Here is a 45,236-nt window from a genome sequence, read left to right as displayed (position 1 = left end):
CGCGATCACCTCGTCCAACGTCTCTGGATACAGTGTCGCCTGATAGCGCGACTGGCCAATGACGTGTGCCATCCTGCCCCCGAATCAGTCTCTGCCTCCCAAATCCAACATCAGAGCGTGGTTTTTGCACGGCCTGGAAGGCCGGGACCCATTACCCCGAATGCCAATTGATGCGCCGTGCTGCGGCCGCGATCCCACCGACAACCGACGCCGGTGGTTATGGGTCCTGGCTTTCGCCAGGACGACGCAAGGAGGACGCGCGTGCCGACAGTTCTCGAGTTGACGGCAGGAAGCCGGGTACTCCCGCGGAACCCGTCCCATGGAACCCGCCAAGCGGCTCGCCGGCCGGCATTTCCCGGCCCGGAATCTGCCTTTGGTAACCTCGCCTTAACCATGATTAGCGTTTGGTTAGGGTCGGAATGCCGCGTGAAAAGCCCTCGTTTTGACATGTTGGCAGGGGAAGCAGGACCCGGCTTTGGACGGGCCCCCCATGCGACAGATGTAAAAGGCTCTCGCGCAGTTTTTGCAGCGCCTGGCGCGTGGCCGTGAAACCGGTGCCGATTGCGGCCCGCCTAAATTAGGACACTTGCGTTGAGAGGATATTGCCGATGAATCCCGCCGACGTGGCTCAGTCAGCTCTGCCCCTGGCGTCGAGCGACGTGTCGCTGATCGCGCTGTTCCTGCAGGCCCATTGGGTCGTGAAGGCGGTCATGCTCGGGCTTCTGGCCTGCTCGGTCTGGGTCTGGGCCATCGCGATCGACAAGATCCTGCTTTACGCCCGGACCAAGCGCGCCATGGACCGTTTTGAGCAGGCCTTCTGGTCCGGCCAGTCGATTGAGGAGCTCTACCGGTCGCTGTCGGCCAAGCCGACCCAGTCGATGGCGGCCTGCTTCGTCGCCGCCATGCGGGAGTGGAAGCGCTCCTTCGAGAGCCAGTCGCGGTCGTTCGCCGGCCTGCAGGCGCGGATCGAGAAGGTGATGAACGTCTCGATCGCCCGCGAGGTGGAACGGCTGGAACGGCGGCTGCTGGTGCTCGCCACCGTCGGCTCGGCCGGCCCCTTTGTCGGCCTGTTCGGCACCGTCTGGGGCATCATGTCGAGCTTCCAGTCGATCGCGGCCTCGAAAAACACCTCACTCGCGGTGGTGGCGCCGGGCATCGCAGAAGCCCTGTTTGCGACCGCCATCGGCCTGATCGCCGCAATTCCGGCGACAATTTTCTACAATAAGTTCACCTCGGAGGTGAACCGGCAGGCCCAGCGCCTGGAGGGGTTCGCCGACGAGTTCTCCGCCATCCTGTCGCGTCAGATCGACGAGCGGGGGTAGAGCATGATCCGGAAAAGTGGGTACCGGTTTTCCGAGACGATCATGCTCAAACAAAGAGATGACGTGATGGGCACTTTTGTGAGCGCACGATCATGGCGATGAGCATGGCAGGGTCCGGCGGTGGCGGACGCCGCCGCGGGCGCAAGCCGGTGATGGCCGAGATCAACGTCACGCCGATGGTCGACGTGATGCTGGTGCTCTTGATCATCTTCATGGTGGCGGCGCCGCTGATGACCTCGAACATCGACATCGATCTGCCGATCGCCAGCGGCGGCAAGTCGATGTCGTCGAACGCGCCGCCTTTGACGCTGTCGGTGAAGCGGACCAATGGCGGTTGCAACTCGAATGTCGAGCTCTATCTCGGCGACGCGCCGATTACGGCGCCCGACCTGTTGCCCAAGATCAAGGCGATCCGGGAGACCCGGTCGGATGCCGAGAGCGTGGTTTATCTGCGCGGCGACAAGGACGTCTGTTACACTGACATGATGAAATTGCTGGGCCAGGTCCGCACTGCGGGGTTCAAGGCCAACATCGTGATCATCCCGGAGGGAGGGTCTTAAGGCCATGCGCGGAAGGCGGCACGGGGAAGCCTGATTTGAAGGTCAAGGTCGACAAGACACTGGCGGCGTCGATTGTCCTGCACGTCATCGTGATCGGGTGGGGCCTGATTTCGTTTTCGTCCAAGGCCTTCGTCATGCCGGAAGAGGACTCGGTTGCCGTCGACGTGATCTCCTCCGATCAGCTCTCCCATGTCATGGCGGGCCAGAAGGACGGCAAGAAGGAAAATCCCAAGCCGCTGGTCGAGAAGGTCGCGGAGGCCAAGCCGGTCGACGATGCCGTCGGCAAGATTGAGGAAAAGAAGCCGCCGGTCGTGACCGACACGGCGCCGCCGCCGACGCCGAAGGTGGAGCAGAAGCCGGAAGAGAAGAAGCCGGATCCGCCGAAGAAGGTCGAGAACAAGCCGAAGGAAGAGCCGAAGCCGGAAGAGAAAAAGCCTGATCCGGTGAAGCCCGATGCGATCGCGGAAGCGATCAAGAAGGAAGAGAAGAAGCAGCCACCGAAGCCGCCCGTGCAGCAGGCTGCCAAGCCGCCGGAGCAGAAGCCAAAGGAGCGCACCTTCGATCAGAGCAAGATCGCAGCGCTGCTCGACAAGCGTGATCCGACGCGCGCCGCCGTGACCGGCGATACGCTCAATTCCAACGCTGCGCTCGGCACCTCGAAGGGCAAGGCCGCCGACAATTCCGCAACCTGGGGCGCGATGTTCAAGCAGCAGGTCGAACGCTGCTGGAAGAAACCCTATGGCGGCATCGAGGCAATGCAGACCGAAGCCGTGTTCGAGATCAAGCTCAAGCGCGACGGCACGCTCGAAGGCATGCCGGTGCCGGAAGGCACCCCGGCGACGCCGTATCTGCGCGTCTACCAGGAGAGCGCGCTGCGAGCGATCATCGAGTGCCAGCCGTACAAGCTGCCGGCGGCCTTTTTCGACGAATGGAAGTATTTTGCGCCAGTGTTCACAGAGCGAAAGACCTGAGGGCGCTGGCGTCGCTTGGACAATATCAAACAAAGCCTGCCGACAATGACCGACACAGATGATTTGCGTGCGATGACATTCCGCCTGAACCGCCGACAGATGATTTCCGGAATGGCCGCTGCGCTGGCCGGAAGCCGTAGCGCGTTGGCGCAGGGGCCGAAGAAGGTGATCATTCCGGAAGGCGACTTCGCGCCGTTGCCGATCGCGATACCGAACTTCGCCGCAGGCACGCCTGGTGATGCCGAGGTCGGCGTCGGCGTCACGCAGGTCATCACCAACAACCTCAAGCGCAGCGGCCTGTTCGCGCCGATCGACCAGGCGGCCTATCTCGAGAAGCAGATCAATATCGACGCCGCGCCGAACTTCAACAACTGGAAGAGCATCAACGCGCAGGCGCTGGTGACCGGACGCATGACGCGCCAGGCCAACGGGCGCGTGAAGGCGGAATTCCGCCTCTGGGACGTCAACACCGGCCAGCAGCTCGCCGGCCAGCAATACGATACGTCGGCGGAGTACTGGCGGCGCATCGCCCACATCATCTCTGACCAGATCTATGAGCGGCTGACCGGCGAGAAGGGCTATTTCGACAGCCGTGTCGTGTTCGTCGATGAGACCGGCTCGAAGGAGCGCCGCGTCAAGCGGCTGGCGCTGATGGATCAGGACGGCGCCAATGTGCGCTATCTGACCCGCGGTGCGGACCTCGTGCTGACCCCGCGCTTCTCGCCGTCGACCCAGGAAATCACCTATATGGAGTTCGGGCAGGGCGACCCGCGGGTCTACCTGCTCAACATCGAGACCGGCCAGCGCGAGATCGTCGGCAATTTCCCCGGCATGTCGTTCTCGCCGCGCTTCTCGCCGGACGGCCAGCGCATCATCATGAGCCTGCAGCAGGGCGGCAACTCCAACCTGTTCGTGATGGATCTGCGCTCGAAGTCGATGACGCGGCTGACCGACACGCCGGCGATCGATACCTCGCCGTCCTATGCGCCCGACGGCTCGCGGATCTGCTTCGAGTCCGATCGCGGCGGCAAGCCGCAGATCTATGTGATGCCGGCGACCGGCGGCGCGGCGCAGCGCATCTCGTTCGGCGAAGGCAGCTATTCCACGCCGGTGTGGTCGCCGCGCGGCGATTACATTGCGTTTACCAAGCAGGGCGGCGGGCAATTCGCGATCGGCATCATGAAGACCGACGGCTCGGGCGAACGCATCCTGACCTCGGGCTTCCACAATGAGGGCCCGACCTTCGCGCCGAACGGGCGGGTGGTGATGTTCTTCCGCGATCCCGGCGGCAATGGCGGGCCGTCGCTGTACACGGTGGATGTCTCCGGGCGCAATGAGCTGCGGGTGCCGACGCCCGGTTTCGCCTCCGATCCGGCGTGGTCGCCGCTGCTGTCGTGACGGGCTCCGTGCCACACCGGGGAACCCCGTTGTTAACCGGCAAATCTTGCCTAGCGCACTGATTTTCAAGGATAATTTCCTGCGCTCGGAGTTCGTGACAACGACTCGCTAACGATGTTCCCTCAGAAAGACTTCATCTGCGGCCGTTAGAACTACGCAGCCCAAAGGACGCGTACGCCCAGCATGCAGGTCGCTCACCAGAGTGGAGAACCCGATCAGAGAATGTCGCCGTCGATTTACGCGGCGCTGATCGACTCCCTTTTTACCGACCCCGGCCCGATGTTCGCCGGCGCGCTCTGCGCAGCGGTCGCCGCGATCATGACGGCGCTGAAGACGGGCAATGATTGGCTGTGGCCGTGCGTCGCGCTGCTTGTCGTGACCGGCGCGGCACGCGCCCTCGACACCCGGCAGTACCAGCGGGTGCGCGAAAACGTCAGTCCGCGCGACGTCGTGCGATGGGAGGTCCGCTACCAGATCGGCGCTATGCTGTACGCGGCGGCGCTTGGGCTATGGTGCCTGGTCGCGCTGCTCGGCAGCGACGATGCCGTCGCCCATATGATCGCGACCTCGGTGACCCTTTGCTACGTCGCCGCCGGCGGCGGCCGTACCTACGGACGGCCGTGGATCTTCCACGTCCAGATGCTGCTGGCCTGCGGGCCGCTGACGGCCGCGCTCGCGATCCACGGCAATCCCTACTACATCGGCCTTGCGATGCTGAACGTGCTGTTCTTCCTCGCGCTGCGGCACATCTCGACCAGCCTGCAGGCGATGTTCGTGCGCGCGCTGGTGGCCCGCGAGCGCGAGGCGCTGCTGGCCGGCCAGTTCGATGCCGCGCTCAACAACATGCCGCACGGCCTGAGCATGTTCCTCGCCGACGGGCGGCTCGCGGTCATGAATCACCGCTTCATCGACATGATGAGCCTCTCGGACGACTTCGTGCAGCGCGGCTCGACCGCCGCCGACATCTGCAACGCCTGCGTGGTGTCCGGCTCGATCTCGGCCGCCACGGCGAAACAGATCCTGTCCGAGATCGAGACCTCGCAGGCCGGTGATATCGTCACCAGCGATCCCAGCGGCGGCCGGGAACGCTCGCTGTCCTGGACCTTCCAGCCGATGGCCGGCGGCGGCACCGTCGTGCTGGTCGAGGACATCACCGAGCGCAAGGACGCCGAGGCCAGGATCAGCCATCTGGCGCGCTATGACGAACTGACCGCGCTGCCCAACCGCGTCAACTTCCGCGACGAGATCGGCCGGTTGCTGGCGATGCAGCACGGCGGCGAGCACCGCGCCGCCTTGCTGTTCGTGGACCTCGACCAGTTCAAGCAGATCAACGACACGCTGGGCCATCCCTGCGGCGACCAGCTCTTGTGCGCGGTCGCCGACCGGCTGCGCGAGATGCTGCGGCCGGAGGACTTCGTGGCGCGCTTCGGCGGCGACGAGTTCGTGGTGTTCCAGCAGAACATCCATTCGCACGAGGACGCGGCGGGGCTCGCGCGGCGCATCGTCGACCGCCTGAGCGAGCGTTACAAGATCGACAACCATCTGGTCGAGATCGGCGCCAGCGTCGGCATCGCCATGACCGTCCCCGGCGTCAGCGCCGATACCCTGCTCAAGAATGCCGACATGGCGCTCTACCGCGCCAAGGCGGACGGCCGCGGCACCTTCTGCTTCTTCCGCGACGAGATGGCGCAAACCGTCGAAGCGCGCCGTATCCTCGAGCTCGACCTGCGCAAGGCGCTCGCCAACGAGGAATTCGAGCTGTTCTATCAGCCGCTGATCAACCTGAAGTCCGGCAAGGTGACCACGTGTGAGGCGCTGTTGCGCTGGAATCATCCGGTGCGTGGCACGGTCTCGCCGGTCGACATCATTCCGGTCGCCGAGGACATGGGCCTGATCGTCGATCTCGGCCGCTGGATCCTGCGCAAGGCGTGCATGGAATGCATGAAGTGGCCCGAGGCGGTCAGCGTCGCGGTCAACTTCTCGCCGCAGCAGTTCCACCAGCGCGACGTGCTGAGCGAGGTGCGCTATGCACTGGAGGTGTCCGGCCTACCGGCGCAGCGGCTCGAGATCGAGATCACCGAATCCTCGCTGTTGCACAACACCCAGCTGACCCACGACGTGCTGTCGCAGCTGCGCTCGCTCGGCGTGCGGATCTCGCTGGACGATTTCGGCACCGGCTATTCGTCGCTGAGCTACCTGCACAACTTCCCGTTGCAGAAGGTCAAGATCGACCGTTCCTTCCTGGAAGGCATCGACAGCGACCGTCCGCTGACGCTGCTGCGCGGCGTGGCGCGGCTCTCTGCCGATCTCGGCATGTCGGTGGTGGTGGAAGGCATCGAGACCAACGAGCAGCTCGAGCTGATCAGCGCCGACGGGGCGGTGACCGAGGCGCAGGGCTACCTGTTCAGCCGGCCGGTTCCGGCAGCTCGCATCCGTCAGTTACTCAATGCATCGCATGGCCGCCGGCCGGCCGACGGGCAGCAGTTGCTGCCGTTTCCCTCGCGCTCGATCGCATAAGCAGCCAATTGGAACCGCAGACCTGCGGGCCGGGCCTCGCCAGATTGCGCTGACGGGTTAACCCTAACGTCTCGATCCCTTTGCAGATTTGTTAAGGAGCTGTTAAGGTATTCGGGTGCTCGCAGAAGTTGTTTGCGGCGTGAGGAGCGATAAATGAGATCCGCCGCGAAGGTCGCCACTCTTGTTCCCGAGCGTAGCGCCGATCCACTCGAGCATGTCGACTACCGGCTCGCCGAGACGGCCGAGGACAAGGACGAAATCTACCGTCTGCGCTACCGCGCCTACTTGCGGGAAGGCGCCATACTTCCCTCCGAATCCCAGCGGGTCACGGATCGCTATGACGACGAACCGAACAATTTTACGTTCGGCGTTTACTATAAGGGCGAACTCTACAGCTCGATCCGTATCAGCGTCCTGGTCGGCGACTGGCGGGGATCGCCGTCGTCGGAGATGTTCTCCGATCTGCTTCACCCCGAGCTCGACCGCGGCAAGACGATCATCGATCCGACCCGCTTCGTCGCCGATCCCGACAAGGCAAGGATCTTTCCGGAACTGCCCTATGTCACGGTTCGGCTCGGCTATGTGGCCTGCGGGCATTTCAACGCCGACATCGGCCTCGCCAATGTCCGTCCGGAGCATCGGGCGTTCTATCGAAAGGTGTTCCTGCAGGAGCCGCTTGGGGAGCCGAAGCTGTTTCCAGGACTGATCAAGCCGGTCGGCCTAATGGCCGCGAACTATCCGGAGATTCGCGAGCGGGTATTCCAGCGCTTCCCGTTCATGCGCTCGAGCGCTTTCGAGCGGCGGATGCTGTTCCAGCGGACCGGCGAACGCGCGGGCTTCAGCGTGTCGCCGTTCGAGCGCACCTCGATCGTTCCGAGCGCCTGAGCCACGGCATTTTCACCCGCGCCGTCTGCGTTGCAGCCCGCTACAAGCGCGCGCGCCGCAAGATTCTGTCGCAGCACGGTGACTTCCCGGCCGCAAATTGCCAGTTAAAGCGGCTGATGCCGGCCCCTTGGGCGCTTGCCTTCACCATCGCGCCACATTTACAACCCATTAACCATCGGGGGCGCTTTTCGGAGTTAGCCGGCATTTGATGGGGTCCGGCAAGGTCCCATCAAGGTTGACGGAACGTTCGCTTAACCAACGCCCTGTAGACCGAATGACAGTACGAAGAACGTGAGCGTTGGAGGCTCCGGAATGAAACATCAGATGCGTATCCTCCAGGGTTTGAAGCTGGCGGCGGTTCTGGCGGTGGCGCTGTCGATGGGCGCCTGCGCCAACAAGAACGGCATGGGCGCCGATGGCGCGATGGCGAGCGCCGCGACCCCGGGCAGCCAGCAGGATTTCGTGGTCAATGTCGGCGACCGCGTGTTTTTCGAGAGCGACCAGACCGATCTTAGCCCGCAGGCGATCGCGACCCTCGACAAGCAGGCGCAGTGGCTGCAGACCTACAACCGCTACTCCTTCACCATCGAGGGCCACGCCGACGAGCGCGGCACCCGCGAATACAATATCGCGCTCGGTGCACGCCGTGCCCAGTCGGTCCGTGCCTATCTCGCCTCGCGCGGCATCGATCCGAGCCGCATGCGCACCATCTCCTACGGCAAGGAGCGCCCGGTCGCGGTCTGTAACGACATCTCCTGCTGGTCGCAGAACCGCCGCGCCGTCACGGTGCTGAACGCGAGCTCCTAAGAGACTTGCGCAAGCCTGGTCTTTCAACCGGCGCCTTCGGGCGCCGGTTTCATTTTGGGCGGGCAACGAATTCGCGGATCAGCGCCATCGCCCGTTCCGGCGCATCGGGTACGACGCCATGCCCGCAATCCGTAAATCGCTCGAACCGCACCAGATGCGCCGGGAGCGCCGCGGCGATATCCGCCTGGCTCTCGATCGGGTGCATCGGATCGTCTTCCCCGCCCATCACAAGGGTCGGGCACCGGATGCGATGAAGCTGCGGGATCAGGTTGAACGTGTGGCTCTCGCCGTCCGGCTTGGCAAAGAAATGCAGCCCGACCTCCGGCCTTGCGACCGTCCGGCTTCCGATGTGCGGGTCGCGCGGGGTGCGCGTGTAGAGCGGGAAGGCAAGTCTTCGCCAGGCGTCGGCCGCGGCCTGATCCCTCGGGCTGTCACGGTCCAGGAATCGGCTGCGCGCGAGGGCGCCCACCTCGGACCCGCCGAAGCGCTCGAACAGCGCGACGCGCCGGTCAAGATAGCTGTCGCCAGCGGCTTCAGTGCTGATCAGGACCAGCTTTGATGGATGATCGGGATGGCGCGTGGCGTAGGCCAGCGCGACCATGCCGCCGAATGATGCGCCGAGGACGATCGGATCGACGATGCCGAGTGCCTCGCAGAACGCGCGCACGTCGTCGCCCCATTGCGCGAGGTGCCAGCCTTCCTTCGGGCCATCGTCGCTGCGGCCATTGCCGCGATGATCGAGATAGATGATCTGGGCGATATCGGCGAGGGCGGAATAGGCCGGCTTGTAGATCGAATGATCGAAACCGGGGCCGCCATGGAGCAGCAGCAGCACCGGCTTTTCCCGCATCACCGGGCCGTCGGGGACGTATTTCGCGCCCTCCACGTCGAAGAACAATCGTACCCCGTTCACCAGCACATGCATGTCAGATGTCCTTCAGGTTGATGAACGGCCAGCATCGTGGAGAACAGGTCAAACTGGCTGCTTGCTTGTTACGGCGCCGAGGCTAAACCATACCGCTCGATCCGGCGCCGGATTGGAACTGCAGTCACAATTCCGGCGTACTCCCTCTCTCAATGTGGCGCGCTTTCGTCACGTCGATCTCGTCGTCAGGGCAAAATGTCATCCAGGATTCATCACCTTTCCACCGCCGCGGCGATCGCGGTGCTGCTTGCCGTTTCCTCGCCAGTCTTTGCGCAATCCGACGATTCTGATTACGAGATGCGGATCCAGCGGCTCGAGAACCAGCTTCGGCAGCTGACCGGGCAGAACGAGGAGCTGCAATACCGCAACCGCCAGCTCGAGGAGCGGCTGCGCCAGCTCGGCGGCCAGCCGGCGGCGCCGGGCGGGCCGAGCCCGGCCACCCAGCCGAACGTTGCGGCAGTGCCGCCCGCGCAGCAGCCGCAAGGCTACCCACCGGCCCAGCCCGGTTACGCACAGCCGCAGCCGGGTTACGGCCGGCAGCCGCAGGGCGGATATGACCAGCAGCCACAAATCGCGGCGCCTGCGCCGATCGTGCAGGAGCCGACAGCGCCAGCCACACCGGGCCGCCGTGGCCGCGGCGATGCCTTCGATCCAAGCCAGAATCCAAATGCGCCGGGCGCGCCGCGTGCGCTCGGGGGCGGTCAGATGCCGATGCCGAACGAACCGGCGGTCGGTGCCCCCGGCGGCCGCGGGCCGGGCGAGCCGCTCGATCTCGGCCGTACCAGCCCGCGCGACACGGCCGGCATTCCGCCGCGCGCGCCGGGGGCCAACGCGGCGCTGACCACGCTGCCGCCGTCGGCGACGTCGAAGGACGAGTTCGATCTCGGCATCGGCTACATGCAGCGCAAGGACTACGCGCTCGCCGAAGAGACGATGAAGAACTTCGCGCAGAAGTACCCCGCCGACCCGTTGGTCGCGGACTCGCAATACTGGCTCGGCGAAAGCTACTTCCAGCGTCAGCAATATCGCGACGCCGCCGAGGCCTTCCTCGGCGTCACGACCAAGTACGACAAGTCGGCCAAGGCGCCCGACGCGCTGCTGCGGCTCGGCCAATCGCTGGCCGCGCTGAAGGAGAAGGAAGCTGCCTGCGCCGCGCTTGGCGAGGTCTCGCGCAAATACCCGCGGGCGTCGGCCGGCGTGAAGGCCGCCGTCGACCGTGAGCAGAAGCGGGTGAAGTGCTAAACCAGCGTTGCGGAAGCCGCTCCCGGCCTCCGCAACGTGCTGGTCCTGCGATGTCCGACGATCAATCCGCTATCTCGGCAAGGGATGCCAAGCGCCTGTTCGCAGGCCTTGGCGCGGCGCCGGCGATCGTGCTCGCCGTGTCCGGCGGCCCCGATTCCGTGGCGCTGATGTGGCTCGCGGCGCGCTGGCGCCGTGCGCTCGCGCGGGGACCGCGGCTGATCGCGGTCACCGTCGATCACGGCTTGCGCCCCGAAGCGGCGCGCGAGGCCCGTGACGTCAAACGGCTGGCGCAGGGGCTCGATCTGCCCCACCACACGCTCAAATGGACCGGGACCAAGCCGAAGACCGGATTGCCGGCTGCGGCCCGCGACGCCCGCTACCGCCTGCTGGCGCGGGCAGCGCGCAAGCATGGCGCGACGCACATTCTCACCGCGCATACGCGCGACGACCAGGCGGAGACCTTGCTGATGCGGATGCTGCGCGGCAGCGGCATCGCCGGGTTGTCGGCGATGGCACGCGAGACCGAGCGCGACGGCGTGCGCCTGACGCGGCCGCTGCTCGACGTTTCGAAGGCGCAGCTGATCGCGACGCTGAACAAGGCGCGGATCGGCTTCGCCGACGATCCGACCAACCGCGATCCGGCCTTCACGCGCCCGCGGCTGCGCGCATTGATGCCGGCGCTAGCGGAGGAGGGCGGCGATGCACGAAACCTCGCGCGGCTCGCCGCGCGGCTGGCCCGCGCCAATGCCGCGGTGGAGGTGCTGGTGGATGGTGCCGAACGCTATCTTGCGTTGAAGGATCGGGAGGCCGAGCGTGCCGGCTTCGACGCTGCGTTGTTCGCAGCCATGCCGGAGGAGATCCGTCTGCGTCTCCTCAAGCGCGCCATCGATCGAATTGGTCATGAAGGGCCTGCCGAGCTCGGCAAGGTCGAGACCTTGCTCGCGGCGCTGGATCGGGCGTCGGCGGAACACGCTGGAACGCTCAAACAGACCCTCGCCGGGGCCGCCATCAGCATCGCCAAGGGCCGGATTCGGGTCGAACCGGCGCCACCGCGCCGGACCCGGAGCGGATGAGCCCGGTCGATTGTTTCAATCGCCGTAATAATCGGCCAAAGAGGCTTAACCACCCCCGAAAAACACCGGATTCAGCGCCATTTTTTGACCGGGAATCGCGCTAGGATGCGCTAAATAGTCCTGCGTGGTTCCCTTGGCATTGACCCCAGCGACACCTAGATTGTGTGCAATCGACTGGATGGATTCCCTGGGGATTCCCACAGAGCTGCCCAAGGATATGAGAGGCCGCGATCCGCGCGACCACGAAGGAAGACCATGAACGCCAATCTGCGGAATTTCGCCCTCTGGGTCATCATCGTCTTGTTGCTGCTGGCGTTGTTCACGCTTTTCCAGAATCCCGGCCAGCGCTCCGCTTCCTCGGATATCTCGTTCTCGCAGCTTCTGACCGAGGTCGACCAGGGCCATGTCCGCGACGTCGTGATCCAAGGACCGGATATCCACGGCACCTTCACCAATGGCACGAGCTTCCAGACCTATGCCCCGAGCGATCCGAACCTGGTGAAGCGGCTCTACGACGCCAAGGTGCAGATCTCGGCGAAGCCGCCCGGCGACAACGTGCCGTGGTTCGTCTCGCTGCTCGTCTCCTGGCTGCCGTTCATCGCGCTGATCGGCGTGTGGATCTTCCTGTCGCGTCAGATGCAGGGCGGAGCCGGCAAGGCGATGGGCTTCGGCAAGTCGCGCGCCAAGATGCTGACCGAGGCGCACGGCCGCGTGACGTTCGAAGACGTCGCCGGCGTCGACGAGGCCAAGCAGGATTTGCAGGAGATCGTCGAATTCCTGCGCGACCCCGGCAAGTTCCAGCGCCTCGGTGGACGGATTCCGCGCGGCGTGCTGCTGGTTGGACCTCCCGGCACCGGCAAGACGCTGATCGCGCGTGCGGTCGCGGGCGAAGCCAACGTGCCGTTCTTCACCATCTCCGGTTCTGACTTCGTCGAAATGTTCGTCGGCGTCGGTGCGAGCCGCGTCCGCGACATGTTCGAGCAGGCCAAGAAGAATGCGCCGTGCATCATCTTCATCGACGAAATCGACGCGGTCGGCCGTCATCGCGGCGCCGGCCTCGGCGGCGGCAATGACGAGCGTGAGCAGACGCTGAACCAGTTGCTGGTCGAGATGGACGGCTTCGAGGCCAACGAAGGCGTGATCCTGATCGCGGCGACCAACCGTCCCGACGTGCTCGATCCCGCGCTGCTGCGTCCCGGCCGCTTCGACCGCCAGGTCGTGGTGCCGAATCCCGACGTCGTCGGCCGCGAGCAGATTCTCAAGGTTCACGTCCGCAAGGTGCCGCTGGCGCCGGATATCAACCTCAAGACCATCGCGCGCGGCACGCCCGGCTTCTCGGGCGCCGACCTGATGAACCTCGTCAACGAGGCCGCACTGACCGCCGCCCGCCGCAACAAGCGGATGGTGACGCAGGCCGAGTTCGAGGAGGCCAAGGACAAGGTGATGATGGGCGCCGAGCGCAAGTCGCTCGTGATGACCGAGGAAGAGAAGCTGTTGACCGCCTATCACGAGGGCGGCCACGCCATCGTCGGCCTCAACGTCGTCGCGACCGATCCGATCCACAAGGCGACCATCATCCCGCGCGGTCGTGCGCTCGGCATGGTGATGCAGCTGCCGGAGCGCGACAAGCTGTCGATGTCGCTTGAGCAGATGACCTCGCGTCTCGCCATCATGATGGGCGGCCGCGTCGCGGAAGAGCTGATCTTCGGCCGCGAGAAGGTGACCTCGGGCGCCGCCTCCGACATCGAGCAGGCCACGCGCCTGGCGCGTATGATGGTGACCCGCTGGGGCCTGTCGGAAGAGCTCGGCACCGTGTCCTATGGCGAGAACCAGGACGAGGTGTTCCTGGGCATGTCGGTGTCGCGCACGCAAAATGCGTCGGAGGCGACCGTCCAGAAGATCGATTCCGAGATCAAGCGTCTGGTCGAGGAAGGCTACAAGGAGGCGACCAAGATCCTCACCGAGAAGCGCGAGGATCTCGAGACGCTGGCCAAGGGCCTGCTCGAGTTCGAGACGCTGACCGGCGACGAGATCACCGACCTCTTGAAGGGCAAGAAGCCCAACCGCGAGTCGGTGCTGGAGCCCTCGACACCGCGCGCGTCCGCTGTGCCGCCGGCCGGCAAGCCGCGCCCGCGTCCGGATCCGGATGCCGGCATGGAGCCGCAGCCGCAGGCGTGACGGAGATGGCTTTCAACGATTGAATTCAGAACGGGCGCTTCATGGCGCCCGTTCTTTTTTGGACTGAGCAATTCTATTCGAGGGGCCGCCATGCACGTCGTCGAATGCGATTGTCCCTCAGACAGCGCGCTCGGCCGCGAAATCGTCGAGAGAGCGTATTTCCACGATTCGTACCGCGCGGTGCTGACGCGTCCCGATCTCGGGATCGTCGATGTCTTCTTCGCGCTGTTCGGGCATACGCCGTTCTGGATGAAGCTCCTGCTGATCGTCCGCAACGCGATCGCGGGGCTGGTTGGCCTGGAGACGCCGACCGTCGGGGAGATCATGAATCCCGCCATCAGGAGCGAATACCGCGTGGGCGACAAGATCGGACCCTGGCCGGTCTATTTCATCGCCGAGAACGAGGTCGTCGCCGGGCGAAACAACAAACATCTCGATTTTCGACTGTCGGTGCTGAAGGTACGGGACAATAGTGGGACGAGCGTCATCGTCACGACGGTCTGCAGCGTGCATAATTTGTTCGGCAAGATCTATCTGTTCTTCATCGTTCCCTTCCATCGCGCCGGTGTTCGAGCCCTGATTTCGAACGCCATTGCGGCGAAGCGTCTGTAAGTGGGCGGGCGGTCATGGCTGGCTATTCCGGCAGGTCGACGGTGCAGAAGCTCGGCCTCAAGCCAGGCTTTCGCATTTTTGTGGACGGGTTGTCGGTGGCCTATCGCGACATCGTCGGCGAATTGCCCGCCGATGTGCTGTTAGTGAAGGCCGCGAAGGCCCCGCTCGACGTCGTGCATCTGTTTGCGGCCGAGGCTAGGGGGCTCGCCGCCAAGCTGCGCCTCTATCGGCAGGCGATCGCGCCCGACGGTATGATCTGGGTGTCGTGGCCGAAGAAGGCCTCCGGCGTCGCGACTGATGTCACCGAGAAAGAGGTCCGCGAGACCGGGCTTGTCGCGGGCCTCGTCGACGTCAAGGTCTGTGCAGTTGATGACGTCTGGTCAGGATTGAAGTTCGTGATCCCTGTCAAAGAGCGCGGCAAGGGCGGCACATAGCGGTTTGCTGCTATCCCCGTCACCCACGCGGCGGCGTTCAGCGTGCGTCGGCTTCCAGCGGCGCTGCCGCGACATAACCGATGTCGGCGGTGGCCGGGTGTCCGGCGACGAAGGCGAGTGCGTATTTGACGACCGCAATGCTGATCACCGCGAGCGCCACGCCCCCGATGACGTCGATCATGTAGTGGGCTCCGATCACCGGCGTCGATACGATCGTCAGGGTGTTCATCGCGGCGGCGACAATTCCAATGCCGCGCACCGGCCACAGCGCCCACATGTAGAGAACCGCCGATGCGGCATGGAAGCTCGGGAACGACACGACGCCTGCCAGCTTGAACAATTCGAGGTGACGCAGCACGCCGGACTGCACGGCCAGGATGTCGCGTAGCTGTGCGGCATAGGTCTTGGTGCTCAGTGCCGGAAAATCAGCGGGCGAGATGTTGAGGCCGTAGAAGGTGCCGACCGCCGGAACGAAAGCCGAGATCAGGAGCGTGACGGCAAGCGCAAGGGCGAATGCCGCGACGAACAGCTGGAGCCTCACCAACCGCAGCGTAGCGGCGAGGATGATCGGAATGGCCAGCAGAAACCATTTGATGAATCCATATCCGGTCTCGAGCGATGTCATCACCCAGGCGTGATCGTTCACGAACCTGATGAGGGTTTCCGGATCCAGGCCCATCGCGCGATCGACCGCCAGGAACGTCTGGTCCTGCAGCGGCCAGTTGATCGCGAGCACCACATAGGTGAGCGGTCCCATGATCACGACGATCAGGAGGAGCTGGGCGATGGCGCCCAATCCGAAGATCAGCTTGGGGTCGGCTGCGGATCCGCGCGCCCAGAAATACAGGTAGACCATCAGCGCGAATTGGCCGGCCATTCCGCTCATCACGCCAAGCGAAACCGGCTCAAGCGTGAAGCCTGCGAACAGGACCGCGAACAGCAGCACGCTGCTCATCGCGGCAATCAGGATCCAGTTGAGATTGAAAAGCCGCCAGGCAAGGCGGGCGTCCGATTCAGCCATGACCGCACCCGGAAGTGAGGGCGGTACATTCCCTCAGCCACCTTTAAGATGAGGATAACGGCGGCGCGCAAAGCACGCGCCGCTTGCGGTGTTTATCCACCTTCAGGCGCGCGCTTGGGCCGCGTCTGGTGGCGCCTCCCCAGGGGCGCCTGCGGCTGTCGCAAAATCCTTACAATCCACCTTGTCATTCGGTCTGAATAGTTGTTCACTTCTTGCGGCGATTGGCGCTCAATCGCTCAAAACATTGAAGACGCGCGCGTTCTGCCGGCGGGCGCCGGCCGGGCGTGCCGCGGGGACGGACAACGCCATGGTCTATCGGCGAACCCATCAGGTCGTAAAGCGGCTGGCTGCCCGGCGCAGCGCAATCCTGTCAGCGGCCCGGGATGCCGCGGCCGACGGCGGCATGGCCGCCGTGCAGATCGCGCCGGTCGCGGTCCGCGCCAATGTCGCGGCCGGCACGGTTTATCGCTATTTCCCGTCCAAGGCCGAGCTGATCTCGGAACTGATCGCCGATGTATCGCGCGACGAGCTTGCCGCGATCCGGCGCGCCGCGGATGCCGCGCCCGGGCCGTCGTCGGCGCTCGCTGCCGCCGTGACCACGATTGCGGTCCATGTGCTGTCCCATCGCAAGCTCGCCTGGGGCATCCTGGCCGAGCCCGTCGACGTCGATGTCACCGCATCACGCCTGGCCAGCCGGCGCGATATTTCGGGCGAGCTTGCCACGCGCATCGAGGCGGCGGTGCGGGCCGGGCATCTGCCGGCGCAGGACACGGCACTTGCGGCCACTGCGTTGCTCGGTGCCTTGCATGAGGCGCTGGTCGGCCCGTTGGGGCCGGAGAACCTCGATGATCCCATCAAGCTGCGCGATGCGGTGCAGACCGTGACGTTGTTCGCGCTGCGCGCCGTCGGCGTGATGGACGCGCGGGCCCGCGGTCTGGTCGTGCAGGCGACGACGCCGGCGAAGGCGCTGGTCGGGGCGTAAGGCGAGCGCGCGAGGCGACGTTACATGTTCGCGTCGCCGCTCGGCCCCACCGAGGCGATGCGCAGCATGTTGGTGGTGCCGGGCTCGCGCAGCGGCACGCCGGCGACGATGATCACGCGCTGCCCGGCCTTCGCGAAGCCGTCGCGGAAGCCGATCGAGCCGGCACGGCTGACCATGTCGTCGAGGTCATGTGCGTCTTCGGCGACCACGCAATGCACACCCCACACAACCGAAAGCTTGCGGCCGGTGGCAAGATTTGGCGTGATCGCAACCACCGGCACCTTCGGCCGCTCGCGGGCCACGCGGATCGCGGTCGAGCCCGAAGAGGTCCAGCAGATGATCGCGGAGAGATCGAGCGTCTCGGCGATCTGCCGCGCTGCGTCCGCAATAGCGTCACCGACCGTCGGCTCCGGGTCGACGCGCTGCGCGCTGATCACGCCGCGATAGTTCGGGTCGCGCTCCACTTCCTCGCCGATGCGGTTCATGGTCGAGACCGCTTCCACCGGGAATTTGCCGGCGGCCGATTCCGCCGACAGCATGATGGCGTCGGCGCCTTCGTAGACGGCCGTGGCGACGTCGGAGACCTCGGCACGCGTTGGCACCGGCGCCTGGATCATCGACTCCAGCATTTGGGTTGCGATCACCACCGGCTTGCCGGCGCGGCGCGCCATCCGGGTCATCTGTTTCTGAAGGCTTGGCACGCGCTCCAGCGGCAGCTCGACACCGAGATCGCCGCGCGCCACCATCAGTGCGTCGGAGGCGTCGATGATGTCGGCGAGCCGATCGATCGCCTGCGGCTTCTCGATCTTGGCCATCACGGCGGCGCGGCCGCGGATCATCTTCTTGGCTTCGAGCACGTCCTCGGCACGCTGCACGAAGGACAGCGCGACCCAGTCGATCCCCTCGGGCAGCGCGGCTTCCAGGTCGGCCCGGTCCTTCGGCGTCATCGCCGAGACCGGCAGATCGGTGTCGGGCAGGCTGACGCCCTTGCGGTCCGACATCTTGCCGCCGATCACCACGCGGGTCGCCGCGCGCTCGGGCGAGGTCTCCTCGGCGATCAGGCGCACCTTGCCGTCGTCGAGCAACAGCGCGTGGCCCGGCCGTAGCGCGGCGAGGATTTCCGGATGCGGAAGCTGGACGCGCGTGTTGTCGCCGGGCGCCTTGTCGGAATCGAGCACGAAGCTCTGGCCGTTGTTGAGCTGGACCGAGCCGTTCTCGAAGGCGCCAAGGCGCAGCTTCGGCCCCTGCAGGTCGACCAGGATGCCGATCGGCCGACCATAGCTCGATTCGACGTTGCGGATGGTCTTGACCAGCTCCCGCATCTTGTCGTGCGAGGTGTGGCTCATGTTAATGCGAAACAGGTCCGCACCGGCCTCGAACAGCTTGCGGATCATCGCACTGTCAGAAGAGGCCGGGCCGAGTGTTGCGAGGATCTTGATGCGACGCAGTCGTCTCATTGTTTGTTTCCGGGCGTTGCGGCTGGTGGCAGACCAGACGCGCCCGGGGGCGTTGCGCCCTGCGGATTCGGCAGACCTGGCATTGTTCCTGGGCTTCCTGGGCCCACTCCTCCCGGCATTCCCGGCAGTTTCTGCGGCGGCTGCTCGTTGGCCTCGGTCAGTTGGACGGTCCATGCGCGTTGCTCGCCGGTGTCGACCTCGAAAAAGCCGGTGCGGTCAAAGCCGCGCGCCAGGCAGTTCTCGGTGCCCTTGATGGTGAATTCCTTGTCGCGCGAACACATGAAGGCCTGGCCGGACCATTCGCCGCCGCGGTCATAGTCGAGCGCGTAGATGTAATAGAAGCGCGCAACAAGATTGCCGCGCAGCAGCGTCTCGCAGGTCCGCGACGACACGTTCCACCAGCCCTCGGTGGTCCAGCCCTCGGCGTCCTTGTAGCCGAGCGCGATCCCGACCCGGCTCGAAGTGTTGTTGCAGAGCCGGAAGTCGGCGGCCGCCGGGCTCGTCCACAGGCATGCGGCGGCCAGCGCCAGCATCGGTAGCGCGCCTGCCACCACCAGTCGGGCGGCGCGGGGAGCAAAGGCGGAAGAATCTGGTGCGATCATGCGGCGAAGCTATATCAAATCATTGACGATTTCGCGTGCCCGGCGGGGACTGTCAACGGCCGTGGAACGCATTTCCCACGCTGCGGGAAGGCGGCGGATACGCCCGATTGGGTCCCGTTTTGCGCGGTGATGTGGCAAAATCTGTGACAATTCCCACCTGATATCAATATGGTGGGGATCACATAGCGGACGGTGGCGATGAGCATTGACGACAAAACCAGAACAGAACTCGAGGCCGCGGTGTTCCGGCGCCTGGTCAACCATTTGCGCAACCGGACCGACGTCCAGAACATCGACCTGATGAATCTGGCCGGCTTCTGCCGCAACTGCCTGTCGAACTGGATGAAGGAAGAGGCCGACGCCAAGGGCATCGCCGTCAGCAAGGACGAGAGCCGCGAGGCGGTCTACGGCATGCCCTATGAGGAGTGGAAGGCCAAATATCAGGGCACCGCGACGGCTGAGCAACTGGCCGCGATGAAGAAGGTCCATCCCGGGCATTAGCCCTACCAATGTCATTCCGGGATGGTACGCCAGCACCAGACCCCGGGTGCGCAAGCGCGCACCCGAGTTCGATGCTGTGCATCGTCCCGAGACGATGCCCGATCAAGGTCCGCCGCATCTCCTGTGGGCGCGCTGTGGATGAGCGCGATGTTTCCTTGACGGGAGGCGCCCCAAAATCGAGGGTCTGCCGCAACAGGCGGTGCGCGGAACGCGTATTCGCGTGACATTTCAATGCCAGTTCAGGAGTACGCGATGGCCACGTCTGCCGCCGTCAAGGAAGAGCCCGCAACGCGATTTGCCAAGGACCAGCTCAAGTCCATCATCGAGCGCATCGAGCGGCTGGAAGAAGAAAAGAAGACGATCTCGGACGACATCCGCGACGTCTACGCGGAGGCCAAGGGCAACGGCTACGACGTCAAGGCGCTCCGCACCATCGTGCGGATGCGCAAGCAGGACCCGAACGAGCGGCAGGAAGCCGAGACGATCCTGGAGACCTACATGCAGGCGCTCGGGATGCTCTGAGCCGGCGGGCGTTTCGGCCGGCAAGGCGGCGCCAGGGCACGTTCAGGGGCGCCTGTTCAAGGCGCTCGTTCAAGGCTTGGGCGAAATCCAGGGATTTGCTAGACTGCCCGGAGAGGTAACCGGGCAGATCGTTCAGATGGACGTGCCAGGACCAGAGCGTCGGCTCGCTGCGGTCCTCGCCGCCGACATGGTCGGCTTTAGTCGGCTCATGGAGGCTGACGAGACGGGCACCCTTGCGCGCCTTAAAACCCATCGGATCGAACTGATCGATCCGGCCATCACCAAGAATCGCGGCCGCATCATCAAGACCACCGGCGACGGCTTGCTGGTCGAGTTCCACAGCGTCGTCGATGCGGTGCTGTGCGCGGCCGAGGTCCAGCGCCGGATGGCCAAGCGCAACGCCGACGTCGCGCCGGCGCGGTGGATGCAGTTTCGCATCGGCATCAATCTCGGCGACGTGATCGTTGACGGCGCCGACATCTTCGGCGACGGCGTCAATGTCGCGTCCCGCCTCGAGGTATTGGCCGAGCCCGGCGGCATCTGCATTTCCGGCGCGGTCCGCGATCAGGTCGGCGATCGCCTGGAAGATCTGAGCTTCGAGGATCTCGGCGATCAGACCGTCAAGAACATCGCGCGCCCGATCCGGGTTTTCCGCGTCCATCTCGAACGGGATGCCAGGACCGTTCTCGACCACCCGAAGGGTGCGACGGCCGCCCCGGTCGTCGCCAAGAAGCCGTCGATTGCGGTGCTGCCGCTGGTCAACATGAGCGGCGATCCCGAGCAGGAATTCTTCGCCGACGGGCTCACCGAGGACATCATCACCGAGCTGTCGCGCTTCCACGACCTGCTCGTGATCTCGCGCAACTCGACCTTTGTGTACAAGGGCAAGGCCGTGAAGGTGCAGGACGTCGCGAAGGAATTCGCCGTCGACTATGTGCTGGAGGGCAGCGTGCGGAAGGCGGGCGGTCGGATCCGCGTCACGGTGCAGCTGATCGATGCCGAGGCCGACCGGCACGTCTGGGCCGAACGCTACGACCGCGAGCTTGCCGACATCTTTGCCATCCAGGACGAGATGACGCGCGCGATCGTGGCGACGCTACCGGGGCGCGTCGAGGCCGCCGCCCATGACCGCGTCAAGCGCAAGCCGACCGACAACATGGCGGCCTATGAGTGCGTGCTGGCCGCCAAGGTGCTGCATCATCGCTCGGCACGCGACGACAATGCGGAGGCGCAGCGCCTGCTCGAGCGGGCCATCGTGCTCGACCCCAACTATGCGCATGCGCACGCCTGGCGGGCCTGCGTGCTCGGGCAGACCTGGGTCTACAACTGGTGCGAGGATCGTGACGCGACCTTCGAGCAGGTGGCCGCGGAGCTCGAGATCGCGCTCAAGCTCGACGACAATGACAGCGACGTGCACCGGATCCTCGCCGCGCTCAACCTCAACCGCGACGACCACGACAAGGCGACCTTCCATCAGGAGCGCGCGCTCGCGCTCAACCCGAATTACGACCTTGTCGTCGTGCAGCAGGGTGAGCTCCTGACATGGCTCGGGCGGCCGGAGGAGGGCATCGACTGGATCAAGCGGGCGATGCGCCTCAATCCGTATCATCCGGAGCGCTTCTGGAGCCATCTCGGCCGGGCCTGCTACTGCGCCGAGAAATACGCCGATGCGGCCGAGGCGTTCTCGCGGATCACGCGGCCCGATCACACCCACCACGCCTTCCTCGCCGCGACCTTGGCGCAGATGGGCAACGCGGTGGCCGCCTCCGCGCACGCTGCCGAGGTGATGAAGCGCGAGCCGACCTTCTCGGTCGCCGCCCATCTGGCAACTCAGCACTATAAGCGCGAACCCGACCGGGCGCGCTATGAGGCCGGCCTGCTCAAGGCAGGGTTGCCGGCTTGACCAGCTGATGCACCGATTTTGTGGGGAGAGTTCAGCGCAGCGAGGCGGTGCGCATAACGAACGGCTGCGTCGCTAGGACGGCGGTGGCCGAGCCGGAGAAACGATCGCAGGTCATGCCCATCATCGGATCATCCGAGAAGGTCATGGCGAGGGTCGCCTGCGGCTTGATGAAATGGGCGCGCATCAGGCTCATGTCGGTATCGCCAAGCACCGTGGTCAGCATCGCATTGCTTGCGCTCGGCGCCAACATCACGACGCGCATCCAGATGTCGTTGCCCTTGGCGGCGGAGATCCGCGCCGACGCGGTGATGATGCCCGGACCCTGCTGCGCGCCCTTGGGCACGACGGTGTTGATCTCGGTGGCGGCCGCCGCGGCATTGCGGACCGGGCGCACGTTGCGCGGGAACGGCGCGGTGGCGGCGACGATGTTCGCGCGGTCGACCGGCGAGGCGGCGGCCGGGGCGTAGGCGAGCGCCTTGTTGACGTTCTCGGACAGGCTCGCGGTCGGTTGCGGGTCGGTGGCGCCGACGGCTGCGCGCGCCTTGAGCGCAGCAATCTGCGCGGCCGAAGCCTGCTTCGGCGCGGTCGGCTCGTCGCCCCAGAAGCCGCGCGCATTGATGATGTCGGCGGGCGATTCCATCTTGGGTTCGGTCTTGTCAGCTGCCTGCACCGGCGGCTTCGCCTTCGGCGCCGGAACGATCTGCGCATCGGCTGCGGCGAGCTGGATGGCGGCCACGATCTGCGGCTTGGCGCGCGGCACCGGAACGGGTTCGGCGGGCTTGGCGGGCGCGGCGGCGGCGACCACCGTGTTGGCCGCGGGCTTCTCGTTTGCGACCGGAGCGGCGGCTTCCTCGTCGTCCTCGCTCGACTTGCCGCCGCCGAACAGCTTGGCGAGCAGGCTCGGCTTGGCGATCGTCGCTGCGCCATCGCCGTTGCCGCGGCGCTCGATATCGGCCCGGGCGAGCTCATAGCCCTTCAGCGGGTTGCCATCGGTCGGGACGTGGACGGTGCGGCCATCCGGGAACACCTTGACCAGCTGATCATGCGTCATGCGCGGCCAGTGGCGGATGCTGCCGGTGTCGAGATGGACGAACGGCGATCCCGAGGTCGGATAGAAACCAACGCCGCCACGCTGCAGGCGAAGCCCGGCATAACGGATCTGCTCGAGCGACACGCCCGGGATGTAGAAATCCATCGCATGCCCCAGCATGTGCTGGCTGTGGCGCGCCACGCCGGACGAGCGGCGGCGGAGCATGGCGTTGGTGGCGGGGGAGCGGTAGGAGGAGATGATCTGGATCGGCTGCTTGCCGGCGACGTCGCGATAGACTTCCCAGAGGATATCGAACAGGTGACGGTCCATCACCGTCTCGTCCTGGTTACGCCAGTCGCGCAAATAGTGATTGAGCTGCTTCAGCGCTGATTCGTCATAGCGGCCGTCGCGCTTGAAGGTGACCGTGAGGTCTTCGCCGGAATGGGTGTGATGGAAGGAGAGGGTGCGGGTCTCGTTCAACGCGGTCGCGTCATGAACCGATCCGGCGCCGGCCAGCAGCAATAGCGAGGCGAGGCCGACTTGATAGCCAGCCTTCGGCAGCGACAGTGGTTTGAAGCGGCGTGCGAAAACAGCCAGCACTATGAGCCCACCCAGTCGACCAGCGTTCGATTGGCTCTTTCGCAGACCCCCTGCGAAAGACGGTGAACGCTTTCTTAAAGCGGGAGGGTTAACCGAGGTTTACCGACCCGCCCCCAAGTTAGCCTTAACTAACTGGTGGACTGTGGCAAAAAAGTGCTCTGGGCCACGGCAGCGATCGATAATGGTTAACGTAAACGATCTCGCCCTGGGGGCGAGATCGTTGATTTCACTTCAAAATTTACCCGAATCGTCCGGAATTCAGGATTAACGGGTGATCACCCGCCGTTGCTGCGCCTGGCCGCGACGGCCGGGTTGCGGCGCCGGCTGCACCGACGGACCGCCGAATAAACGCTCGAAGAAGGACGGGCCGGAATTCCAGCTGTTGTCGCTGGCGACATTCATGCTGGCCGGCAGGCTGCTGCTCGGAGGACGCGAATAGCTCGGCTGCGAGTGCGCAACCACCATCTCCAGATCCTTGCCGCGGTTGTTCTTCAACAGCGACAACATGGTGGCGTCGCGGCCGTAAATGTCCTTGCGGAGCTGCAGCTTGCCGGCATCGTCCACGAACGCGGTCTGGTAGGTGATGTTCACCGGGATCGGCGTCGGGAATTTCAGGTCGACCTCGCTCGAGCCGTACATGCCGCGCACGCGCTCCGGCGTGTAGTGCTCGTGCGGCATCGTGATGTTGAGCAGCACGGAAGCGTATTGATCCGGGTTCTGCACCCGCATGCAGCCGTGGCTGAAGGCGCGCTCCTCCTTCGCGAACAGATGCTTGTCCGGCGTGTCGTGCTGATAGACCAGGAACTTGTTTGGGAAGTTGAAGCGGATACGCCCGAGCGCGTTGGCTTCGCCGGGCGGCTGCGAGATGTGGATCGAGCCGTCGCGGTTGTGCTCGAGCTTGAGGCCCATGCGCTGCAGCACGGTCGGATCCTGCTGCAAGGCCGGCAGGTACTCGTTGTAGATGATCGAGGGCGGCACGTTCCAGGTCGGATTGACCGTGATGTACTTCATCGTTTCGGTCAAAAGCGGCGTGGCATGCGTGCCGGGCTTGCCGGTGACGACGCGCGTGGTCCAGACCTGCGCGCCGTTCTGCATCACCTTCAGCGTATAGTCGGGGATGTTGAGGATGACGTAGGCGTTGCCGGCATTCGCAGCGCCGAGCTGGCGCGGCAGCCAGCGCCAGCGCTCCATGTTCACCAGCACGGTGTCGATCTGCCTGTCGCGCTTCGGGCTGTTCAGCGCCTTCACGGTGCGGTCGTCGAGAATGCCTGATGGCTTGAGGTCGACGCTGTTCTGGAATTTCTCCACCGCCGCAGCAACCATGGCGTCATACTTGGTGCTCTCGGGGTTTTCGGTGACGCCGAGCTTGGCGCGCAGGTCGGGCACGCGCGGATCATCCATCATCTCGACCGCCGCCTGCTTCTTGCGCCCCGAGACGTATTTCAGCGAGGGTCCTTCGGCGATCTGCACGACCGGGCCTTCGCCTTGGCCGCGCAGCTCGGCGAGCTTCTTCTTCAGCTCCCTGTAGAGCTTATGCGGCGGGTTGTAGCCGTCGAGCGCCGCTGACGCATCCTTGGCGGAGGTGACGTTCGCCAGCACCTCCGTCGGATCGATCGGGTGCTCGGGATACATGATATCGGCCGACACCTGCGACCAGTGCATGCGGCCGCTCTGCGCCTGGCGCGCATAGTCGAACATGCTGGCGGCGAGCTTCAGCTCGGCATCGGCCAGCGCGTCCGGCGAGGCTGCGGCTGCGAAATCCGGCACCGGATAGTCCGCCGGATTGAGGCCGTCGGAAGCGGCGTCCTTGAGGCGCGCGATGACGCCCTTGCCGGTGTCGGTCAGCTTGCCGGCCTGCGTGAATACGGGCGCGTATTCGCGAGCCGAGTAGAACTTCTCGACGGCCGCGCGTTCGCTCTTGCGATCGAAGGTGCGCAACGACTTGCCGGCAAGCATCTCGCGGAGCTTGTCGGCAACGGGCTGATCCTCGGTGGCAACGTTGCTTGCAGCCTTGGCGGGCTCGGCGGCAGGTGCAGCCGCCGCAGCAGATGCGGGAGCAGCGACGGGTGCTGTTGCAGTCGCGGGAGCCGGCGCTGCTGCCGCGGGCGGCGCGATCGCGGTGTCGGTCTTCGGCGCATCGGCAGGCTTGCTCTCAGCCGGCGGTGTGGTTGCGACATCCGCGGGCTTCGGTTCGGCGGTCTTTGCGGTTGTCGCCGGCTCGGTCGGCTTTGTCTCTGCGGCCTTCGCGGCATCCGGCAGCGCGGCGGTCGAGTCGATCTTGAAATCGCCGGCGGTCGGCGGCGGCACGTTGGCGGGTTCGGGGCGCGGGATCGCTGCGTCGATCGCAAGTTCCGCGGCACTGGCGCGGGGCGCGTCCTGCGCGAGTGCTGGGGTCGCGGACACCGTGAGGAAGGTTGCCGCGACGGCCATCAATACGCGGTCAAATCCCCGACGGTCGTTCGAACAGTCACGCATCGTCACACCCCCTGGGCGAAACTGCCCCGGCATTGGAACAGTTCAAGTCAGTGTTTGGTTTCACAGCACACGCGGAAGCGCCGGCCTCGCTTGATCAAAATTCGGCACGTCTGCACGCAAATCAACGCAGACGATACAGGTGCCCCTCTCAAGCAGCCAGCGCCCTGCGGGGCAACTCACGACAAACTGACCTCGAACAACCCTGTTTTATTCGGGCCGTGCGGTTTTGCCACGCAGTACGGCGTTTGTCTGTTACCGCCAAGCCACGGTTCAAAAGGTTCCCGTGGCACGAATGTGCGCCATGCCGCAGCGACGTCACAGAGCTCTCAGCTGGCGTCGGTGGCGCGATCGTCGGCTGCAGCCTCGTCGAGCTTACGGTACAGCGTCGAGCGGCCGATCTTCAGGCGGCGCGCGACCTCCGACATCTGTCCACGGTAGTGTGAAATTGCGAAGCGGATGATCTCGTTCTCCAGATCTTCCAGCGGCCGCACCTCGCCGGAGCTGTTCAGCATGGCAAGGTTGCCCACGGCGGGCAGGGAGGTCATAGGTATTTCGTTACCGGCTGCCATGGCGGGTGCCGTGGAGGGCGACACGATCAGCGGCTCGCCGTGCAGGACCTTGCCTTCAGGGGCGGCATGCGTCGCGCCTTGCGGAAAATCCGACAGGCCAAGCTGGTCGCCATCACTCATCACGACGGCGCGGTACACCGTGTTCTCGAGCTGGCGGATATTGCCGGGCCAGTCGAGTTGCGAAAGATGCGCCATCGCCTCGCCGCTGATGCCGGTGATGTTGCGGTTCTCCTCGGCGCAGAACCGCGCGAGGAAATGTCGCAGCAGATGCGGGATGTCCTCGCGCCGCTGCCGCAGCGCCGGAATCGTCAGCGGCAACACATGCAGGCGATAGAACAGATCCTCGCGGAACTGGCCCGCCTTCACGAGGTCGAGCAATTTGCGGTTGGTCGCCGAGATGATGCGGACGTCGACCTTGACCGGCTTGCGGCCGCCGACGGCCTCGACCGTCCCCTCCTGCAAGGCGCGCAGCAGCTTCACCTGCGCGGCCAGCGGCAGTTCGCCGACTTCGTCGAGAAACAGCGTGCCGCCATGCGCCTCGACGAACTTGCCCTGGTGGCGCTCGGTCGCGCCGGTGAAGGCGCCCTTCTCGTGGCCGAACAGGATCGATTCGACGAGGTTGTCGGGGATGGCGCCGCAATTGACCGCGACGAACGGCTTGGCCTTGCGCTCGCTGCTGCCATGGATGGCACGCGCGAACAGCTCCTTGCCGACGCCGGATTCGCCCTCGATCAGCACCGGGATTGCCGACGAGGCCGCTTTCTGCGCGGTGCGCAGCACGCCGTTCATGGCTTCGCTGCGGGTGATGATATCGGAGAAGGTCAGCCGGCCCTCGCGGCTGTGCCGGATGCGCTGCAATTCGCCCTTGAGCGCGCTGGCATTGAGCGCGTTGCGCAGCGACACCTGCAGCCGCTCGAAGCCGACCGGCTTGACCACGAAGTCCTGGGCGCCGGCGCGCATCGCCGACACCACATTGTCGATCCCGCCATGCGCAGTCTGCACGATGACGGGGACGTTCAAACCAGCTTCACGAATTTTTGCGAGGACACCAAGACCGTCGAGGCCGGGCATCACGAGGTCGAGCACGACAGCATCGATCGTCTGCGCTTCGGGGGCGGTGAGTGCGGCGACGGCCGCATCGCCGCTATCGACAACGAGGGGTTCGTAGCCGCATTTCTGCACCATGTTTTCAACCAAACGGCGCTGTACTGCGTCGTCATCGGCGATCAAAATGGTGGCAGCCATGGTCTTCCCCGCACGTTACGATTATCTGTCTCGAATCGGGGCACTGTCGCCGATGCCGATTAACGCCCTCTTAAACGTTGCCATCCCACTTCCATTCCTCCGCCGCCGACTTTCCGACTGAACTCAAGGTTTCGAACAAGATGACCTCGCGCACCAAGCCTGCCCTCCGCAAAACGTCCGCGCCCCGCAAGGCGACCGCTCAACGCAGCGCGTCCGCCGCCAGGCCCGCGGCGAAAAAGGCGGTCAGCAAGACCGGCAAGCTGCCGGAGTGGAATCTGGCAGATCTGTATGCCGGTATCGACGCGCCAGAAGTCGCACGCGACCTGCAGAAGATGGATACAGATTGCGTCGCGTTTGAGACCGACTACAAGGGCAAGCTTGCCGAAGGTACCGCGCGGGAAGGTGGCGGCAAATGGCTCGCGCAGGCCGTGCGGCGCTACGAGGCGATCGACGATCTTGCTGGCCGTCTCGGCTCTTACGCCGGTCTTGTCCATGCCGGCGACAGCGTCGATCCCGCGATCTCGAAGTTCTATGGCGACGTCTCGGAGCGGCTGACCGCCGCCTCGGTGCATCTCCTGTTCTTCGCGCTCGAGCTCAATCGTGTTGACGATGATGTGATCGAGCGGGCGATGGCCGAGCCCGAGCTCGGCCACTACCGGCCGTGGATCGAGGATCTGCGCAAGGACAAGCCGTACCAGCTCGAGGACCGTGTCGAGCAGCTCTTCCACGAGAAGGCGCAGAGCGGCTACGCCGCCTGGAACCGGCTGTTCGACCAGACCATTTCCGGCCTGCGCTTCAAGGTCGCGGGTAAGGAGCTTGCGATCGAGCCGACGCTGAACCTGCTGCAGGACAAGGCAGGCGACAAGCGCAAGGCCGCGGCGCAGGCGCTCGCGAAGACCTTCAAGGACAATGAGCGCAGCTTTGCGCTGATCACCAACACGCTGGCCAAGGACAAGGATATTTCCGACCGCTGGCGCGGCTTCCAGGACGTTGCGGACTCCCGCCATCTCAGCAACCGCGTCGAGCGCGAGGTGGTCGATGCGCTGGTCGCCTCCGTGCGCGCGGCCTATCCGAAACTGTCGCACCGCTATTACGCGCTGAAGGCCGGCTGGTTCAAAAAGAAGAAGCTGCCGCACTGGGACCGCAACGCGCCGCTGCCGTTCGCGGCGACCGGCACGATCGCCTGGCCCGAGGCACGCAACATGGTGCTGTCGGCCTATCGCGGCTTCTCGCCCAGGATGGCGGACATCGCCGAGCGATTCTTCACCGATCGCTGGATCGATGCGCCGGTTCGTCCCGGCAAGGCGCCCGGCGCCTTCTCGCATCCGACCACGCCGTCGGCGCATCCCTATGTGCTGATGAACTACCAGGGCAAGCCGCGCGACGTGATGACGCTGGCCCACGAGCTCGGCCATGGTGTGCATCAGGTGCTGGCGGCGAAGAACGGCGCGCTGATGGCGCCGACGCCGCTGACGCTTGCCGAAACCGCAAGCGTGTTCGGCGAGATGCTGACCTTCAAGCGACTGTTGTCGGAGACCAAAAATCAAAAGCAGCGCCAGGCGCTGCTCGCGGGCAAGGTCGAGGACATGATCAACACCGTGGTGCGGCAGATCGCGTTCTATTCATTCGAGCGCGCGGTGCACACCGAGCGCAAGAACGGCGAGCTCACCGCCGAGCGTATCGGCCAGATCTGGCTCGGTGTGCAGGGCGAGAGCCTCGGGCCGGCAATCGAGATCAAGCCGGGCTACGAGACGTTCTGGATGTATATCCCGCACTTCATCCATTCGCCCTTCTATGTCTACGCCTACGCCTTCGGCGACTGCCTGGTGAACTCGCTTTACGCGGTCTACGAGCACGCCTCCGAAGGATTCGCCGAGCGCTATCTCGACATGCTCGCTGCCGGCGGCACCAAGCACTACTCCGAGCTGCTCAGGCCTTTCGGGCTCGATGCCAAGGACCCGAAATTCTGGGACGGCGGCCTGTCGGTGATTGCCGGCATGATCGACGAGCTGGAGGCGATGGGCTGAGATCTGCCACCGCCCGGCAAGCCCGCGCGTCACACGCGCTGATCGGCGCTGCGGCCGAGGCTGTTCGGCCCGGCGGCCTCCGCGTTCACGTCGACAAAGCCGAGCATCGCGACCAGCCGGTCGCTCGCCGGCCTGTCGAATCCCGCTTCGCCCTCGAAGCTTGCCGGATTGCGGAACGTGCCGAACAGCATGTCCCAGATCGGCAGGTCGCCGTAATTGTAGGCGTGCACGTCGCGCTGATGATGGATGCAATGCGCTTCCGGCCGCTGGATCAGGTAGCCCAGCCATTGCGGCGTGCGGATATTCATGTGCTGGAAGTAGCCGTAGAACGCAGCGATGTATCCGGTCAGCGCGGCCGCGACCGGATCGAGGCCGAGCACCAGCGTCGTGGTGACGGTCGAGATCGTCAGGAAGGCCAGCGTCTCCAGCGGATGGAAAAGCGCGGCACCCGACATGTCGACGCGCTGCGGGCTGTGATGGATCTGGTGGACTAGCCGCCACATCAGCGGGAAGGTGTGGGCGCTGCGATGCCAGGCGTAGCTGATCAACGACACCACGGCGTAGCCGAGGATCGCGCCGCCGATCACGCCGAGGCTATCGAGATCCATCAGGCGGTGCTGCGCGAGCCAGGGCTCAGGGATCAGGAGCGGCGTCAGCGCCGCCAGCAGCCCCTGCACGATCAGGAATACGAGGCCCTTCAGGTGCCAATAGGGGACCGCGGGAAACCGGCGCGCCGGAAACAGCGTCTCGATGCCGAGCATGATGAGGTAGGTCACGGGGACGAGCAGGCCAAACACGTCGACTGCAGACATTGAAGCCTCCAACCTTACAGTGTAAGTCTGGTTTCACCATACAGCCTTCCAGTGTAAGGTTGCAAGCGATTCCTGAGAGAGGCGATCGGATTGGCGAAATCGAAACCGACTTCGGGCCGGCCGGCGCGGCCGTCACGCCGGAAAACGCTGGCGCGTCCGGCATCCGGCCTGTCGCGGGAGCGGATCGCCGCTGCGGCAATGGCGCTGGTCGATCGCGAGGGACTGGCGGCGCTCAGCACGCGACGGCTCGGCAGCGAACTCGGCTGCGAGGCGATGAGCATCTACCACCACTTCCCGGGTAAGGCGCATCTGATGGATGCGCTGGTCGACCTGATGCTCAAGGAGGCCGAGGTTCCGATGGCGGAAGAGTGGGACTGGCTTGAGCGGCTGCGCCGCGCGGCCCACGGCTTTCGCACCATGGCGCTCAGGCATCCGAAGTTCTTTCCGTTCTTTGCGACGCACCGCCTCAACACGGCGTCCGGCGTCGCCTTCATCAACGGTATCATCGGCATTTTGCGCGAGGCGGGCTTTTCCGACCGCGATGCCGCGACCTATTTCCGCGAGATCGGCTACTACCTGACCGGCGCGGCGCTGGATGAGACTGCGGGCTATGCCAAGGGACCGTCGGCTGCGGAACCGGTCTCCAACGAGATGATCGCCGCCCATTTCACGCACCTCGCTGCCGCCGCCCCTTATTTCCAGCCGCAGCATTTCCAGGCGACGTTCGAGACCGGGCTCGAAATCCTGCTGGAGGGGATTCGTCAGGCGCACCGGTCTCTGCGTACGGCGCCATAGGTGTTTGCGAACCCGGTGGATTTGGGACAATTGGCCTTCCCAATGACCCGATAGGGAAGGCGCCGTTGCCCTGCCTCCGCGTTTGCGGTAATGGCTCGCCGGAAGCGAATTTCTGACTGGGGACATCGATGGCAGACCATAGCGAAGTGGCCTACACGACCGCCGACGGCAACGACTACGTGGCGCATGAGCAGACCTATGAAGGGTTTCTCATGTTGGTCAAATGGGGCACGATCAGCGTCGCCATCATTCTCATCCTGATGGCCTTTTTCCTGCTCTGATCTTTGATCGGCTATGGCACCGCCGTCCCGCGGCGGTGCCCAATTCCTGTCAAGCCCGGTGGCAAAAACCGGGTATCCAATCTGGCGAAAATAACGCTAGTTTGAAGACGCGTGCGCCGCTTGCGCCGCCGGAGGGCCCATGAAGATTGCCGTAGCGAAGGAAGTTGATCCGTCCGAGCCGCGGGTGGCGGCGTCGCCCGACACCGTGAAGAAGTTCAAGGCGCTTGGCGCGGAGGTCGCGGTTGAGCCGGGCGCGGGGGTGAAGTCGGGGCTGCCCGATTCGGAGTTCACGGCGGCCGGCGCCACCGTCAGCGCCGATGCGCTCAAGGATGCCGACATCATCATCAAGGTGAAGCGGCCCGAAGCCTCCGAGCTCGCCAAGTACAAGCGCGGCGCGCTGGTCGTCGCGATCATGGACCCCTACGGCAACGAGGCGGCGCTGAAGGCGATAGCGGACGCCGGCGTGGCGGCATTTGCGATGGAATTGATGCCGCGCATCACCCGCGCGCAGGTGATGGACGTGTTGTCGTCGCAGGCCAACCTTGCCGGCTACCGCGCGGTGATCGAGGGCGCCGAGGCGTTCGGCCGGGCGTTCCCGATGATGATGACCGCGGCCGGCACCGTGCCGGCGGCGAAGGTGTTCGTGATGGGCGTCGGCGTCGCCGGGTTGCAGGCGATCGCGACGGCGCGGCGGCTGGGCGCCGTCGTCACCGCGACCGACGTGCGGCCGGCGACGAAAGAGCAGGTGGAGAGCCTTGGCGCCAAGTTCCTCGCCGTCGAGGACGAGGAGTTCAAGAACGCGCAGACCGCCGGCGGCTACGCCAAGGAAATGTCCAAGGAGTACCAGGCCAAGCAGGCCGCGCTGACCGCCGAGCACATCAAGAAGCAGGATATCGTGATCACGACCGCGCTGATCCCCGGCCGTCCGGCGCCGCAGCTCGTCTCGAGCGAGATGGTGAAGTCGATGAAGCCGGGCTCGGTTTTGGTCGATCTCGCGGTCGAGCGCGGCGGCAATGTCGAGGGCGCCAAGGCCGGTGAAGTGATCGAGACCGACGGCATCAAGATCGTCGGCTACACCAACGTTGCCGGCCGCGTCGCGGCGTCCGCATCGGCGCTCTACGCGCGCAATCTGTTCTCGTTCATCGAGACCATGATCGACAAGGCCAACAAGGCGCTCGCGGTGAACTGGGATGACGAGCTGGTGAAGGCCACCGCTCTGACCAAGGACGGCGCCGTCATCCATCCCAACTTCCAGCCGAAATAAGGAGACCAGCCATGGAGCATATCGCGCAAGCCGTGGATCCCTTCGTGTTCCGGCTGTCGATCTTCGTGCTCGCCGTGTTCGTCGGCTACTTCGTGGTGTGGTCGGTGACGCCGGCGCTGCACACGCCGCTGATGAGCGTGACCAATGCGATCTCGTCGGTGATCGTGGTCGGCGCGCTGCTTGCGGTCGGCGTCGGCATGGTCTCGAGCGGCTCGGGCTGGGCGCGCGGCTTCGGCTTCGTGGCGCTGGTCTTTGCATGCGTCAACATCTTCGGCGGCTTCCTCGTCACCCAGCGCATGCTGGCGATGTACAAGAAGAAAGCCAAGTGAGCGGCCACCTCGGGGTAATGAGGACATTGGGGGACCTGAGATGAGCGCCAATCTCTCTGCACTGTTGTATCTGGTGGCGGGTGTGCTGTTCATCCTGTCGCTGCGCGGGCTGTCGAGCCCGGCGAGCTCGCGGCGGGGCAATCTGCTCGGCATGATCGGCATGGCGATCGCGGTCGGCACCACGCTGGCGAGCCACCCGCCGGCCGACGGGATCGCCTGGCTGTTGGTGATCCTGGCGGTCGCGATCGGCGGCGGCATCGGCGCGGTGATCGCACGGCGGGTGCCGATGACCTCGATGCCGGAACTGGTCGCCGCGTTCCACTCGCTGGTCGGTATGGCCGCGGTGCTGGTTGCCGCCGGCGCGTTCTATGCGCCGGAAGCCTTCGACATCGGCACCCCCGGCCACATCCATCCGCAGAGCCTGGTCGAGATGTCGCTCGGGGTGGCGATCGGCGCCCTGACCTTCACCGGCTCGGTGATCGCGTTCCTGAAGCTGTCGGCAAGGATGAGCGGCGCGCCGATCATCCTGCCGTTCCGCCACATCATCAACATCGCGCTCGCCCTGGCGCTGGTGTTCTTCATCGTCGGCCTCGGGGTGTCGGGCGGCGCGCTCGACTTCTGGCTGATCACCATCATCGCGTTGGTGCTCGGCGTCCTGATGATCATCCCGATCGGCGGCGCCGACATGCCGGTGGTGATCTCGATGCTGAACTCCTACTCGGGCTGGGCGGCAGCCGGCATCGGCTTCACGCTCGGCAACTCGGCGCTGATCATCACCGGCGCGCTGGTCGGCTCGTCGGGCGCGATCCTGTCCTACATCATGTGCCACGCGATGAACCGCTCGTTCATCTCGGTGATCCTCGGTGGCTTCGGCGGCGAGACCGCGGCGGCCGGCGGCGGCTCGGGCGAGCAGAAGCCGGCCAAGCTCGGCTCGGCGGACGACGCCGCCTTCATCATGAAGAACGCCTCGAAGGTCATCATCGTGCCCGGCTACGGCATGGCGGTGGCGCAGGCCCAGCACGCGCTGCGCGAGATGGCCGACCTGCTGAAGAAGGAAGGCGTCGAGGTCAAGTACGCCATCCACCCGGTGGCGGGCCGCATGCCGGGCCACATGAACGTGCTGCTGGCTGAGGCCAACGTGCCCTATGACGAGGTGTTCGAGCTCGAGGACATCAACTCGGAGTTCGCGCAGGCCGACATCGCCTTCGTGATCGGCGCTAACGACGTCACCAACCCGGCCGCCGAGGAGGACAAGACCTCGCCGATCTATGGCATGCCGGTGCTGCAGGTCTGGAAGGCCGGCACTGTGATGTTCATCAAGCGCTCGCTCGCCTCCGGCTACGCCGGCATCGACAACCCGCTGTTCTATCGCGACAACACCATGATGCTGCTCGGCGACGCCAAGAAGGTCACCGAGAACGTCGTCAAGGCGATGTGACCTGGGGCAGCCGCCGATGGCCCTGAACAGGGAGTGGCACCGACAAAATCGCATGCCACCCCGGGCCACGCGCGCGCAGCGGATAGAGTGGCACGCGGCGCATGCGGTGGCGTGCGGGTGCCGCGCCATCCCGGACAGCATCAAGCCCGACGTCGAAAAGCTGCTCAAGCTTCGACGCCGGACATAGACTGAGCGGCTGGCGGTGCACGTGGCAATGACGATCCTGAAATGGCTCCTGATCGTCGTTGCCGCCGTCTATGTCTGCGGGCTCGCGGTGCTGTTCTTCAAACAGCGCGAGATGCTGTTTCCGATTCCGCCGGTTGGCCGGACCCCGCCCGACGCCGCAGGGCTTCCTGAAGCCGAAGAGCATGTCCTGACCACCGCGGACGGCGAGAAGGTCATCGTCTGGCACGTGCCGGCGAAGCCCGGCCGCCCCGTCGTCCTGTTCTTCCACGGCAATGGCGATTTCCTCGCCGGCCGCGTCGCGCGCTTCAAGGGCATCACGTCCGACGGCACCGGGCTGGTCGCGCTGTCCTTTCGTGGTTACGCCGGCTCGAGCGGGGCGCCAAGCGAGCGCGGGCTGCTGCTTGATGCCGCTGCGGCCTACGGCTTTGCCGCCGCGCGCTACCACGCGGAGCAGATCGTGGTCTGGGGGTTCTCGCTCGGGACCGGTGTGGCGGTCGCGGTCGCCGCCGAGCATCCTGTCGGCAAGCTGATCCTGGAGGCGCCTTATACGTCGACGACCGACGTGGCCGGCGCGCTGTTCCCCATCGTGCCGGTCAGCCTTTTCATGCGCGACCAATTTCACTCCGACCGCCGCATCGCGCGCGTCACGGCGCCGCTCCTGGTCATGCATGGCACCAGTGATCCGGTGATCCCGATCCGGTTCGGCGAGCGCCTGTTCGCCCTTGGGCGTGAACCCAAACGATTCGTCCGCTTCCCGGGCGGCGGACACGACAACCTCGACGAATTCGGTGCGATCGAAACCGCACGGCAATTCATCAACGCCGCTGGAGGCTGACGGCGGCGATTGTCTGTCGCATAATCCGGTCAGTCGAAATGAAGGGATCTGACGCATGAGCGCACACGGACCGATGCCGCGGTCGGCCTGGCTGTTTCCCGTCCTGGCGGTCGTGATGTTTGCCGCGGTCACGGCCTCCGGCTATGCCTTCGCGCCATCGGCCGGCGGCTGGGTGTTTGCGGCCGTCCTGCTCGTCGTCCTGTTCGGCACGGTGTTTGCCGCGGTCCATCACGCCGAGATGATCGCCGAGCGGATCGGCGAGCCGTTCGGGATCCTGCTGCTGACGCTGTCGGTCACCATCATCGAGGTCGCGCTGATCGCAACCATCATGCTCGGCGACACGCCGGCGCCGACGCTGGCGCGCGACACGGTCTTCGCGGTGGTGATGATCGTCTGCAACGGCCTGGTCGGGCTGTGCATCTTCATCGGCGGCATCAGGTACCGCGAGCAGGATTTTCAGATCACCGGGGCGAACCTCTACCTAAGTGTGCTGTTCGTGCTGGCGACCATCACGCTTGATATGCCGAACTTCACGCTCACAGCGCCGGGGCCGGTCTATTCGACAGCCCAGCTTGCCGTCGTGAGCACCGTGACCGTGCTGCTTTACGCGGTGTTCCTCTACACCCAGATGATCCGCCACCGGGATTATTTCGTGAGCAGCGCCAACGAGGCGGCCGAGCATGGCGAGGTGATGTCGGACCGCATGCTGGCGGTCAGCATCGCGCTGCTTTTGGGCGCATTGCTGGCGGTGGTGCTGCTGGCCAAGAAGTTCTCCATCGTCGTCGACGTCGTCACCGCGAAAATTGGTGCGCCGCCGGCCTTTGCGGGTGTTGTGGTCGCGCTCCTGATCCTGATGCCGGAAAGCGTCGCCGCGGTGTCGTCGGCGCGCAAGAACGATCTGCAGAAGAGCATCAACCTCGCGCTCGGCTCGTCGATCGCCACGATCGGCCTCACCGTTCCTGCCGTCGCCGTCGCAGCCTATGCGCTCGACAAGCAGCTGGTGCTCGGGCTCAGCAACCAGCATATGTTGATTCTGCTGCTCACCTTCATGGTCAGCATGCTCACCTTCGGCACAGGCCGTACCAACATCCTGTTCGGACTCGTGCACATGGTGGTGTTCGCCGTATTCGTGTTCATGGTATTCGTGCCGTAGTGGAGACAGGACCAATGCTCAGCGCCAAGTCAGACGTTCAAGTGGATACGGCCGAGGTGCGCGTCACCGAGTGGCGGCTGGCGCCGGGCAGCGCCACCGGTCACCACACCCATGAGATGGACTATGTCATCGTGCCGATCACGGCGGGCGAGATGACCATCGTGGCGCCGAACGGCGAGCGTTCCAAGGCGCAGCTCGGGGTCGGCAAGTCCTACTTCCGCAAGGCCGGCGTGCAGCACGACGTGCTGAACGAGACGGCCAGCGAGATCGTGTTCCTCGAGGTCGAACTCAAGCCCTGACGAGCCCGCCACCGGTCGACCGGCGACGCCGCAGGGCCGGAATGGCTGCCCCGCGAATCCAGAAATTCATCGACCTTTAACCGATGCCCGTTGAACTGGCTTCGGGGCGCGGTCGCGATCTTGTGCGCGGGGGCCGATCTCCTGCTGAAACCGATGTGACACCAAAGGTGAGGGCGGAGCGAGCGTTTGCCACCGATCCGTCGCAGTTGATCCCTGAATGTGCCTCAAAGTTCCAGCATGAAATATGGGGCGGGGAGTGGCAGGCCATGCTGAGTTATCTGAAGAAATTCACGATGGACATCTTACCCTCGGTGGCGGCGACCATCATCGGGGCGTACATCGTTAACCACTACATCGTCGCCAAGCCCGAAGCGCCGGCGGCCGCGGCCGTGTCTGCCCCCGCCAATCCGCAAGCCGCAACCAAGCCGGCCGAGAAGCCGACTGAGGTGTCGAGCCTTCCCGAGGCCGGGGTGAAGGCCAAGGGAATGTCCGAGCGGACGTTGCTGGAGCGTTCGACCTCCGAGAAGGCGTCGGTCACCGAGAAGCCTGCCGACAAGTCTGCCGATCAAAAGCCCGCCGAGGCGCCAACCGAGACCGCGAGCATCCCCGCTGACCAGCGCCGTCACACGGCAGCACCGAAGGCGGTGGCGAAGCTTGCGCCCGCTGCCGCGCCGCAGTCGACGGCTCCCGCCGCACCGGTTGAGGCGACGGTCGCGCCGGACGAAGGCCGTGACGCCAACGACCTCGCCCGCGCGGCAATCGAGCGGCTGCGCAAGGAGAAGCCGGCGCGTGCGCAGGAGGCTGCGCGCTCCCAGGACGCCGCGCGCTCCCAGGACGCTCCGCATACCGATGTCGCCCGCCTGCCTGACCAGCCGGTTGCCGCGGTGGCACCCGCGATCCGGCCCCTGCCGCCGCCGATCATGGTGTCGAACCCGGCCAGCGAAAATGCCGATCAATCGGCACGGCCGCCGTACGCCACCGCGCAGGATCCGAACCGCCTGACGCCGCCGGCCGACATTCCGGTTCCGGTGGTGCAAGCGCCCCCGCTTGATCTGCGGGCCGAGGCCGCCATCGCCGCCCCCAGGGACCAGCGCCCCTCGGTGGCCGACGACATGTTGTCGGCGGCCAAGTCGGTGTTCCACGCCGTCCTGCCGAAGTAATCTGAGGATCTAGCCGCCGGTGCGTGCCAGGCCGCTGCGCGCGGCCTCGTCCTTGGGACGGAGCGCGAGCGCGCGGTTGTAGGATGCCGCGGCCTTGGCCTTGTCGCTGAGGCGCTCATAGGCTTGCCCGCGGGCCGTCCATGCGGCGCCGCTGTTCGGGTCGGCCTGCACGGCCTCGTCGAGGTCGGCGGCGGCTTCCTTGGCCTTGTCGAGCGCGAGGTAGCTCGTGGCACGCCCGAGCAGCGGGTCGATCTTTTGCGGCGACAGCCCGTTCGCCGCCGTGAAATCCTCGATCGCGCGCTGATGCTGGCCCTGACCCTGATAGATCAGGCCGCGACCATACAGCGCCTGGATGTTGTAGGGATCGGCTGCCAGCGCCTGGTCGTATTCGGCAAGCGCTTCGTCGGCCTTGCCGGAGCGCGCCAGCACCTGTCCGCGCGTCGCGTGCCCCTTGGCGTCGTTGATGTTCTGCGCAGTGATGATATCGGCCGGCTTGTCCGCAGCCGCGGGCTGCTTCGGCTTGTCGTCCGAGCCCCATGATCCGAGGTCGAATGAACAGCCGCCAAGCGGCAGGCTGAGAACCGCCGCACACAGGATGGCGCGCCTCGCGCGGTCTCGGAGAAGTATAGGTCCAAGAAGGGAGCGGAACGCCGGCACAGCCATTAAGCAAAATTCTCTTGGAGGTAATTTTGCATTGGTACCCCGGAACACGTCTTGCTTCAAAACGACAACGCGGGCCCGAGGCCCGCGTTGTTAGACTTCCAGATCAGCAAAACGGTTCAGCGCGGACCACGACCGGCGCCTGCGCCACCACGGCCACCAGCGCCACGCTCACCACCCGGACCGGCGCCGAACACCGGCTTCGGCTTCATCGGCAGCAGGCCTTCGCGCTGCAGCTTCTTGCGCGCCAGCTTGCGTGCGCGGCGCACGGCTTCGGCCTTTTCACGGGCCTTCTTCTCGGAGGGCTTTTCGTAGTGACCGCGGAGCTTCATCTCGCGGAAAATGCCCTCGCGCTGCATCTTCTTCTTCAGCGCCTTGAGAGCCTGGTCGACATTGTTATCGCGGACGAGAACCTGCACGCGGCATCCTCTTTTGCATTGATCGGTTCGGAATTCTGGCAGGCGAAGGGGCGACAAAAGGCCTGCTCCTTAACCCTGAGCGCGCGCATGTATCAGACAAATGCGCAGATGTCCACCGGTGGAGTGACTTTCGGGCCTAGTTAAAGCCACGAAATGAGGCAGAATTGTCGTTGTGCGGCCCTGATTTGGGAGTTTTGGCGCCAGGAGCAAGGCCGTTCCCGGGGTTTGAGCAACCCCGGACATTGGAAATAGGGGAGAATCTAAATGGATGCGAAAAAATATGCGGCCGAGGCCATCGGCACCTTCTGGTTGACATTCGCCGGCTGCGGTAGCGCGGTGATTGCCGCCGGATTTCCGCAGGTCGGGATCGGCCTGGTCGGCGTGTCCTTTGCGTTCGGCCTGAGCGTGGTCACCATGGCCTACGCGATCGGCCATATCTCGGGCTGCCATCTCAATCCCGCCGTCACGGTCGGGCTTGCCGCGGGCGGGCGTTTTCCGGCCGGCCAGATCCTCCCCTATGTAATCGCCCAGGTCGTGGGCGCGATCGTCGCCGCTGCGCTGCTTTACGTGATCGCGAGCGGTGCCGCAGGCTTCGACCTCGCAAAGGGTTTCGCGTCCAACGGCTATGGTACCCATTCGCCGGGTGGCTACAGCATGGTGGTGTGCTTCATCACCGAAGTGATCATGACCATGATGTTCCTGTTCATCATCATGGGCGCGACCCACGGCAAGGCACCTGCCGGTTTTGCCCCGCTCGCCATCGGGCTTGCGCTGGTGATGATCCATCTCGTCAGCATTCCCGTCACCAACACCTCGGTGAATCCGGCGCGCAGCACCGGGCCGGCGCTGTTCGTCGGTGGCTGGGCGCTGGCGCAGCTCTGGCTGTTCTGGGTCGCACCGCTGATCGGCGGCGTGCTGGGCGGCGTGATCTATCGCTGGCTCAGCGACGAGCCGAAGGGCGTCGTCGCCGGCGCGTAGTCCAACTTATGCGCAAATGGGATCGTGATCGTCACGATCCCATTTCCCGGAGATGCGGAGCGGGCCGCTGCGGCGGTCCGTGATGGACTATGGCTTGCGGCGCAGCGTCACTTCGTTGACATGGCCCATCTTGCGGCCGGGGCGCGGCGCGCCCTTGCCGTAGAGATGCACGGCGGCGCCGGGGACGGTGAGCCACTGTTCGTAGCTCAGGATGTCATCGCCGATCAGATTGGTCATGGTGACCAGCTCGCCATGGCGCACCGGCTTGCCGAGCGGCCAGCCGGCGATGGCGCGGATGTGCTGCTCGAACTGCGAGATCGAGGCGCCGTCGAGCGTCCAATGGCCGGAATTGTGCACACGTGGAGCGATCTCGTTGACCAGCACGCTCGGCGCGCCGTTGCCGGGCACCACGAACATCTCGACCGCAAGCACGCCGACATAGTCGAGGGCAGTCGCGATCTTCTCGGCGATCGACCGCGCCTGCGCGGCAAGGTGATCCGGAATCGCCGCCGGCGCGCGCGAAATCTTCAGGATGTGATCGCGATGCTCGTTCTCGGTGACATCGAAGCACTCGACCTCGCCGGAGGCCGAGCGTGCCGCGACCACCGAGATCTCGCGCTCGAACGGCACGAACGCCTCGAGGATCGCCGACTTGGTGCCGAGGTCCTGCCAGACCTGATCGAGGTCGTCGCCGTCGCGGACAATGGCCTGGCCCTTGCCGTCGTAGCCGAACCGACGGGTCTTGAGGACCGCCGGCAGGCCGATCTTCGTAATCGCCGCGCGCAACGAGCCGACCGATGACACGTCGACATAATCGGCGGTGCCGATGCCGAGCCTGCTGATGAAATCCTTTTCGACCAGTCGGTCCTGCGTGGTCTCGAGGATCTTGTACGCGGGCAGCACCGGCCGTCGCGCGGCCAGCACCATCGCGGTCGCCGCCGGCACGTTCTCGAATTCATAGGTGACGACGTTGACGTCGTTGGCGAACAGTTCGAGCGCCTCGACATCGGCATACTCCGCGCAGGTCGCGTTCTGCACCACGTCGAAGGCGGGCGAATCCGGATCCGGCGAATACACCTGGCACCGCAGCCCGAGGCGCGCGGCGGCCATCGCCAGCATCCGGCCCAATTGCCCGCCGCCGAGAATTCCGATGGTGTCGCCCGGCTTCAGCTTCACCGTTGTCGAAGCTGTCACGCCGAGGCCTCCGGATGGTTCTTCACCGCATCGGTCTGCTGCTTGCGCCAGGCCGCGAGCCGGGCCGCCAAGGCGGGATCGTTGAGCGCGAGCACACTTGCGGCGAGCAACGCGGCATTGATCGCCCCGGCCTTGCCGATCGCGAGCGTGCCGACCGGGATGCCGGCCGGCATCTGCACGATCGAATAAAGCGAATCGACCCCCGACAGCGCCTTGGACTCGACGGGAACCCCGAATACCGGAAGCTCCGTCAATGCCGCCGTCATGCCCGGCAGGTGCGCGGCGCCGCCAGCGCCGGCAATGATCACCTTGTGGCCGGCCGCCTTGGCGCCCTTGGCGAAGGCATAGAGCCGGTCCGGGGTACGATGGGCGGAAACGATGCGCGTCTCGCAGGCGACACCGAGCGCGGCCAGCGTGTCGGCGGCGTGGCGCATGGTCTGCCAATCGGACTGGCTTCCCATGATGATGGCGATCGGGGCGGTCATATCGTCAATTCTGTGCGGGAATCCAAAAACATAGGCCGGATTATAAGGTCGGCCCGGGCGTCATCCAAGGCGTGGCAAGGGGTTCAGAATGGACTATCCTGTCTTGGTGAATCCCGGCAAGCCTTCATAAGCAGGCCTCAACAAGGATGCGCATGAAGAAGAAAACCAGGGCGGCCGCCTCGGGGGCCGCAAAACAGCGGAAAAGTGCGCCAGTCGTGGGTAAAACCGCGCCCCACCGGGCTGGAACCGGGCCAGGTTCGCGAGCCTCGACGACCTCCGACGACAAATCGACGATTCGCCGGCTCAGGGCACAATTAGCGCGGGCGCAGGCCCGGATCGAGGAATTGCAGGCCTCCGCCGAAACCGACTTCCTGCTCGATATCCCGAACCGGCGTGGTTTCGAGCGCGAGTTGACCCGGGCGATCGCCTTCATCAAGCGCTATCGCGCCAGCGGCGCCCTGGTCGTGCTCGATGTCGACCGTCTCAAGCCGGTCAATGACGCGTTCGGGCATGCGGCCGGTGACCAAGTGCTGAAAGCCATCGTGGCCACCGTGTCCGGCCAGGTGCGCGCCTCCGACGTGATCGGCCGGCTCGGTGGGGACGAGTTTGCGCTGCTGTTGTGGAATCTCAGCGAGACCGATGCCAAGGCCAAGGCGGCCGCACTCGAGGAAGCGATCGACCGCCTGACCTTCGACTTCGGCGGCGGCAACGTCACGGCGGGTGCTTCCGCCGGCGTCGCGATCCTGGGATCGCATTCGGATGTCGAGCGCGCGCTCGATGAGGCCGACCGCGCGATGTATGTGCGCAAGGCGCAGCGGCGGCATGAGGCCGAAAACTAGAGCCTGACCCGGCCCCGGAGGGCCGCGCAGCGCAAAGCGTGCAGCGGTTTTCCCTCACGACAAACGCGAAGCATTTGCGCGGAGATCATGCTCGAAATAACAGTTATAGCGCGCTCAAATCCTCCGGCACATTGCCGAAGGCCCGCAGCAATTTGGCATCGCCGAATTCGCCGATCGCGGGATCGCCGGTCCGGCTGAACGCGACGGCGCCAATGCTGCCGGGCATGCGCGACATCATCTCGGCGCGGCGCAGTGCCGTCGCCGAGCTCTGGCATTCCTCCGCATTGCCTGCGATCGGCGCGCCGTCATCGTCCTGCATGAAGGGCAGCGCCACGTAATAGGTGACATCGGCCATCGGGTTGCTCCTCAGCGATCAGGCGGCGTCGCTCGCTTGCTGCGTCCTCGCCGGCACGCAGCCCGCGGTGATCGCCGCCTGCAGTTCCTCAAGCTCAGTCTCGAGATATTCGTTGGCCATGATCAGCGCCTTGATGGTGCTGCGCAGGTTGCCGTCGCACATGGCGATCGCCTGATCGCAGGCCTGCTCGTAGCGGAGGTTGTCGGGCAGGGATGGCGGTGCAGGCATGGCAAAACTCCCCTTTTGTCTCTGGTGGCCGCGACTATGTTCTCTTTTTGTTCTAGCGGAGTCAAGGGGGAGAAAATCGCAATCGCTGCTGCGTTGCTGCGGACGTGGCGCATGCGGTCGTTGTGGATGACGGGGAAAACACCCGCGCGACGGCAGGCCGATCATGCCGCGCGGCTGGCACGTGCGCGCTAGGCGATGATGTCGGGCGTGATCTGGTCTTCGATGAAGGCGATGCGATCGCGCAGTTGCAGTTTGCGCTTCTTCAGGCGCTGCACCATCAGCAGGTCCGGCGCCGGCGACTGATGCAGCGCGTCAATCGCCGCGTCGAGATCGCGGTGCTCTTGTTGCAGTCGCGCGAGCTCGGCGTGGAGTTCGCGCTCATCCTGATCGTTCATGGTGTACGTTAACTGGTAAGCACGATGTGGTTGTGGTGGACCGGGGCGGCCGCCGCTTGCCGAAATATCGTCCCTGTGCGAGCGCCGCGCAAGCTGGTCAGGTTCCATAGTCACGAATGGTTACAGATAACTTCCAAAGGCTGAGTGCGGCATTTTGGGTTTCCCATCGACAGTTTTCCACACTCGTGTACACTCCCGCGTCCGGATCGAATCTGAGGTTTAACCCACCGAGGAGAGTTCGTAATGGCACTACAGGCGCATCTGGTCGAACTGGAACGCAAGCACAAAATTCTCGAAAACGAACTGCACGAAGCGCTCGTGCACCCCTCCGTAGATGACCTGCAAATTGCCGAATTGAAGCGCCGTAAGTTGATGGTCAAGGACGAGATCGAGCGGTTGAGACAATCCGCGGACGCCACGCTCCACTAGTCGGTTTTCCCACATCGTATCGTACGACATGTCACCGCCGGATGGGCGCTTGTGCGCTCATCCGCCAGTGATCGTTTGCTCCACCGATTCAAAGCCCGGCCAGCTCGCCGACACAATCGGCGATCGCGAGCGATGACGTGAGTCCGGGCGACTCGATTCCAAACAGGTTGATCAAGCCGCTGACGCCGTGATCCGGCGCGCCCTGGATCAGGAAATCCTGGGTCGCAACGGCGGGTGGCACGATCTTGGGACGAATTCCGGAATAGCTCGGCATCAGCGCGCCGTCCGGCAGGGTCGGCCAGTATTTCCGGATTGCCGGATAGAACCGCTCGGCCCGCGCCGGGTCGACCGCATAGTCGATCCGGTCGATCCACTCGACGTCGGGGCCGAACCGTGCCTGGCCGGCCATGTCGAGGGTGAGGTGCACCCCGAGCCCGCCAGGCTCCGGCACCGGGTAGATCAGCCGCGAGAATGGCGCCCGCGCGCTGCAGCTGAAATAGTTGCCCTTGGCGAGATAGGCCGCGGGGATCAGTTCGATCGGCATGCCCTCGATGCTGCGCGCGACGGCCGGTGCCCCGAGGCCGGCGGCGTTGATCAGGAGGTCGCAGGCCAGCGTCATCGGCGCTTCGCCGCCGGCTTCGATCTCGATGCCATCAGCCGTGGCCTTGGCGCGCAGCAGCGGGGTGTGGAATGCGAACGCGGCTCCGGCGGCTTCGGCGTCGCCGCGCAGCGCCAGCATGTAGGCGTGGCTGTCGATGATGCCGGTGGACGGCGACAGCAGGGCCGCATCGCAGTTCAGCGCGGGCTCGAGCGCGCGCGCGGCCTCGCCTGACAAGAGCTGCAT

At 65.1% G+C, this 45,236-nt stretch carries 45 protein-coding genes (1 of these 45 only partly in view); 29 read left to right on the top strand and 16 right to left on the bottom strand.

All coding sequences use genetic code 11. From position 1 onward, the window contains the following. Nucleotides 1–608 precede the first annotated feature (608 nt). The 7 genes from tolQ (at nucleotide 609) to pal (ending at nucleotide 8,460) form a co-directional block, all read left to right on the top strand. On the top strand, nucleotides 609–1,322 hold the full coding sequence (gene tolQ, locus ACFFWD_RS28810) for a protein TolQ (RefSeq protein ID WP_376971034.1): 714 nt from the start codon (nucleotides 609–611) through the stop codon (nucleotides 1,320–1,322). A gap of 92 nt (nucleotides 1,323–1,414) precedes the next feature. Continuing rightward, nucleotides 1,415–1,882 carry a biopolymer transporter ExbD gene (locus tag ACFFWD_RS28805; protein ID WP_376971032.1) on the top strand — a complete coding sequence of 156 codons (468 nt, stop codon included), beginning with the start codon at nucleotides 1,415–1,417 and terminating at the stop codon, nucleotides 1,880–1,882. A gap of 35 nt (nucleotides 1,883–1,917) precedes the next feature. Beyond that, entirely contained in the window at nucleotides 1,918–2,853 is a 936-nt protein-coding gene (gene tolA / locus ACFFWD_RS28800) for a cell envelope integrity protein TolA (RefSeq protein ID WP_376971030.1), read from the top strand. Between the two features lie 72 nt (nucleotides 2,854–2,925). After that, nucleotides 2,926–4,251, top strand: a complete 1,326-nt coding sequence (gene tolB, locus ACFFWD_RS28795; protein WP_376971028.1) for a Tol-Pal system beta propeller repeat protein TolB — start codon at nucleotides 2,926–2,928, stop codon at nucleotides 4,249–4,251. Between the two features lie 183 nt (nucleotides 4,252–4,434). Continuing rightward, entirely contained in the window at nucleotides 4,435–6,768 is a 2,334-nt protein-coding gene (locus ACFFWD_RS28790; RefSeq protein ID WP_376971026.1) for a putative bifunctional diguanylate cyclase/phosphodiesterase, read from the top strand. 153 nt (nucleotides 6,769–6,921) lie between these two features. Continuing rightward, a complete protein-coding gene (locus tag ACFFWD_RS28785; RefSeq protein WP_376971024.1) occupies nucleotides 6,922–7,653 on the top strand; it encodes an N-acyl amino acid synthase FeeM domain-containing protein in 732 nt (243 codons plus the stop codon). 312 nt (nucleotides 7,654–7,965) lie between these two features. Next, entirely contained in the window at nucleotides 7,966–8,460 is a 495-nt protein-coding gene (gene pal, locus ACFFWD_RS28780; RefSeq protein WP_376971019.1) for a peptidoglycan-associated lipoprotein Pal, read from the top strand. 49 nt (nucleotides 8,461–8,509) lie between these two features. Here the strand turns inward: pal and ACFFWD_RS28775 are convergent, their stop codons facing one another. Beyond that, on the bottom strand, nucleotides 8,510–9,385 hold the full coding sequence (locus ACFFWD_RS28775; protein WP_376971017.1) for an alpha/beta fold hydrolase: 876 nt from the start codon (nucleotides 9,383–9,385) through the stop codon (nucleotides 8,510–8,512). A 195-nt stretch (nucleotides 9,386–9,580) separates the two neighbouring features. On the opposite strand from ACFFWD_RS28775, the gene ybgF reads away from it, so the two are divergent. From ybgF to ACFFWD_RS28750, 5 genes are all read left to right on the top strand, one after another. Beyond that, entirely contained in the window at nucleotides 9,581–10,627 is a 1,047-nt protein-coding gene (gene ybgF / locus ACFFWD_RS28770; protein ID WP_376971015.1) for a tol-pal system protein YbgF, read from the top strand. Between the two features lie 50 nt (nucleotides 10,628–10,677). Next, entirely contained in the window at nucleotides 10,678–11,700 is a 1,023-nt protein-coding gene (gene tilS, locus ACFFWD_RS28765; protein WP_376971013.1) for a tRNA lysidine(34) synthetase TilS, read from the top strand. Nucleotides 11,701–11,955: 255 nt separating this feature from the next. Further along, nucleotides 11,956–13,878 (top strand): ATP-dependent zinc metalloprotease FtsH, encoded by a 1,923-nt coding sequence (ftsH, locus tag ACFFWD_RS28760; protein ID WP_376971011.1) that lies wholly within the window; start codon nucleotides 11,956–11,958, stop codon nucleotides 13,876–13,878. 90 nt (nucleotides 13,879–13,968) lie between these two features. Further along, on the top strand, nucleotides 13,969–14,490 hold the full coding sequence (locus tag ACFFWD_RS28755; RefSeq protein ID WP_376971009.1) for a DUF2867 domain-containing protein: 522 nt from the start codon (nucleotides 13,969–13,971) through the stop codon (nucleotides 14,488–14,490). A gap of 14 nt (nucleotides 14,491–14,504) precedes the next feature. After that, nucleotides 14,505–14,924 carry a DUF3052 family protein gene (locus ACFFWD_RS28750; protein WP_376971007.1) on the top strand — a complete coding sequence of 140 codons (420 nt, stop codon included), beginning with the start codon at nucleotides 14,505–14,507 and terminating at the stop codon, nucleotides 14,922–14,924. 37 nt (nucleotides 14,925–14,961) lie between these two features. On the opposite strand, the gene ACFFWD_RS28745 is transcribed toward ACFFWD_RS28750, so the two are convergent. After that, entirely contained in the window at nucleotides 14,962–15,945 is a 984-nt protein-coding gene (locus tag ACFFWD_RS28745) for a phosphatase PAP2 family protein (protein WP_376971005.1), read from the bottom strand. Between the two features lie 307 nt (nucleotides 15,946–16,252). Between ACFFWD_RS28745 and ACFFWD_RS28740 the strand changes: the two genes are divergently transcribed. Further along, nucleotides 16,253–16,927 (top strand): TetR/AcrR family transcriptional regulator, encoded by a 675-nt coding sequence (locus ACFFWD_RS28740; protein ID WP_376971003.1) that lies wholly within the window; start codon nucleotides 16,253–16,255, stop codon nucleotides 16,925–16,927. A 20-nt stretch (nucleotides 16,928–16,947) separates the two neighbouring features. Here the strand turns inward: ACFFWD_RS28740 and pyk are convergent, their stop codons facing one another. Both pyk and ACFFWD_RS28730 read right to left on the bottom strand, forming a co-directional pair. After that, on the bottom strand, nucleotides 16,948–18,384 hold the full coding sequence (gene pyk, locus ACFFWD_RS28735) for a pyruvate kinase (protein ID WP_376971001.1): 1,437 nt from the start codon (nucleotides 18,382–18,384) through the stop codon (nucleotides 16,948–16,950). Next, nucleotides 18,381–18,917, bottom strand: a complete 537-nt coding sequence (locus tag ACFFWD_RS28730; protein WP_376970999.1) for a DUF1036 domain-containing protein — start codon at nucleotides 18,915–18,917, stop codon at nucleotides 18,381–18,383. The genes pyk and ACFFWD_RS28730 overlap by 4 nt, the downstream gene beginning before the upstream one ends. Before the next feature lie 267 nt (nucleotides 18,918–19,184). On the opposite strand from ACFFWD_RS28730, the gene ACFFWD_RS28725 reads away from it, so the two are divergent. From ACFFWD_RS28725 to ACFFWD_RS28715, 3 genes are all read left to right on the top strand, one after another. Then, entirely contained in the window at nucleotides 19,185–19,487 is a 303-nt protein-coding gene (locus ACFFWD_RS28725; RefSeq protein WP_376970997.1) for a DUF1244 domain-containing protein, read from the top strand. Between the two features lie 252 nt (nucleotides 19,488–19,739). Further along, a complete protein-coding gene (locus ACFFWD_RS28720; RefSeq protein ID WP_376970995.1) occupies nucleotides 19,740–20,009 on the top strand; it encodes a DUF2312 domain-containing protein in 270 nt (89 codons plus the stop codon). 136 nt (nucleotides 20,010–20,145) lie between these two features. Next, entirely contained in the window at nucleotides 20,146–21,912 is a 1,767-nt protein-coding gene (locus tag ACFFWD_RS28715) for an adenylate/guanylate cyclase domain-containing protein (protein WP_376970993.1), read from the top strand. A gap of 31 nt (nucleotides 21,913–21,943) precedes the next feature. Here ACFFWD_RS28715 and ACFFWD_RS28710 read toward each other — a convergent pair whose 3' ends face one another. The 3 genes from ACFFWD_RS28710 to ACFFWD_RS28700 all read right to left on the bottom strand — a co-directional run bounded on the left by ACFFWD_RS28710 (nucleotide 21,944) and on the right by ACFFWD_RS28700 (nucleotide 27,831). After that, nucleotides 21,944–23,542 (bottom strand): peptidoglycan L,D-endopeptidase MepK, encoded by a 1,599-nt coding sequence (locus ACFFWD_RS28710; protein ID WP_376970991.1) that lies wholly within the window; start codon nucleotides 23,540–23,542, stop codon nucleotides 21,944–21,946. A gap of 264 nt (nucleotides 23,543–23,806) precedes the next feature. Next, nucleotides 23,807–26,017, bottom strand: coding sequence for a L,D-transpeptidase family protein (locus tag ACFFWD_RS28705; protein ID WP_376970989.1), 2,211 nt, complete (start codon nucleotides 26,015–26,017; stop codon nucleotides 23,807–23,809). Nucleotides 26,018–26,343: 326 nt separating this feature from the next. Next, entirely contained in the window at nucleotides 26,344–27,831 is a 1,488-nt protein-coding gene (locus ACFFWD_RS28700; protein ID WP_376970987.1) for a sigma-54-dependent transcriptional regulator, read from the bottom strand. 140 nt (nucleotides 27,832–27,971) lie between these two features. Between ACFFWD_RS28700 and ACFFWD_RS28695 the strand changes: the two genes are divergently transcribed. Continuing rightward, entirely contained in the window at nucleotides 27,972–29,858 is a 1,887-nt protein-coding gene (locus ACFFWD_RS28695; protein ID WP_376970985.1) for a M3 family oligoendopeptidase, read from the top strand. A gap of 29 nt (nucleotides 29,859–29,887) precedes the next feature. Here the strand turns inward: ACFFWD_RS28695 and ACFFWD_RS28690 are convergent, their stop codons facing one another. Further along, nucleotides 29,888–30,670 carry a sterol desaturase family protein gene (locus ACFFWD_RS28690; protein ID WP_376970983.1) on the bottom strand — a complete coding sequence of 261 codons (783 nt, stop codon included), beginning with the start codon at nucleotides 30,668–30,670 and terminating at the stop codon, nucleotides 29,888–29,890. A 90-nt stretch (nucleotides 30,671–30,760) separates the two neighbouring features. Here ACFFWD_RS28690 and ACFFWD_RS28685 point away from each other — a divergent pair, with 90 nt between their 5' ends. From ACFFWD_RS28685 to ACFFWD_RS28645, 9 genes are all read left to right on the top strand, one after another. Further along, nucleotides 30,761–31,465: a TetR/AcrR family transcriptional regulator gene (locus ACFFWD_RS28685; RefSeq protein ID WP_376970981.1), complete on the top strand. Its 705-nt coding sequence runs from the start codon at nucleotides 30,761–30,763 to the stop codon at nucleotides 31,463–31,465. Nucleotides 31,466–31,593: 128 nt separating this feature from the next. Then, nucleotides 31,594–31,746: an aa3-type cytochrome c oxidase subunit IV gene (locus ACFFWD_RS28680; protein WP_376970979.1), complete on the top strand. Its 153-nt coding sequence runs from the start codon at nucleotides 31,594–31,596 to the stop codon at nucleotides 31,744–31,746. A 139-nt stretch (nucleotides 31,747–31,885) separates the two neighbouring features. Further along, nucleotides 31,886–33,010 (top strand): Re/Si-specific NAD(P)(+) transhydrogenase subunit alpha, encoded by a 1,125-nt coding sequence (locus ACFFWD_RS28675; protein WP_376970977.1) that lies wholly within the window; start codon nucleotides 31,886–31,888, stop codon nucleotides 33,008–33,010. A gap of 11 nt (nucleotides 33,011–33,021) precedes the next feature. Continuing rightward, complete coding sequence (locus ACFFWD_RS28670; protein ID WP_376970975.1) at nucleotides 33,022–33,339, top strand: proton-translocating transhydrogenase family protein; 318 nt, start codon at nucleotides 33,022–33,024, stop codon at nucleotides 33,337–33,339. 40 nt (nucleotides 33,340–33,379) lie between these two features. After that, a complete protein-coding gene (locus ACFFWD_RS28665; protein WP_376970973.1) occupies nucleotides 33,380–34,777 on the top strand; it encodes an NAD(P)(+) transhydrogenase (Re/Si-specific) subunit beta in 1,398 nt (465 codons plus the stop codon). A 214-nt stretch (nucleotides 34,778–34,991) separates the two neighbouring features. After that, the gene (locus tag ACFFWD_RS28660; RefSeq protein ID WP_376971055.1) at nucleotides 34,992–35,798 is read left to right on the top strand and encodes an alpha/beta hydrolase; all 807 of its coding nucleotides are present in this window, start codon (nucleotides 34,992–34,994) and stop codon (nucleotides 35,796–35,798) included. A 55-nt stretch (nucleotides 35,799–35,853) separates the two neighbouring features. Further along, a complete protein-coding gene (locus tag ACFFWD_RS28655; protein WP_376970971.1) occupies nucleotides 35,854–36,951 on the top strand; it encodes a calcium:cation antiporter in 1,098 nt (365 codons plus the stop codon). A 14-nt stretch (nucleotides 36,952–36,965) separates the two neighbouring features. Then, nucleotides 36,966–37,250, top strand: a complete 285-nt coding sequence (locus ACFFWD_RS28650) for a cupin domain-containing protein (protein ID WP_376970969.1) — start codon at nucleotides 36,966–36,968, stop codon at nucleotides 37,248–37,250. Between the two features lie 266 nt (nucleotides 37,251–37,516). Beyond that, the gene (locus ACFFWD_RS28645; RefSeq protein WP_376970967.1) at nucleotides 37,517–38,410 is read left to right on the top strand and encodes a hypothetical protein; all 894 of its coding nucleotides are present in this window, start codon (nucleotides 37,517–37,519) and stop codon (nucleotides 38,408–38,410) included. A gap of 9 nt (nucleotides 38,411–38,419) precedes the next feature. On the opposite strand, the gene ACFFWD_RS28640 is transcribed toward ACFFWD_RS28645, so the two are convergent. Then, nucleotides 38,420–39,073: a tetratricopeptide repeat protein gene (locus ACFFWD_RS28640; RefSeq protein ID WP_376970965.1), complete on the bottom strand. Its 654-nt coding sequence runs from the start codon at nucleotides 39,071–39,073 to the stop codon at nucleotides 38,420–38,422. Between the two features lie 116 nt (nucleotides 39,074–39,189). Continuing rightward, nucleotides 39,190–39,489, bottom strand: a complete 300-nt coding sequence (rpsU, locus tag ACFFWD_RS28635) for a 30S ribosomal protein S21 (RefSeq protein ID WP_212398226.1) — start codon at nucleotides 39,487–39,489, stop codon at nucleotides 39,190–39,192. Between the two features lie 264 nt (nucleotides 39,490–39,753). Between rpsU and aqpZ the strand changes: the two genes are divergently transcribed. Next, nucleotides 39,754–40,467 (top strand): aquaporin Z, encoded by a 714-nt coding sequence (gene aqpZ / locus ACFFWD_RS28630; protein ID WP_376970962.1) that lies wholly within the window; start codon nucleotides 39,754–39,756, stop codon nucleotides 40,465–40,467. Between the two features lie 87 nt (nucleotides 40,468–40,554). Here the strand turns inward: aqpZ and ACFFWD_RS28625 are convergent, their stop codons facing one another. Continuing rightward, nucleotides 40,555–41,661 carry a 5-(carboxyamino)imidazole ribonucleotide synthase gene (locus ACFFWD_RS28625; RefSeq protein WP_376970960.1) on the bottom strand — a complete coding sequence of 369 codons (1,107 nt, stop codon included), beginning with the start codon at nucleotides 41,659–41,661 and terminating at the stop codon, nucleotides 40,555–40,557. After that, a complete protein-coding gene (purE, locus tag ACFFWD_RS28620; protein ID WP_376970958.1) occupies nucleotides 41,658–42,146 on the bottom strand; it encodes a 5-(carboxyamino)imidazole ribonucleotide mutase in 489 nt (162 codons plus the stop codon). Before purE ends, ACFFWD_RS28625 begins: the two co-directional genes overlap by 4 nt. Nucleotides 42,147–42,292: 146 nt before the next feature. Between purE and ACFFWD_RS28615 the strand changes: the two genes are divergently transcribed. Beyond that, the gene (locus tag ACFFWD_RS28615; protein ID WP_376970956.1) at nucleotides 42,293–42,985 is read left to right on the top strand and encodes a GGDEF domain-containing protein; all 693 of its coding nucleotides are present in this window, start codon (nucleotides 42,293–42,295) and stop codon (nucleotides 42,983–42,985) included. Between the two features lie 103 nt (nucleotides 42,986–43,088). Here ACFFWD_RS28615 and ACFFWD_RS28610 read toward each other — a convergent pair whose 3' ends face one another. The 3 genes from ACFFWD_RS28610 to ACFFWD_RS28600 all read right to left on the bottom strand — a co-directional run bounded on the left by ACFFWD_RS28610 (nucleotide 43,089) and on the right by ACFFWD_RS28600 (nucleotide 43,963). Continuing rightward, nucleotides 43,089–43,340 (bottom strand): hypothetical protein, encoded by a 252-nt coding sequence (locus ACFFWD_RS28610; RefSeq protein ID WP_376970954.1) that lies wholly within the window; start codon nucleotides 43,338–43,340, stop codon nucleotides 43,089–43,091. 18 nt (nucleotides 43,341–43,358) lie between these two features. Then, nucleotides 43,359–43,568 carry a hypothetical protein gene (locus ACFFWD_RS28605; protein WP_376970952.1) on the bottom strand — a complete coding sequence of 70 codons (210 nt, stop codon included), beginning with the start codon at nucleotides 43,566–43,568 and terminating at the stop codon, nucleotides 43,359–43,361. 188 nt (nucleotides 43,569–43,756) lie between these two features. Then, complete coding sequence (locus ACFFWD_RS28600; RefSeq protein WP_212504217.1) at nucleotides 43,757–43,963, bottom strand: YdcH family protein; 207 nt, start codon at nucleotides 43,961–43,963, stop codon at nucleotides 43,757–43,759. A gap of 243 nt (nucleotides 43,964–44,206) precedes the next feature. On the opposite strand from ACFFWD_RS28600, the gene ACFFWD_RS28595 reads away from it, so the two are divergent. After that, nucleotides 44,207–44,392, top strand: coding sequence for a YdcH family protein (locus ACFFWD_RS28595; protein WP_376970950.1), 186 nt, complete (start codon nucleotides 44,207–44,209; stop codon nucleotides 44,390–44,392). A gap of 88 nt (nucleotides 44,393–44,480) precedes the next feature. On the opposite strand, the gene ACFFWD_RS28590 is transcribed toward ACFFWD_RS28595, so the two are convergent. After that, nucleotides 44,481–45,236 carry the 3' portion of an NAD(P)/FAD-dependent oxidoreductase gene (locus tag ACFFWD_RS28590; protein WP_376970948.1) on the bottom strand. It continues 348 nt past the right edge of the window, so only the last 756 of its 1,104 coding nucleotides appear in the window; its start codon lies off the right edge, out of view — the gene reads right to left on this strand; the stop codon is at nucleotides 44,481–44,483.

Source organism: Bradyrhizobium erythrophlei (assembly GCF_042430365.1).
Lineage (GTDB): Bacteria > Pseudomonadota > Alphaproteobacteria > Rhizobiales > Xanthobacteraceae > Bradyrhizobium > Bradyrhizobium erythrophlei.
This window is presented reverse-complemented; position numbering and strand designations above follow the sequence as displayed.

Coding starts and splice junctions, on each gene's coding strand:
- tolQ (WP_376971034.1), top strand. CDS start 609: ATGAATCCCGCCGACGTGGCTCAGTCAGCTCTGCCCCTGGCGTCGAGC.
- ACFFWD_RS28805 (WP_376971032.1), top strand. CDS start 1,415: ATGGCGATGAGCATGGCAGGGTCCGGCGGTGGCGGACGCCGCCGCGGG.
- tolB (WP_376971028.1), top strand. CDS start 2,926: ATGACATTCCGCCTGAACCGCCGACAGATGATTTCCGGAATGGCCGCT.
- ACFFWD_RS28790 (WP_376971026.1), top strand. CDS start 4,435: ATGCAGGTCGCTCACCAGAGTGGAGAACCCGATCAGAGAATGTCGCCG.
- ACFFWD_RS28785 (WP_376971024.1), top strand. CDS start 6,922: ATGAGATCCGCCGCGAAGGTCGCCACTCTTGTTCCCGAGCGTAGCGCC.
- pal (WP_376971019.1), top strand. CDS start 7,966: ATGAAACATCAGATGCGTATCCTCCAGGGTTTGAAGCTGGCGGCGGTT.
- ACFFWD_RS28775 (WP_376971017.1), bottom strand. CDS start 9,385: ATGCATGTGCTGGTGAACGGGGTACGATTGTTCTTCGACGTGGAGGGC.
- ybgF (WP_376971015.1), top strand. CDS start 9,581: ATGTCATCCAGGATTCATCACCTTTCCACCGCCGCGGCGATCGCGGTG.
- tilS (WP_376971013.1), top strand. CDS start 10,678: ATGTCCGACGATCAATCCGCTATCTCGGCAAGGGATGCCAAGCGCCTG.
- ftsH (WP_376971011.1), top strand. CDS start 11,956: ATGAACGCCAATCTGCGGAATTTCGCCCTCTGGGTCATCATCGTCTTG.
- ACFFWD_RS28755 (WP_376971009.1), top strand. CDS start 13,969: ATGCACGTCGTCGAATGCGATTGTCCCTCAGACAGCGCGCTCGGCCGC.
- ACFFWD_RS28750 (WP_376971007.1), top strand. CDS start 14,505: ATGGCTGGCTATTCCGGCAGGTCGACGGTGCAGAAGCTCGGCCTCAAG.
- ACFFWD_RS28745 (WP_376971005.1), bottom strand. CDS start 15,945: ATGGCTGAATCGGACGCCCGCCTTGCCTGGCGGCTTTTCAATCTCAAC.
- ACFFWD_RS28740 (WP_376971003.1), top strand. CDS start 16,253: ATGGTCTATCGGCGAACCCATCAGGTCGTAAAGCGGCTGGCTGCCCGG.
- pyk (WP_376971001.1), bottom strand. CDS start 18,384: ATGAGACGACTGCGTCGCATCAAGATCCTCGCAACACTCGGCCCGGCC.
- ACFFWD_RS28730 (WP_376970999.1), bottom strand. CDS start 18,917: ATGCTGGCGCTGGCCGCCGCATGCCTGTGGACGAGCCCGGCGGCCGCC.
- ACFFWD_RS28725 (WP_376970997.1), top strand. CDS start 19,185: ATGAGCATTGACGACAAAACCAGAACAGAACTCGAGGCCGCGGTGTTC.
- ACFFWD_RS28720 (WP_376970995.1), top strand. CDS start 19,740: ATGGCCACGTCTGCCGCCGTCAAGGAAGAGCCCGCAACGCGATTTGCC.
- ACFFWD_RS28715 (WP_376970993.1), top strand. CDS start 20,146: ATGGACGTGCCAGGACCAGAGCGTCGGCTCGCTGCGGTCCTCGCCGCC.
- ACFFWD_RS28705 (WP_376970989.1), bottom strand. CDS start 26,017: ATGCGTGACTGTTCGAACGACCGTCGGGGATTTGACCGCGTATTGATG.
- ACFFWD_RS28700 (WP_376970987.1), bottom strand. CDS start 27,831: ATGGCTGCCACCATTTTGATCGCCGATGACGACGCAGTACAGCGCCGT.
- ACFFWD_RS28695 (WP_376970985.1), top strand. CDS start 27,972: ATGACCTCGCGCACCAAGCCTGCCCTCCGCAAAACGTCCGCGCCCCGC.
- ACFFWD_RS28690 (WP_376970983.1), bottom strand. CDS start 30,670: ATGTCTGCAGTCGACGTGTTTGGCCTGCTCGTCCCCGTGACCTACCTC.
- ACFFWD_RS28680 (WP_376970979.1), top strand. CDS start 31,594: ATGGCAGACCATAGCGAAGTGGCCTACACGACCGCCGACGGCAACGAC.
- ACFFWD_RS28675 (WP_376970977.1), top strand. CDS start 31,886: ATGAAGATTGCCGTAGCGAAGGAAGTTGATCCGTCCGAGCCGCGGGTG.
- ACFFWD_RS28670 (WP_376970975.1), top strand. CDS start 33,022: ATGGAGCATATCGCGCAAGCCGTGGATCCCTTCGTGTTCCGGCTGTCG.
- ACFFWD_RS28665 (WP_376970973.1), top strand. CDS start 33,380: ATGAGCGCCAATCTCTCTGCACTGTTGTATCTGGTGGCGGGTGTGCTG.
- ACFFWD_RS28660 (WP_376971055.1), top strand. CDS start 34,992: ATGACGATCCTGAAATGGCTCCTGATCGTCGTTGCCGCCGTCTATGTC.
- ACFFWD_RS28655 (WP_376970971.1), top strand. CDS start 35,854: ATGAGCGCACACGGACCGATGCCGCGGTCGGCCTGGCTGTTTCCCGTC.
- ACFFWD_RS28650 (WP_376970969.1), top strand. CDS start 36,966: ATGCTCAGCGCCAAGTCAGACGTTCAAGTGGATACGGCCGAGGTGCGC.
- ACFFWD_RS28645 (WP_376970967.1), top strand. CDS start 37,517: ATGCTGAGTTATCTGAAGAAATTCACGATGGACATCTTACCCTCGGTG.
- ACFFWD_RS28640 (WP_376970965.1), bottom strand. CDS start 39,073: ATGGCTGTGCCGGCGTTCCGCTCCCTTCTTGGACCTATACTTCTCCGA.
- aqpZ (WP_376970962.1), top strand. CDS start 39,754: ATGGATGCGAAAAAATATGCGGCCGAGGCCATCGGCACCTTCTGGTTG.
- purE (WP_376970958.1), bottom strand. CDS start 42,146: ATGACCGCCCCGATCGCCATCATCATGGGAAGCCAGTCCGATTGGCAG.
- ACFFWD_RS28615 (WP_376970956.1), top strand. CDS start 42,293: ATGCGCATGAAGAAGAAAACCAGGGCGGCCGCCTCGGGGGCCGCAAAA.
- ACFFWD_RS28610 (WP_376970954.1), bottom strand. CDS start 43,340: ATGGCCGATGTCACCTATTACGTGGCGCTGCCCTTCATGCAGGACGAT.
- ACFFWD_RS28605 (WP_376970952.1), bottom strand. CDS start 43,568: ATGCCTGCACCGCCATCCCTGCCCGACAACCTCCGCTACGAGCAGGCC.
- ACFFWD_RS28600 (WP_212504217.1), bottom strand. CDS start 43,963: ATGAACGATCAGGATGAGCGCGAACTCCACGCCGAGCTCGCGCGACTG.
- ACFFWD_RS28595 (WP_376970950.1), top strand. CDS start 44,207: ATGGCACTACAGGCGCATCTGGTCGAACTGGAACGCAAGCACAAAATT.